General features: G+C 66.3%; 47 protein-coding genes and 1 pseudogene (1 of these 48 running past the window's edge). 23 read left to right on the top strand and 25 right to left on the bottom strand.

Annotated elements, in window-relative coordinates:
- A protein-coding gene (locus ACZ9AQ_RS17615; RefSeq protein ID WP_429205856.1) for an alpha-E domain-containing protein crosses the window boundary here: on the bottom strand, positions 1 to 669 show its 5' portion. Its footprint begins 351 nt before the window's first position; 669 of the gene's 1,020 nt are visible here — the first part of the coding sequence; its start codon is at positions 667 to 669; its stop codon lies beyond the left edge, outside the window.
- Between the two features lies 1 nt (position 670).
- Positions 671 to 2,083, bottom strand: a complete 1,413-nt coding sequence (locus ACZ9AQ_RS17610; protein WP_429205858.1) for a circularly permuted type 2 ATP-grasp protein — start codon at positions 2,081 to 2,083, stop codon at positions 671 to 673.
- Positions 2,084 to 2,246: 163 nt separating this feature from the next.
- On the opposite strand from ACZ9AQ_RS17610, the gene ACZ9AQ_RS17605 reads away from it, so the two are divergent.
- From ACZ9AQ_RS17605 to ACZ9AQ_RS17595, 3 genes are read left to right on the top strand one after another with little or no spacing between them, the layout of a single operon-like run.
- Positions 2,247 to 5,585 (top strand): transglutaminase family protein, encoded by a 3,339-nt coding sequence (locus ACZ9AQ_RS17605; RefSeq protein ID WP_429205860.1) that lies wholly within the window; start codon positions 2,247 to 2,249, stop codon positions 5,583 to 5,585.
- 37 nt (positions 5,586 to 5,622) lie between these two features.
- Positions 5,623 to 8,175: a circularly permuted type 2 ATP-grasp protein gene (locus tag ACZ9AQ_RS17600; RefSeq protein ID WP_429205861.1), complete on the top strand. Its 2,553-nt coding sequence runs from the start codon at positions 5,623 to 5,625 to the stop codon at positions 8,173 to 8,175.
- Between the two features lie 26 nt (positions 8,176 to 8,201).
- Positions 8,202 to 9,149, top strand: coding sequence for a transglutaminase family protein (locus ACZ9AQ_RS17595; protein WP_429205999.1), 948 nt, complete (start codon positions 8,202 to 8,204; stop codon positions 9,147 to 9,149).
- Positions 9,150 to 9,165: 16 nt separating this feature from the next.
- On the opposite strand, the gene ACZ9AQ_RS17590 is transcribed toward ACZ9AQ_RS17595, so the two are convergent.
- Positions 9,166 to 9,834: a hypothetical protein gene (locus tag ACZ9AQ_RS17590; protein ID WP_429205863.1), complete on the bottom strand. Its 669-nt coding sequence runs from the start codon at positions 9,832 to 9,834 to the stop codon at positions 9,166 to 9,168.
- 399 nt (positions 9,835 to 10,233) lie between these two features.
- Here ACZ9AQ_RS17590 and ACZ9AQ_RS17585 point away from each other — a divergent pair, with 399 nt between their 5' ends.
- Genes ACZ9AQ_RS17585 through ACZ9AQ_RS17575 form a run of 3 tightly spaced genes read left to right on the top strand, consistent with a single transcriptional unit; the run spans position 10,234 to position 13,612 of the window.
- A complete protein-coding gene (locus tag ACZ9AQ_RS17585; protein ID WP_429205864.1) occupies positions 10,234 to 10,866 on the top strand; it encodes a cohesin domain-containing protein in 633 nt (210 codons plus the stop codon).
- A gap of 3 nt (positions 10,867 to 10,869) precedes the next feature.
- Positions 10,870 to 11,151 carry a hypothetical protein gene (locus ACZ9AQ_RS17580; RefSeq protein WP_429205866.1) on the top strand — a complete coding sequence of 94 codons (282 nt, stop codon included), beginning with the start codon at positions 10,870 to 10,872 and terminating at the stop codon, positions 11,149 to 11,151.
- 19 nt (positions 11,152 to 11,170) lie between these two features.
- Positions 11,171 to 13,612, top strand: coding sequence for a vWA domain-containing protein (locus tag ACZ9AQ_RS17575; protein ID WP_429205867.1), 2,442 nt, complete (start codon positions 11,171 to 11,173; stop codon positions 13,610 to 13,612).
- A gap of 166 nt (positions 13,613 to 13,778) precedes the next feature.
- Here the strand turns inward: ACZ9AQ_RS17575 and ACZ9AQ_RS17570 are convergent, their stop codons facing one another.
- The 7 genes from ACZ9AQ_RS17570 to ACZ9AQ_RS17540 form a co-directional block, all read right to left on the bottom strand.
- The gene (locus tag ACZ9AQ_RS17570) at positions 13,779 to 14,096 is read right to left on the bottom strand and encodes a hypothetical protein (protein WP_429205868.1); all 318 of its coding nucleotides are present in this window, start codon (positions 14,094 to 14,096) and stop codon (positions 13,779 to 13,781) included.
- 26 nt (positions 14,097 to 14,122) lie between these two features.
- A complete protein-coding gene (gene wecC, locus ACZ9AQ_RS17565) occupies positions 14,123 to 15,403 on the bottom strand; it encodes a UDP-N-acetyl-D-mannosamine dehydrogenase (RefSeq protein WP_429205870.1) in 1,281 nt (426 codons plus the stop codon).
- Complete coding sequence (gene wecB / locus ACZ9AQ_RS17560; RefSeq protein WP_429206000.1) at positions 15,387 to 16,523, bottom strand: non-hydrolyzing UDP-N-acetylglucosamine 2-epimerase; 1,137 nt, start codon at positions 16,521 to 16,523, stop codon at positions 15,387 to 15,389. Before wecB ends, wecC begins: the two co-directional genes overlap by 17 nt.
- A gap of 204 nt (positions 16,524 to 16,727) precedes the next feature.
- The gene (locus ACZ9AQ_RS17555) at positions 16,728 to 18,554 is read right to left on the bottom strand and encodes a glycoside hydrolase family 15 protein (protein ID WP_429205872.1); all 1,827 of its coding nucleotides are present in this window, start codon (positions 18,552 to 18,554) and stop codon (positions 16,728 to 16,730) included.
- Positions 18,551 to 19,327 (bottom strand): trehalose-phosphatase, encoded by a 777-nt coding sequence (otsB, locus tag ACZ9AQ_RS17550; RefSeq protein ID WP_429205873.1) that lies wholly within the window; start codon positions 19,325 to 19,327, stop codon positions 18,551 to 18,553. Before otsB ends, ACZ9AQ_RS17555 begins: the two co-directional genes overlap by 4 nt.
- Positions 19,324 to 21,576 carry an alpha,alpha-trehalose-phosphate synthase (UDP-forming) gene (locus tag ACZ9AQ_RS17545; protein ID WP_429205874.1) on the bottom strand — a complete coding sequence of 751 codons (2,253 nt, stop codon included), beginning with the start codon at positions 21,574 to 21,576 and terminating at the stop codon, positions 19,324 to 19,326. Before ACZ9AQ_RS17545 ends, otsB begins: the two co-directional genes overlap by 4 nt.
- Positions 21,577 to 21,699: 123 nt before the next feature.
- Positions 21,700 to 22,239 carry a hypothetical protein gene (locus ACZ9AQ_RS17540; RefSeq protein ID WP_429205876.1) on the bottom strand — a complete coding sequence of 180 codons (540 nt, stop codon included), beginning with the start codon at positions 22,237 to 22,239 and terminating at the stop codon, positions 21,700 to 21,702.
- 131 nt (positions 22,240 to 22,370) lie between these two features.
- Here ACZ9AQ_RS17540 and ACZ9AQ_RS17535 point away from each other — a divergent pair, with 131 nt between their 5' ends.
- From ACZ9AQ_RS17535 to ACZ9AQ_RS17525, 3 genes are all read left to right on the top strand, one after another.
- Positions 22,371 to 23,273 carry a PEP-CTERM sorting domain-containing protein gene (locus ACZ9AQ_RS17535; RefSeq protein ID WP_429205877.1) on the top strand — a complete coding sequence of 301 codons (903 nt, stop codon included), beginning with the start codon at positions 22,371 to 22,373 and terminating at the stop codon, positions 23,271 to 23,273.
- 597 nt (positions 23,274 to 23,870) lie between these two features.
- Positions 23,871 to 24,377, top strand: coding sequence for a host attachment protein (locus ACZ9AQ_RS17530; protein WP_429205878.1), 507 nt, complete (start codon positions 23,871 to 23,873; stop codon positions 24,375 to 24,377).
- An 87-nt stretch (positions 24,378 to 24,464) separates the two neighbouring features.
- Positions 24,465 to 25,007, top strand: coding sequence for a hypothetical protein (locus ACZ9AQ_RS17525; RefSeq protein ID WP_429205880.1), 543 nt, complete (start codon positions 24,465 to 24,467; stop codon positions 25,005 to 25,007).
- On the opposite strand, the gene ACZ9AQ_RS17520 is transcribed toward ACZ9AQ_RS17525, so the two are convergent.
- The 4 genes from ACZ9AQ_RS17520 to ACZ9AQ_RS17505 form a co-directional block, all read right to left on the bottom strand.
- Positions 25,008 to 28,313 carry a DEAD/DEAH box helicase gene (locus tag ACZ9AQ_RS17520; protein WP_429205882.1) on the bottom strand — a complete coding sequence of 1,102 codons (3,306 nt, stop codon included), beginning with the start codon at positions 28,311 to 28,313 and terminating at the stop codon, positions 25,008 to 25,010.
- A 58-nt stretch (positions 28,314 to 28,371) separates the two neighbouring features.
- The gene (locus ACZ9AQ_RS17515; RefSeq protein WP_429205884.1) at positions 28,372 to 28,842 is read right to left on the bottom strand and encodes a YgiW/YdeI family stress tolerance OB fold protein; all 471 of its coding nucleotides are present in this window, start codon (positions 28,840 to 28,842) and stop codon (positions 28,372 to 28,374) included.
- 98 nt (positions 28,843 to 28,940) lie between these two features.
- Positions 28,941 to 30,314: an ATP-binding protein gene (locus tag ACZ9AQ_RS17510; RefSeq protein WP_429205885.1), complete on the bottom strand. Its 1,374-nt coding sequence runs from the start codon at positions 30,312 to 30,314 to the stop codon at positions 28,941 to 28,943.
- Complete coding sequence (locus tag ACZ9AQ_RS17505) at positions 30,304 to 30,969, bottom strand: response regulator (RefSeq protein ID WP_429205886.1); 666 nt, start codon at positions 30,967 to 30,969, stop codon at positions 30,304 to 30,306. Before ACZ9AQ_RS17505 ends, ACZ9AQ_RS17510 begins: the two co-directional genes overlap by 11 nt.
- Before the next feature lie 279 nt (positions 30,970 to 31,248).
- Between ACZ9AQ_RS17505 and ACZ9AQ_RS17500 the strand changes: the two genes are divergently transcribed.
- Positions 31,249 to 32,493 (top strand): DUF819 family protein, encoded by a 1,245-nt coding sequence (locus ACZ9AQ_RS17500; protein ID WP_429205887.1) that lies wholly within the window; start codon positions 31,249 to 31,251, stop codon positions 32,491 to 32,493.
- 52 nt (positions 32,494 to 32,545) lie between these two features.
- Here ACZ9AQ_RS17500 and ACZ9AQ_RS17495 read toward each other — a convergent pair whose 3' ends face one another.
- Entirely contained in the window at positions 32,546 to 34,063 is a 1,518-nt protein-coding gene (locus ACZ9AQ_RS17495; RefSeq protein ID WP_429205889.1) for a BCCT family transporter, read from the bottom strand.
- 296 nt (positions 34,064 to 34,359) lie between these two features.
- Positions 34,360 to 35,739, bottom strand: a complete 1,380-nt coding sequence (locus ACZ9AQ_RS17490; RefSeq protein WP_429205890.1) for an HD-GYP domain-containing protein — start codon at positions 35,737 to 35,739, stop codon at positions 34,360 to 34,362.
- A gap of 180 nt (positions 35,740 to 35,919) precedes the next feature.
- Between ACZ9AQ_RS17490 and ACZ9AQ_RS17485 the strand changes: the two genes are divergently transcribed.
- Positions 35,920 to 37,503: an FAD-dependent oxidoreductase gene (locus ACZ9AQ_RS17485; RefSeq protein WP_429205892.1), complete on the top strand. Its 1,584-nt coding sequence runs from the start codon at positions 35,920 to 35,922 to the stop codon at positions 37,501 to 37,503.
- A gap of 103 nt (positions 37,504 to 37,606) precedes the next feature.
- Here ACZ9AQ_RS17485 and ACZ9AQ_RS17480 read toward each other — a convergent pair whose 3' ends face one another.
- Positions 37,607 to 38,155 carry a hypothetical protein gene (locus tag ACZ9AQ_RS17480; RefSeq protein ID WP_429205894.1) on the bottom strand — a complete coding sequence of 183 codons (549 nt, stop codon included), beginning with the start codon at positions 38,153 to 38,155 and terminating at the stop codon, positions 37,607 to 37,609.
- A gap of 185 nt (positions 38,156 to 38,340) precedes the next feature.
- Positions 38,341 to 39,480, bottom strand: coding sequence for a serine hydrolase domain-containing protein (locus ACZ9AQ_RS17475; RefSeq protein ID WP_429205895.1), 1,140 nt, complete (start codon positions 39,478 to 39,480; stop codon positions 38,341 to 38,343).
- A gap of 170 nt (positions 39,481 to 39,650) precedes the next feature.
- Between ACZ9AQ_RS17475 and ACZ9AQ_RS17470 the strand changes: the two genes are divergently transcribed.
- Positions 39,651 to 40,637, top strand: coding sequence for an LLM class flavin-dependent oxidoreductase (locus ACZ9AQ_RS17470; RefSeq protein WP_429205897.1), 987 nt, complete (start codon positions 39,651 to 39,653; stop codon positions 40,635 to 40,637).
- A gap of 86 nt (positions 40,638 to 40,723) precedes the next feature.
- On the opposite strand, the gene ACZ9AQ_RS17465 is transcribed toward ACZ9AQ_RS17470, so the two are convergent.
- Positions 40,724 to 43,513: a M16 family metallopeptidase gene (locus tag ACZ9AQ_RS17465; RefSeq protein ID WP_429205899.1), complete on the bottom strand. Its 2,790-nt coding sequence runs from the start codon at positions 43,511 to 43,513 to the stop codon at positions 40,724 to 40,726.
- A 162-nt stretch (positions 43,514 to 43,675) separates the two neighbouring features.
- Positions 43,676 to 44,680, bottom strand: a pseudogene (locus tag ACZ9AQ_RS17460) (PQQ-dependent sugar dehydrogenase).
- 304 nt (positions 44,681 to 44,984) lie between these two features.
- Between ACZ9AQ_RS17460 and mepK the strand changes: the two are divergent.
- The 9 genes from mepK to ACZ9AQ_RS17415 all read left to right on the top strand — a co-directional run bounded on the left by mepK (position 44,985) and on the right by ACZ9AQ_RS17415 (position 51,831).
- Entirely contained in the window at positions 44,985 to 45,539 is a 555-nt protein-coding gene (gene mepK, locus ACZ9AQ_RS17455) for a peptidoglycan L,D-endopeptidase MepK (protein ID WP_429205901.1), read from the top strand.
- 6 nt (positions 45,540 to 45,545) lie between these two features.
- Positions 45,546 to 46,370: a hypothetical protein gene (locus tag ACZ9AQ_RS17450; protein WP_429205902.1), complete on the top strand. Its 825-nt coding sequence runs from the start codon at positions 45,546 to 45,548 to the stop codon at positions 46,368 to 46,370.
- Complete coding sequence (locus ACZ9AQ_RS17445; protein ID WP_429205903.1) at positions 46,367 to 46,702, top strand: hypothetical protein; 336 nt, start codon at positions 46,367 to 46,369, stop codon at positions 46,700 to 46,702. Before ACZ9AQ_RS17450 ends, ACZ9AQ_RS17445 begins: the two co-directional genes overlap by 4 nt.
- Positions 46,703 to 46,821: 119 nt before the next feature.
- A complete protein-coding gene (locus ACZ9AQ_RS17440) occupies positions 46,822 to 47,334 on the top strand; it encodes a ferritin-like domain-containing protein (protein ID WP_429205905.1) in 513 nt (170 codons plus the stop codon).
- A 140-nt stretch (positions 47,335 to 47,474) separates the two neighbouring features.
- The gene (locus tag ACZ9AQ_RS17435) at positions 47,475 to 48,953 is read left to right on the top strand and encodes a PQQ-dependent sugar dehydrogenase (protein WP_429205906.1); all 1,479 of its coding nucleotides are present in this window, start codon (positions 47,475 to 47,477) and stop codon (positions 48,951 to 48,953) included.
- A 15-nt stretch (positions 48,954 to 48,968) separates the two neighbouring features.
- Positions 48,969 to 49,412, top strand: a complete 444-nt coding sequence (locus ACZ9AQ_RS17430) for a thioesterase family protein (RefSeq protein ID WP_429205907.1) — start codon at positions 48,969 to 48,971, stop codon at positions 49,410 to 49,412.
- A 137-nt stretch (positions 49,413 to 49,549) separates the two neighbouring features.
- A complete protein-coding gene (locus ACZ9AQ_RS17425; RefSeq protein WP_429205909.1) occupies positions 49,550 to 50,164 on the top strand; it encodes an RNA polymerase sigma factor in 615 nt (204 codons plus the stop codon).
- 28 nt (positions 50,165 to 50,192) lie between these two features.
- Positions 50,193 to 50,681 carry a hypothetical protein gene (locus tag ACZ9AQ_RS17420; protein WP_429205911.1) on the top strand — a complete coding sequence of 163 codons (489 nt, stop codon included), beginning with the start codon at positions 50,193 to 50,195 and terminating at the stop codon, positions 50,679 to 50,681.
- A 22-nt stretch (positions 50,682 to 50,703) separates the two neighbouring features.
- Entirely contained in the window at positions 50,704 to 51,831 is a 1,128-nt protein-coding gene (locus ACZ9AQ_RS17415) for a hypothetical protein (RefSeq protein WP_429205912.1), read from the top strand.
- Positions 51,832 to 52,092: 261 nt separating this feature from the next.
- On the opposite strand, the gene ACZ9AQ_RS17410 is transcribed toward ACZ9AQ_RS17415, so the two are convergent.
- Positions 52,093 to 52,587 (bottom strand): DUF3016 domain-containing protein, encoded by a 495-nt coding sequence (locus ACZ9AQ_RS17410; protein WP_429205914.1) that lies wholly within the window; start codon positions 52,585 to 52,587, stop codon positions 52,093 to 52,095.
- Positions 52,588 to 52,750: 163 nt separating this feature from the next.
- Here ACZ9AQ_RS17410 and ACZ9AQ_RS17405 point away from each other — a divergent pair, with 163 nt between their 5' ends.
- Positions 52,751 to 53,488, top strand: coding sequence for a DNA-formamidopyrimidine glycosylase family protein (locus ACZ9AQ_RS17405; protein ID WP_429205915.1), 738 nt, complete (start codon positions 52,751 to 52,753; stop codon positions 53,486 to 53,488).
- Between the two features lie 190 nt (positions 53,489 to 53,678).
- Positions 53,679 to 55,184, top strand: a complete 1,506-nt coding sequence (locus ACZ9AQ_RS17400; protein ID WP_429205916.1) for an HD domain-containing phosphohydrolase — start codon at positions 53,679 to 53,681, stop codon at positions 55,182 to 55,184.
- Between the two features lie 17 nt (positions 55,185 to 55,201).
- On the opposite strand, the gene ACZ9AQ_RS17395 is transcribed toward ACZ9AQ_RS17400, so the two are convergent.
- The 4 genes from ACZ9AQ_RS17395 to ACZ9AQ_RS17380 form a co-directional block, all read right to left on the bottom strand.
- Complete coding sequence (locus tag ACZ9AQ_RS17395; RefSeq protein ID WP_429205918.1) at positions 55,202 to 55,384, bottom strand: hypothetical protein; 183 nt, start codon at positions 55,382 to 55,384, stop codon at positions 55,202 to 55,204.
- Positions 55,381 to 55,836 carry a hypothetical protein gene (locus ACZ9AQ_RS17390; protein WP_429205919.1) on the bottom strand — a complete coding sequence of 152 codons (456 nt, stop codon included), beginning with the start codon at positions 55,834 to 55,836 and terminating at the stop codon, positions 55,381 to 55,383. Before ACZ9AQ_RS17390 ends, ACZ9AQ_RS17395 begins: the two co-directional genes overlap by 4 nt.
- A 289-nt stretch (positions 55,837 to 56,125) precedes the next feature.
- Complete coding sequence (locus tag ACZ9AQ_RS17385; protein WP_429205921.1) at positions 56,126 to 56,473, bottom strand: type II toxin-antitoxin system ChpB family toxin; 348 nt, start codon at positions 56,471 to 56,473, stop codon at positions 56,126 to 56,128.
- Positions 56,467 to 56,718: an AbrB/MazE/SpoVT family DNA-binding domain-containing protein gene (locus ACZ9AQ_RS17380; protein ID WP_429205923.1), complete on the bottom strand. Its 252-nt coding sequence runs from the start codon at positions 56,716 to 56,718 to the stop codon at positions 56,467 to 56,469. Before ACZ9AQ_RS17380 ends, ACZ9AQ_RS17385 begins: the two co-directional genes overlap by 7 nt.
- Between the last annotated feature and the right edge of the window lie 186 nt (positions 56,719 to 56,904).

Genomic DNA, 56,904 nt, shown 5'->3' with positions numbered 1-56,904 from the left:
CGTGATGGCGTCCCGGTAGACCTTGCGGTAGGTCTCGAAGGCGGACACCGAGCGCAGCAGCGCCGCCAGCTGGTAGAACTCTGCCTGCGTCCCGGCCTGGGCGGCATCGGCGCCGCCGAACCTGAACTTGACGTCGAGGATGCGCGCCGTATTGTCGGCCCGTTCCAGGAAGGTGCCGAGGCGGATGAAGTTGAACGCCTCGTCCTGGAGCATGGTGCCCAGCGTGACGCCGCGTGACATGTGCGAGCGGTACTTGACCCATTCCAGGAACTGGCCGGGATCGTGCTCGAAGGTGCGCTTGTCGAGATGCTGCTGCAGCATCAGCCAGGTCGTGTTCTCGGTTTCCCACACCTCGGTGGTCAGGGCGCCGCGCACGGCGCGCGCATTCTCGCGCGCCGCGCGCAGGCAGCTCGTGATCGAGGACAGGTTGTCCGGATCGCGGACCATGAAGTCGATCACGTCCTTCTGCGTGAGCGCGGGGTATTTGGCCTCGAACTGCTCCTCCAGCTCGGACACGACCAGCATGCTGCGCCAGCCCTGCTGCTCGGCCTGCCCCGACTGCGGCATCAGCGAATGCTGGACCCGGACATCGAGCATGCGGGCCGTGTTTTCGGCGCGCTCGGTGTAGCGGGCCATCCAGAACAAGTGGTCTGCGGTGCGGCTCAACATGCTAGTTCTCCAGTATCCAGGTATCCTTGGTGCCGCCGCCCTGCGATGAATTGACCACCAGCGAACCTTCCCGCAGCGCCACCCGGGTCAGGCCGCCCGGCACCATCGACACGGTCTTGCCCGACAAGACGAAGGGACGCAGGTCGATGTGGCGCGGCGCGATGCCCGATTCGACATAGGTCGGGCACGCCGACAAGGCCAGCGTGGGCTGGGCGATATAGCCGTCCGGGTTGGCCACCAGGCGCTCGCGAAAGGCCTCGATCTCGGCGTGGGTCGAGGCCGGCCCGACCAGCATGCCGTAGCCGCCGGCGCCGTGTACTTCCTTCACCACCAGCTCGGGCAGCCGGGACAGGGTATAGGCCAGGTCTTCCTTTTTCCGGCACTGGTAGGTCGGCACATTGTTCAGGATCGGCTTTTCGCCCAGGTAGAATTCGATCATGTCCGGCACGAAGGGATAGATCGACTTGTCGTCGGCCACCCCGGTGCCGATGGCGTTGGCCAGGCCGACCCGCCCGGCGCGCACCGCGTCGAGCAGGCCCGGCACGCCCAGCGTGGACTCGGCGCGGAAGGCGCGTGGATCGAGGTAGTCGTCGTCGATGCGGCGATAGATGACGTCGACCTGCTTCGGCCCGCGCGTGGTGCGCATGTAGACGGTGTCGTCGCTGACATACAGGTCTTGCCCCTGCACCAGCGCCACACCCATCTGCTGGGCCAGGAAGGCGTGTTCGAAATAGGCCGAGTTGTGCATGCCGGGCGTGAGCACGACCACGGTCGGGTCAAGCGGTCCGTCCGGCGCCACGGTGCGCAGATTGTCGAGCAGCAGGTCGGGATAGTGCTCCACTGGCGCCACGCGGTTGCGCGCGAACAGGGCGGGGAACAGCCGCATCATCATCTTGCGGTTTTCCAGCATGTAGGACACGCCGGACGGCACTCGCAGATTGTCCTCCAGAACATAAAACTCGCCCTCACCTGCGCGCACGATGTCGACCCCGGCGATATGGGCGTAGATATTGGAAGGAACCTGGATGCCCTGCATGGCGGGGCGGTACTGCGCATTGTTCAGGATCTGCCCGGACGGAATGATGCCCGCCTTCAGGATATCCTGCCTGTGGTAGACATCGTGCAGGAAACGGTTCAGCGCCGTCACCCGCTGCACCAGGCCGGCCTGCAGCCTGGCCCATTCGGCGGCATTGATCACGCGTGGAATGATGTCGAACGGGATCAAGCGCTCCTTGCCGGCGTTGTCGCCATAGACCGCGAAGGTGATCCCCACCCGCTGGAAAGTCAGTTCGGCTTCGACCCGCTTTTGCGCGATCAGCTCCGGCGGCTGCGAGGCGAGCCAGCGCGCGAACGCGTCATAGTGAGGCCTTGCTGTTGCCGCAGAGGAATACATTTCATTGTAAAAGTTCGGCATTGGGCCCTCCAGTGGCATCAGTGCAATCAAGAAACGTGCCAGCTCGGCAAGGCCGCACGAACCCATTATATTGCGGGTATGAATCATGCTTATGCACAGTTGAAACAGGCATGTATCGATGTGCTGGTATTGTTCGTGATCTCTCCTATAAAGGCACGCCCGCATGGCTATCCGTATCGCGCTGCACCACAAGACCAGTTACCGCTACGACCGGCAAGTCACCCTCTCGCCGCATGAGGTGCGCCTGCGTCCGGCGCCGCACGCGCGCACGCCGATCCTGTCGTATTCGCTGTCGGTGCTGCCGCAGGAGCATTTCATCAACTGGCAGCAAGACCCATACGGAAATTACATCGGCCGCTTCGTGTTCCCGGAAAAAACGGATACGCTCGAGTTTACTGTCGACCTGGTCGCCGACATGACCGTCATCAATCCCTTCGACTTCTTCGTTGAGCAATATGCGGAGCATTTTCCCTTTGCCTATCCCGAGCAGTTGCAGGGGGAACTGAGCGCCTACGCCCAGCCTGAGCCGGCCGGCCCGCTGCTGCGGGCATGGGTGGCGGCGGCGCGGCGCGAGCTGCTGGCGGAGCCGATGAATACCGCCGACTTCCTGGTGGCGATCAACCAGCGCCTGCAGCGCGACATCGCTTATCTGCTGCGCATGGAGCCCGGCGTGCAGACGCCGGAAGACACGCTGGAGAAGCGCACCGGCTCGTGCCGCGACAGCGGCTGGCTGCTGGTGCAGATCCTGCGCACGATGGGGCTGGCGGCGCGTTTCGTTTCCGGCTACCTGATCCAGCTGCGCGCCGACCAGGAGGCGCTCGACGGTCCGAGCGGCGCCATCGAAGACTTCACCGACCTGCACGCGTGGACCGAGGTGTACATCCCCGGCGCCGGCTGGATCGGGCTCGACCCGACCTCGGGCATGCTGGCGGGCGAAGGCCATATCCCGCTCGCCTGCACGGCGCAGCCCTCGTCGGCGGCGCCGGTGACGGGCTTCAGCGACGAGGCCGAGGTCACGTTCGTCCACGAGATGACGATCACCCGCATCCATGAAGACCCACGCGTGACCAAACCGTATTCGGACGCCGACTGGCAGGCCATCGACCGCCTGGGCCGGCAGGTCGACGCCGATCTGCTGGCCCAGGACGTGCGCCTGACCCAGGGCGGCGAGCCCACCTTCGTCTCGATCGACGACATGGACGCGCCGGAGTGGAATACCCAGGCGCACGGCGAGCGGAAACGCGCGCTGGCCGGCACGCTGGCGCAGCGACTGAAGGACAGGTTCGCGCCGGGCGGGCTGCTCCACTACGGCCAGGGAAAATGGTATCCGGGTGAACCGCTGCCGCGCTGGGCGCTGAACATCTTCTGGCGCGTCGACGGCGAGCCGCTGTGGCGCGACCCCGACCTGTTTTCCAGCGAACACGTCGACGACGGCTATGGCGCCGCGGACGCCGCCCGTTTCGCCGCCGCGCTGGTCGATGCGCTCGGCCTGCCCGCCGGCAGCGTCATCCCCGCCTATGAGGACGTGCTGCTGCAGGCCCAGCGCGAGCAGGCGCTGCCGTCCAACCTCGATCCCCTGCAGGCAGACCTGGACGCGCCGGAGGAACGGCGCCGGCTGGCGCGCCTGCTCGAACGCGGCCTGGGCCAGGTGGCCGGCTACGTGCTGCCGCTGCAGGCCGCGGCCGGCGCCGGCTGGCGCACCTCGGCCTGGCCGCTGCGGCGCGAACACCTGTACCTGATCGAGGGCGACTCGCCGATCGGCCTGAGACTGCCGCTGGCCTCGCTGCCATGGGTGCTGGCGCAGGAACGCGATCCCGATGTCGAGGTCGACCCGTTCGCCCCGCGCGCCGCCCTGGCGCCCCTGCAAGAGGCCGTGCAAGCGGCGCCGGGCCGCGCTGGCGGCCAGCAGGCCGGCAGGACCGGCGCGCCGGGCGCGCCCTCAGAGCCTGCCGCGCGCGACGAGCCTGCCGCGCGCGAGGTGATCCACACCGCGCTGTGCGTCGAAGTGCGCGCCGGGCGCCTGCACGTCTTCATGCCGCCGCAGCAACGCCTTGAGGATTACCTGGCGCTGGTCGGCGCGGTCGAGGCCACCGCCGCCAGGCTCGGGATGCAACTGCGGATCGAAGGCTATGCGCCGCCGCGGGACCCGCGCGTCAAGCTGCTCAGCGTCACGCCCGACCCTGGCGTCATCGAAGTCAATATCCATCCGGCCGCCTCGTGGAACGAGCTGGTGCACAACGTGACGACCCTGTACCAGGAAGCGCGCCTCACGCGCCTGGGCACCGAGAAATTCATGCATGACGGCCGCCACACCGGCACCGGTGGCGGCAACCACGCCACCCTGGGCGGCGCCAGCGCCGAAGACAGCCCGATGCTGCGCCGTCCCGACCTGCTCAAGAGCCTGATCACCTACTGGCAGATCCATCCCGCCCTGTCCTACCTGTTTTCGGGGACCTTCATCGGACCGACCAGCCAGGCTCCGCGCGTGGACGAGGCGCGCGACGACAACCTGTATGAACTGGCGATCGCCTTCCAGCAGATGGACAAGGTGCTGCCGACCCTGCAGCCGGGCGACAAGCCGTGGATGGTCGACCGCCTGCTGCGCAACCTGCTGGTCGACCTGACCGGCAATACGCACCGCGCCGAATTTTCGATCGACAAGCTGTATTCGCCGGATGGCCCGACCGGCCGCCTGGGCCTGGTGGAGTTCCGCGCCTTCGAAATGCCGCCGCACGAACGTATGAGCCTGCTGCAAATGCTGTTGCTGCGGGCCCTGGTCGCGCGCTTCTGGCGCGAGCCCTGCGAGGCCGGGCTGGTGCACTGGGGCACCGCCCTGCACGACCGCTGGATGCTGCCGCATTTCGTCGCCCAGGATATCCGCGACGTCGCGCGCGACCTGCGCGCGGCCGGCTATGCCTTCGAAGACCACTGGTTCGAGCCCTTTATCGAATTCCGCTTCCCGCGCTTCGGCACCGTCGTCTACGAGGGCGTCGAGATGGAGCTGCGCCAGGCGATCGAGCCGTGGAACGTGCTGGGCGAAGAAGTCGCGGCCGGCGGCACCGCGCGCTACGTCGATTCGTCGGTCGAACGCATGCAGCTGCTGGTGCGCGGACTGACCGACGGCCGCCACGTGGTGGCCTGCAACGGCCGCATGCTGCCGCTGCACCCGACCGGCGTGCCGGGCGAGTACGTGGCCGGCGTGCGCTTTCGCGCGTGGAGTCCATGGTCGGCCCTGCATCCGAGCATCCGGGTCCAGGCGCCGCTGGTGTTCGACCTGGTCGACACCTGGAGCGGACGTGCGATCGGCGGCTGCACCTACCACGTGGTGCATCCGGGCGGACGCAATGAAACGGGCTCGCCGGTCAATGCCAATGCCGCCGAGGCGCGCCGTTTCGCCCGCTTCTGGCCGCATGGCCATACACCGGGTCCGATGACGGTGCGCAAGGAGCCGCTCAATCCTAGTTTCCCTATGACACTAGATTTACGCTGGCAGGCAGGCTAACCTGTCGCTTTCGTACCACCTGTAATCAGCAGCTTCGATGCCGAATCAACTACTTGCCCACTACCTGGCCGCGCCGGACAGTTTCGACGAAATGCTCGACGCGACCAAGGCGCCGCGCGCGCACTGGCGTGCGCTGCTGGACAACCTGGCGCACGAGGCGCCCGCCGTGATGCGCCAGCGCCAGCAGATGGTGCAGCGCCAGGTGCGCGAAAACGGGGTGAGCTACAACGTGCCCGCCGACGCCCACGGCCGGCAACGGCAGTGGGACCTGAACGTGCTGCCGCTGATCCTGCCGCACGAGGAATGGAGCGGCATCGAGGCCGCCGTGATCCAGCGCGCCACCCTGCTCAACAGGATCCTGGTCGACGTCTACGGCAAGGAGGAGATGCTGAGCGAAGGCCTGCTGCCGCCGGCGCTGATCCACGGCCACGCGGGCTTTTTGCGGTCCTGCCACGGCATGCGCCATCACGATGACGTCGCCCTGCACTTCTACGCGGTCGACCTGGCGCGCGCCCCGGACGGCCGCTGGTGGGTGATGGCCGACCGTACCCAGGCGCCCTTCGGCGCCGGCTATGCGCTGGAAAACCGCGCCATCATCGCCCCCACCTTCCCCGACCTGCTGCGCGAACTCAAGGTGCAGCCCCTGACCCGGTTCTTCCGCACCATGCACGAGAGCCTGGTGCACTGGGGCCGCCGGTGCGCGGCCGGCGGCGACGCGCCGGCGCCGCTGCGCGAGGGCGAAGCGCCGCTGATCGTGCTCCTGACGCCGGGCCCGCGCACCCAGAGCTACTACGAACAGGCCTACCTGGCGCGCTATCTCGGCCTGCCGCTGGTCGAAGGCGGCGACCTGACGGTGCGCGACGGCGTGGTCTACCTGAAAACCCTGGACGGCCTGCACCGGGTGCACGTGATCATGCGCCGGGTCGACGACGAATCGTGCGATCCGCTCGAACTGCAAAGCTCGTTGCTGGGCGTGGCCGGCCTGACCCAGGCCGCCATGCGCGGCAACGTGCTGGTCGCCAACAGCCTCGGCTCGAGCCTGCTCGAATCGGGCGCGCTTCTCGGCTTCCTGCCGGCGCTGTCGAAGCGCTTGCTGGGCGAGCCCCTCAAGATGCCGTCGGTGGCCACCTGGTGGTGCGGCGAAGATGCGGCGCTGGAAACCGTGGTCGCCAGGCTCGACCGGCTGGTGATCAAGCCCAGTTTCTCGCAACTGCCGCAAGCGGCCGTGTTCGGCCAGGACCTGGACGGCGCCGCGCGCGCAGCCTTCATCGCCCGCCTGCGCGCCAATCCCAACAATTACATCGCCCAGGAACTGGTGCGGCTGTCGCAGGCGCCGGTGTGGAACGACGGCGCCACGCCCGGCCTGCAGGCGCGCGCCATCGGCCTGCGGGTGTTCGCCTGCGCCACGCCGCATGGCTACGTAGTGATGCCGGGCGGCCTGACCCGGGTGGCCACCGGGCCCGATGCGCGCGTGCTGACGATGCAGATGGGCGGGGCCAGCAAGGATACCTGGGTCCAGGCGCGCTCCCGGGCCGCAGTGCACCGCCTGCAGAAACGCAGCATCACGGGCGCCGACCTGGTGCGCGAAGACAGCAACCTGTCGAGCCGCATGGCAGAGAATCTGTTGTGGTTCGGGCGCCATGTCGAGCGTTGCGACAATATCGCGCGCCTGCTGCGGGTCGCGCTCCATTTCCTGTTCAACGTGCGCTTCGACCAGCGCGGCGCCGAGTGGCCGACCGTCGAGGCGCTGTGCATCTGGTTCGGGCTGATCGACGCCGAAAAGAAAGCGCCGGCGCCGGGGCCTGGCGAAGGGCCGGGCCAGGCCAGCGCCATCTTCACCGATGCCGAGATGGAGGCGGCCCTGATGCTGGCGGTGGTCTCGCCGAACGTGCCCGGCCTGGCGCGCCAGCAGCAACAGTTGTACCGGATCGCCGGCCAGCTGCACGAACGCTTCTCGGTCGACAACTGGCGCGCGCTGAACCGCATGGTGCAGCCGGCTTCCGCGCCCGGCGAGCGGCCGTCGCAGTCGGGCGTGATGACGATCCTCGACGACGCCACGTCCGCGCTGATGACGCTGGCCGGGTTCGCCTTCGACGGCATGACGCGCGACCTCGGCTGGCGCTTCATGTCGCTCGGCCGCCGCCTGGAGCGCCTGCAGTTCCAGAGCCTGGTGCTGCAGCGCGCGCTCGCAATGGACGAGAACGGCAATCTGGAATGGCTGCTCGAACTGTCCGACAGCATCGTCACCTACCGCGCGCGCTACCGTACCCAGCCCGAGTGGCTGCCGGTGCTCGACCTGCTGCTGCTCGACGAGACCAACCCGCGCTCGATCCTGTTCCAGCTCAATGGCATCCTGAGCACCCTGGCCCGCATCGCGCAGACCCAGGGCGCCTGCGGCGCGGACACGCTGGCGTCCCTGAAGGACGAGTTGATCGGGCTCGACCCGGGCGCCGACCTGAACCACGGCAATGCGATGCTGAGCGGCCTGCTGCACCGCATCAGCCTGGCCAGCGCGGCCCTGTCCGAGCAGATCAGCGTGCAATTTTTCAGCTATACCGACAACGGCCGCCAAAGGAACCGCAGCTCATGATCGCGCAGCGCATGCACACGCAGCTCATGGACACGCAGTTCATGAACAATCCGCCGGCGGGCGCCGGAACCTGCGCGCGCTATCGCGTGGTGCATGAAACGCGCTACGTCTACAGCAGCCCGGTCACCCTGTCGCAGCAATACCTGCACCTGACACCGCGCTCCTTCCCCTGCCAGCAGACCGAGTCTCACCTGATCTGGCTCGATCCGGTCGTCAACGACAGCAAGGACGGCGTCGATTACTTTGGCAACCTGACCCGCCACGTGGCGCTGAGCGTGCCGCATGACAGCCTGCTGGTGCACGCCGAATCGACGGTGTCGCTGCGCGCGCGCCACACCCTGGCGCAGATCGCCGGGACGCTGCCGTGGGAAGGCGTGCGCGACATGATGGGCAAGGAAAAAAGCGCCGCCACCCTGGAAGCCTGCCGCTATCTGTACGCCTCGCCGCATGTCACCAGCTTCCCCGAGCTCGAAGCCTACGCCCGCGCCAGCTATACCCCGGGCCGGCCGCAGCTCGATGCCGCGCTGGACCTGACGTACAGGATCTTCGACGACTTCGAATTCGATGCCAAGGCGACCGATATCTCGACCCCGCTCGAGCAGGTGCTGCGCGGCCGGCGCGGCGTGTGCCAGGACTTCGCCCAGCTGATGATCGGCTGTCTGCGCAGCATCGGCCTGCCGGCGCGCTATGTGAGCGGCTATATCCTGACCCACCCACCCGAGGGCAAGCCGCGCCTGATTGGCGCCGATGCCTCGCACGCGTGGGTGTCGGTGTTCTGCCCGGCGCTGGGCTGGGTCGATTTCGATCCGACCAACCGCTGCCTGGTGCAGCATGAACACATCACGCTGGGCTGGGGACGCGACTTCAGCGACGTGACCCCGCTGCGCGGCATCGTGCTCGGGGGCGGCAAGCAGGAGCTCGACGTCCAGGTGACGGTGACGCCCTTGCCGTTGCTCCAGGAGCCTGTCCGGTAGGCTCCTGGAGGCGTGACTAGACGCCGTCCTTGTGCCCAAGCCCGACAGGGATGGGCATGCCCACGCCGCCGCCGCCCATGCCGCCGCCGCCGCGGCTTCCGGCGCCGCCGGCCTCGCCTTTCGCACGGCCGCCACCACCCTGCGTGCGCGTCGGCCCCTGCAGCGGAATCATCACCTCGCCCGGCATCGGATCGAGATCGAGCGCCGCGCGGACAAACGTGCGCAGGCTGACGACCAGCTCCGCCGTATGAATGGGCCGCCCCGCCGCCAGGTCGGCCGCCGCCTGCGCCGCCAGCCGGCAGTGCTCTTCGGTGCCGAGCAGCAGGATGTCCGCCAGCGCGGCTTCGACGGCGTCGCGGATGCGGCGCGAGCGGTCCGAGCTCGCCGTTGCCTCGCCCAGCCCCATGCCCTCCTCGCCCACTTCGCTCGCTTGGCCGCGCTCGCGCACCTCGCGCAAATGCGTCGGATCGACCGTCAATTGCCCGGTGAACGAGCCGCCCAGGGTGCGGTAGGCGGCGATCAGGGTTTTCAGGCGTTCGTTGATCTGGCGATTCATGCGCTCGCGCCGCTGCTGGATGGTCTGCATCATGAGGATGCGGATGCCCACGCCCAGCAAGGTCAACACGGCGAGCCCGATGATGGTGGTCATCGCGCCTTGCCACGAACTGAAATCCATATAGCGCATGCTGGTCACGGTAGCGTTGTCGATGTCTCTTAGAGCCTATCCCGGTAGGTGGGGGGAAGCTCATGCCGATGCTTGGCGGGTGTGAGCAAGGCGCGAGGAGGCCGCATGGCGAGCCATGCAACGACGAGCAACGCAGCGCACACTTGCCAGGCGCGGCAGGAGCGACTCCCACCTACCGGGATAGGCTCTTATTGTATCTGCCGGAAACATACCGGCGCGCCGCGCTCGCATCATGGTCGAATCGCCAACTTCTTGCGCTAACAAAAAGACAATGTTTTATGCCTGAGGGATGATGGATCCAGCCCCTTCGCACATCCGGCATGTCCACCATGCGTGATCCGGGCGCCCCCTGATACAGCGCTGCGGCGCTCTCTCTTATCTCGACAAGGACATTCGACCATGGCTTCGGTACTCTCAAGAATCATACGCACGGCCACAGCACTGCTGGCATGCGCCGTCGCGCTTGCCGCACCCGCCGGCGCCGCGGTCCTGACGACCTCGCTGTCAAGCCCTGCGGTCACCGTGGGACAGCAATTCTCCCTCGACGTCATGGTCGGCGACCTGGCGCCGGGCCAGGCCCTGGCGGGGTTCGACCTCGACCTGGTATTCGATCCCGCACTGGTTGCGCCGGTGAGGGCCGAGTTCGGCCACTACCTGGGCGAAGTCGATGTCGACCAGCTGACCCACGCGCTCTTCGGAGCAGGCCGGGCGGACTTCGCCGCAGTATCGCTGCTGGACGGCACGACCCTGATCGGCTTGCAGCCCGGGACGTTCCCGCTCGCGCGGCTGGTGTTCACGGCGCTTGCCCCCGGCGCCGTGTCGATCGACTTCGACCTGCTGGCGGCGCCGGGCCTGCTGCTCAGTGACGGATTCGGCGAGGCCATCGCCGTCAGCGCCGTCCACGGCGCCGTCGTCGACATCGGCACGGCCACTAGTGTCCCGGAGCCGTCCACACTGGCCTTGTTCATGCTGGGCGCCGTCCTGGCCCCCGGCGGCATTCCACTGATCCGCGGCCGCCGCGCCGCCCTGTGACGCGTGGCGCGCTGGCTCGCCGCGGCCGCACCCGCGCTGCTGGTGGTGAGCGTGCTGTACGCCCGCTGTTCCGGCAACGACAAGGCGCCCTTCGTGGTCGTGGGGGTACTGGGGCTGACTGCCGTCCTGGCCGTGGCGCTGCTGCTGCGCGCCCTCGTGGTAGGGAGCCTGCACGCCTGGCGCAGCGCCGCGCTGGCGATGCTGCCGCTGCTGTACGCGGCGATCGCCATCGCGCTGGCGCGGCAGGGGTGGGTGGACCTGATGTCGTTTCTTGGTTTTCGATGAACCTTGCTCGGGAGATGGAATGCAATCTGCAAAACTGAGGCTGGCGGGCCTGGTGGGCCTGCTGGTCGGCGTCGTCGCCATACCGGCGGCGATCGCGTTCAAGCCGACCCAGGAGTTTGGCCATGTCGGCATCGTCAGGGACGCGCTGACCCGGATCACCGTCCCGGCGCCCGGTGGCGGTACCTACCGGTTTTCCGAACGCGCCATCCTGGAAGTACGCGACAGCACGGCCGGCGTCGACGAGATCGTCTCTTCGCGCGGAGAGCTGTCGGTACCCACTGCCCACTGCGACGACGAGCTGCTGCCGGAATGTTCGCAGCGCATCATCGCGATCAAGAATGCAGCGATCGGCCTGCTCGCGGCGCCGGCGCCGGATGGCGAAGGCGCGCGCCGCCAGGTCGGCCGGGCGCTGCACACGCTGCAGGACTTTTTCTCGCACAGTAACTGGATCAATATTTCCGGCGGCCAGCCGGGCCTGGGCACCATGGTGCTCCCACGCCTGGCCGCCAGCCAGGACACCTGCGAGCGCGGCCTGTCGTCGATCGGCTCAGGCACCCTGGCCGCCTTTGGCCTGAGTTTCCCGACGACCGGCTATTTCAATCCCTTCCTGGCGCCGCCCGAAGGCAAGTGCAACCATGGACTGCTGCTCGACCCCGGCATCCACAAGGATGCGCCGGGCCGCGCCGGCCACGCGCCCGCGCGCGCCGCCGCGGTGGACGCGACCGAGAGCCTGATCCGCCAGATCCTCGCGGCGCCCGGCGTCGCGGGCAACGACAAGGCGATCCGCGCCTTCCTCGACATGCGCGGCGCGGTCGGCTTCGTGGTCGACGACACCGGCAGCATGGGCGGCGTGATCGCCGGGGTCAAGTCGTCCATCGCCCGGATCGTCGAGACGGTGCGCACCGGGCCCAACCAGCCCGACCGCTACCTGCTGGTCAATTTCGGCGATCCCCAGGTCGGCGCCGCCTTCGTCACGGCCGACGCCGCGGCGCTGCTGGCGCGCGCCAATTCCCTGTTCGCCTCCGGCGGCGGCGACTGTCCGGAACTGTCCATGGCCGGCACGCTGCGCGCGATCAACGCCGCGCCGAACGGCTCCCAGCTGTATGTCTTCACCGATGCCTCCGCCAAGGATGCCGCCCTGTCCGGCAACGTCGTCACCCAGGCCAATGCCAAGGACATCACCGTCACGTTCCTTACCTTCGGCTCGTGTTCACCGATCGATCCAGCCTATTACACCATTGCGGCCGAGACCGGCGGCCAGTTGTACGCGCTGCAGCGCACGGCCGAAGAAACCGAGAAAATTTTCGGTCTGGTGATGCCCTACGTGAGCGCCAGCCCACGGCCCCTGCTGGCCGCCAAGGGCACCGTCGGCGGTGCGCGCAACCTGCAGTTCCCGGTCGACCGCACGCTGCGCAGCCTTCAGGTATCGGTCGCGGTCGACGCCGGTGCGAGTGCGCGCCTGTTCGATCCGGCCGGCCGCGAGGTGGTCGACGGCACGGCGGGCCTGACGGTCACCACCTTGACGGGTGGCAAGCTGATCGCCCTGACGGCGCCTACCGCCGGTAACTGGCGGCTGGCGTTGGCCGGCGTCGGCAACTACGACGTCTCGGTGTCGGGCGACAGCCCTCTGGAACTGAACCGTTTCGAGTTCGTCGAAACGCGCGGACGCGAAGGCCACGAAGGCCTGTACCCGATCAAGAGCCAGCCGCTCGCACGCGCCACCCAGCAGGCGCGCGCGACGATGCTCGGCGCATTCGATACCGCGCAATTTGCGCTGGTGAACGAGGCCGGCGACACCATCGCCCAGCTGCCCGCCACGCGCCGCGCCGGAGAGACCATGCCCGACGAATTCCTGGCGGACTTCGTGCTGCCCACGCAGCCGTTCCGCGTCATGGTGAGCGGACGCCTGGCCACGGGCGACGCGTTCCAGCGCATCCATTCGCCGGTGTTCCTGGGCCGTACCGTCAAGGTCGAGGCGCTGGGCGGCGGCTTCGGCGCCTTCAGTCCGGGACAAAGCTACGTGGTGCGCTTCCGCGTGACGAACCTGGGCGCCCAGGACACCTTCGCCGTGAACGCCACCGACGAACGCGGATTCGTCGAGGATTATCCCCGCAGCCTCGTGCTGGGACCGAACGCGTCCGCCCTGGTCGACGTGCGGATCGCCATCCCCGCCGCCACGCCGGTGGGCACGACCAATGCCGTCTCGCTGGCGGTCAGGGGAGCGTCGTCGGCCAACGGCACGGTGTTCACGCAGGTCGTGCGCGCCGCGACACTGGCGGGCGATGTCGACGGCGACGGCGACGTCGACCGTGACGATGCCCAGTTGGTGTTCATGGCGCGCAACCAGTCCGCTTCCGGCGACGCCGACCCGCGCGACATGGACCGTGACGGCCGTGTGACCGTGCTGGATGCACGCAAGGTCAGCCTGGCCTGCACCCGTCCATCGTGCGCACGGCAATAGCAACTCGGGCGGCCGCGGCGATCAGCGCCGCGGCCGCGCCTTTGCCCCGTGTCCGCGCCTGTGTCCGTGCCTGTGCCCGATAAACGTCAGCCTGCAGTTTTCCCCCGGTTGTCACACGCCTGTCGTTACGCAGGCGGTTGATGGTCGACAGTGCTCAGGTCCGTGTTCACGGCAGACCGGCCACCGCAATCGGATGCGGGGACATCATGTACAAAAGCGGCAAGAAGCGCTTGATCCTCGACGCGGACGGGGCCACCATCGATGCGGCATTTTCCCGCCATGGGGTGGTGATCGGCGACGAGACCCGGTTCAAGCCGCCCAGTCCGGCGCCGCCGCCCATCAGCAGCAAGGTCGCCTGCGCGGGGGCGAGGCCGAGCTCACGGGCGCATTCAGCGCGCCCGAGCGGCCTTGCGAACGCCGGCATGGTCGGCATGCCGGCCACATGGACCGCATGCGCCGGGACGCCCGGCTCGTACAGCCGCAATGCCACCTCGTCGTTGGCGGCCGGCGTCAGTGACCGGCAGCGCTCAGGTAGCCACAGGTGTCGATGACCACTTTGTTGGCAAACAAATCTTTCTTGAGCGACAGGAAGGGCTTGTGATTGACTAACATGAGGACGATCTGCGCACGCGCCAGCGCGTCCTGCGGCATGCGTAATTCACCCTTGTCCAGGCTGGCAGGCAGGGCCGAGATATTCGGTTCGACCACGATCACGCGGCAGGCGGGAAATTTCGCGATCCCAGCCACGATATCGAGTGCCGGACTTTCCCGCAGGTCGTCGATGTCGGGCTTGAAAGCCAGGCCGAAGCAGGCGATCGTCACCTCGGATGGCATGCGCTCGGGGTTCGCTGCCATGAAATTTTCGACTTCATCCTTTACCTTGTCCAGCACCCAGTGCGGCTTGCCGTCATTGACCTCACGCGCCGCCCTGATCAGCCTTGCCTGCTCCGGTGCGCTGTGCACGATGAACCAGGGATCGATCGCGATACAGTGGCCGCCCACGCCCGGGCCAGGGCGCAGGACGTTGACGCGCGGATGGCGGTTCGCCAGCGCGATCAGTTCCCACACATCGATCCCGAGCTCGCCGCAGATCAGGGACAATTCATTGGCGAAAGCGATGTTCACGTCACGATAGGAATTCTCTGTCAGCTTGCACATCTCCGCGGTGCGCGAATCGGTTTCGAAGCACGTTCCCTGCACAAAGGTCTCATAGAGCTCGATAGCGCGCGCCGAGCAGGCCTTGGTGATGCCGCCGATGATGCGATCGTTGGATACCAGCTCATGGATCACCCTGCCCGGCAGCACACGTTCAGGGCAGTAGGCGATATGGATGTCGGTCTCGTCGTCCGGTCCGAGAGGAATTTTCAGGTCGGGGCGCGTTGCGGCCAGCCATTTCGCCAGGTTCTGGGTGGTGCCGACCGGCGACGTCGATTCGAGAATGACGAGGTCGCCTTTCTTGAGAACCGGCGCGATCGAACGCGCCGCTGCTTCCACATGGCTGACGTCGGGCTCATGATTGCCCTGGAACGGCGTCGGCACGGCAATCAGGAAGGCGTCGGCCGGTTGCACGGTCGTGGACGCCTTCAGGTAGCCCTGGTTGACGGCCGCGGCGACGATCATGTCGAGGTCCGGCTCGACGATGTGCGTCCGGCCAGTGTTGATCGTGTCGACCGCATCCTGATTGACATCCACGCCGATCACGTTCTTCTTGCGCGATGCAAACATTGCGGCGGTCGGGAGGCCGATGTAACCCAGACCGATGATCGAGACCACTTCAAAGCTGCTGCCCATGTTTTTCCCTCAGAAAATTAAGGATGCGCATTGCGGCTTTGCCGTCGCCATAGGGATTGATGGCCGAACTCATGCGCTGGTATTCGGCCGGGTCGTTCAGGAGCGTGCGCACGCCTTCGACGATGGACTCGACGCCGGTACCGACCAGGCGCGCGGTGCCTGCCGCCACGGCCTCCGGGCGCTCGGTGGAGTCGCGCATGACGAGAACGGGCTTGCCGAGCGACGGCGCTTCTTCCTGGATGCCGCCGGAGTCGGTCAGGAGGACCGCGGCGCAATTCATCAAATACACGAACGGCAGGTAACCCACGGGATCGATCAGGTGCACATTGGGGGCGTCCGCGAGCATGCTTCGCACGGGCTCCTGCACGTTCGGGTTCAGGTGGACAGGGAACAGCACTTCGACGCCGGGCCAACGGCTGATTTCACGCAAGGCAAGACAGATGTTCTTGATACCATCGCCGAAATTCTCGCGGCGGTGGCCTGTCACCAGGATCAGTCTTTTCTGGCGATCGAGAAAACAGAATCGAGATTCCATCTCGGATCGCAAACACGCGTCGCTGTCCAGGCGCGTGACGACATCCAGCAAGGCGTCGATCACGGTATTGCCCGTGACACAAATATTCGCGGCGTCCACGCCTTCGTTCAACAGATTCCGCCTGGCGTGCTCGGTCGGCGCGAAATGCAGGCTGGCGATGACGCCGGTCAGGCAGCGGTTGACCTCTTCCGGCCATGGCGAATAGATATTGCCGGTCCGTAGCCCCGCTTCCACATGCCCGACCGGAATTCTTTCGTAATAGGCAGCAAGGCTGGCAGCAAAGGTCGTGGTCGTGTCCCCATGCACGAACACATAATCGGGACGCCACGCGCGCAGCACCGTGCGCATACCCGTAAGAACCTTCGACGTGATGTCGGAGAGATCTTGGCCCGGCGCCATGAGATTCAGGTCGAAATCGGGCGTGAGCGAGAACACGTCCAGTACCTGATCCAGCATGTGCCGATGCTGGGCAGTCACGCAGATCCTGGTCTCGACGTCGGGACGTTCCGCCAGCGCTCGCACGACGGAAGCCATCTTGATTGCTTCCGGGCGCGTTCCGAATACGGTGACAACTTTAAGAGGCATCTCGTCGTTTGCGACCATGTGCGCAAACGGCCGAAGTGGACAATGGCATCGCGCGAGCATTCGGGAAAAAGCATCGGCGGTTGCAAATGCGCTACCGCCGAGTTCATGGCCCAATTATCCCGCCGATGCTGCTCTGCTCCGTTGAGCGTCCACAAACCGATGGACGCTGCGATCGTCCGGCTGCCCGCCTCTTGTCGCGCCTGCTTACACGACGCTATTCCACGATTTCGACAAGCGCATGGCGCAGTTGATCAGGCCGACCATCGAATACGTCTGCGGGAAGTTGCCCCACATTTCGCCGGTGACCGGGTGCGTGTCTTCGGACAGCAGCCCCAGGTGGTTGCGCGCGGCCAGCATCGCCTCGAACACCTCGCGCGCTTCCTCCGTCCGCCCGATCCGCGCCAGCGCGTCGATGCGCCAGAAGGTGCAGATGTTGAAGGCGGTCTCGGGCACGCCAAAATCGTCCGGCGCCTCGTAGCGGCGCATATAGGGGCCGTCGCACAGCGATTTTTCCAGCGCATCGACGGTGGCGACGAAGCGCGGATCTTTTGGGTCGATGAAATTGATCTCGGCCATCAGCAGCACGCTGGCGTCCAGGTCGCGTCCGCCCAGGCTTTCGGCAAAGGCCTGGCGCTCTTCGCTCCAGGCTTCTTCCAGCAGCCGGTTGCGGATCAGTTCGGCGCGCTCGCCCCAGAAGGCGGCGCGGTCCGGCAGTTCCAGCACGTCCGCGATCTTGGCCAGCCGGTCGCAGGCGGCCCAGTTCATCAGCACCGACGAGGTGTGCACACGGGCGCGGGTGCGCAGTTCCCACATGCCGGCGTCGGGCTCGGCCCACACCCGGAAGGCTTGCTCGCCGACCGCTTCCAGCAGGCGGAATTCGGGATGGCCGGCACGCCGGAACAGGCGGTGGTCGAAGAAGGCCTGGGCCGCGCCGAGTACGATATTGCCGTACACATCGTGCTGGAAGTGTTCTTGCGCCTGGTTGCCGATGCGCACCGGACGGTGGTTACGGTAACCGGGCAGGTGCTCGACGATCGATTCGGGCAGCTGCTCCTCGAGGCCGATGCCGTACAGGGGCTGGATGTGCCCGCCCTTGGCGCGCGCGACCACATTACCGAGCCAGCGCAGGTAGTCTTCCATGGTGCCGACCTCGGACAGGCTGTTCAGGGCCCGGATCACGAAGAAGGCGTCGCGCAGCCAGCAGAAGCGGTAATCCCAGTTGCGTTCGCTGCCCGGGGCTTCCGGGATGCTGGTGGTCATGGCGGCGATGATGGCGCCGGTGTCTTCGAACAGCGACAGCTTCAAGGTGATCGCGGCGCGGATCACGACGTCCTGCCATTCGAGCGGCAGCGCGAGGCGGCGCGACCAGGTGCGCCAGTAGCCGACCGTCTCCTTCTCGAACCGCTGGGCGGTGTCCTGGATGCCGTCGGCCAGGGTCTCGTCCGGTCCCAGCATGAAATTCATCGGCCGGTCGACCAGGAAGAACGATTCGGACAGCACGTAGCTGAGCGAGGCGTCGGTGTTCAGGCGCAGCGTCTGGTCCGGCCCAACGTAGCGGATATGGTGGCTGCCCTGGGTGATCTCGGGCCGTTTCGCGCCATATTCGAAGCGCGGCCGCAGCTTCACGCGCACGCGCACGCCGGCGCCGAGCGGCTTGACGCGCCGGACCAGCATCAGGGGCCGGAACATGCGGTCGCGGCTCAGGAAGCGCGGCGCGAAGTCGGTGATCTCGATGCCGTTGCCGGCCTGGTCATACAGGCGCGTATGCAGCACCGCCGTGTTCGGCTCATAGGACTGCTCGCTGCGCACGACATCCTCGAGCTCGATGCTCCACAGGCTGCCGTTCTCGCTCGGGTCGAGCAAGGCGTTGAACACCGGATCGCCGTCGAAGCGCGGCAGGCAGCACCACACCACCCGGCCCATGCGGTCGATCATGGCGCTGAAGGCGCAATTGCCGACCACGCCGCAATCGAGGGAGCCCGGCGCGTCGTGCACTGCGGTCGATGAGCACTGCTGGTTAACATCGTTCATGCTGAATCCTTTCCTATGGTTGACGTCGCGGCGGCGAGCGCCAGCGCATCGCGCACGGCCTGGCTCGACGCGATGCGGCAGCTGGCCACCGTCGGCCCGGGCCCGACCTTGAGGCCGATGCCGCCGATGCGCTGCACGTGGTCGAAGCCGGCTTCGTCGGTGGTGTCGTCACCGATGAACAGCGGCACAGCGCCAAGGAACGGCGCTTCGGCCAGGAAGTCGCGGACCGCCGTGCCCTTGCTGACGCCGGCGGCCTTGATCTCGACGATCATCTTGCCTTCCATGAGCAGCAGGCCCAGGCTGCCGCGCACCGCGTCGGCCATGGTCTCGACGCACAGCGCCTGCAGTTCGGGCGCCTGGCGATAGTGCAGCGCCAGCGCGCCATGCTTTTCCTCGACCCACAGGGCGGGATGACGCGCCGCCAGGGCGTGGGCGCGGGTGCGCACCACCGTGAAATCGGGCGTCGGCAACTGGCGCAGCACGCCGTCGGCGCCGCGCCGCTCCATGCCGTGCACGCCGGCGGCCGGCAGCGCCAGCGGCGCCAGCAACCGGTCGAGTTCGGCGACGGGACGGCCCGAGACGATGGCCAGCCGGCCGCTAAGCCGCTGTTGCAGCGCCGCCAGCGATGTCAACAGTTCGGGCGTCACCACCACCTGGTCGGGGCGCGGCGCGATGTCCACCAGCGTGCCGTCGAAATCGAGGAACAGCGCGCAACCGGGCGTGGCGAGCAGGTCCAGCGCTGCCTGTTCGTTGGTTGGAATGATCGAGCTCATGCGTCCCCCTTGCGTACCCGGTTCTGGCTGAGCGAATGGATCCTGGAGCGCACGCGCTCGCGCTGGCGCAGCCGGGCCGCGTCCTGCAGCATGCGGCCCGCCCAGCGATAGACGTTGAAATCGCGCACCCGCACGCGCATGCTGCGCATGCGTTCGCGCTGCTCGTCCTGCGGCATGCGCAGTGCGCGGTACAGCGCTTCGGCGCCTTCTTCGATGTGGTACGGGTTGACGATCAGCGCCTCGTGCAGCTCGCGTGCGGCGCCGGTGAACTGGCTCAGGATCAGCACGCCCTGTTCGTCGTCGCGGGCGGCGATGAATTCCTTGGCCACCAGGTTCATGCCATCGTGCAGGCTGGTCACGCTGCACACCTCGGAAGCGCGGAAATACGTGCGCAACTGGGCCTGTTCATGGTGTTCGGTCTTGAGGATGATGGGCAGGTAGCTGCCGCTGGAAAAGCGCTGGTTGATGCGCTGGGCCAGCGCGCGCACCCGCGCTTCGAAGTTCTGGTATTCGTCGAGCGAGGACCGGGTCGGCGCCGCAATTTGCACGAAGGTGAACTTGCCGACCATGTCCGGATGGAGTTCGAGCATGCGCTCGACCGCCTGGAAGCGCTCGATGATGCCCTTGGTGTAGTCGAGGCGGTCGACGCCGATGCCCAGCAGCTGGTCAGGCGGCAGCGCCAGCGCCTGGCGGATCTCGGCGCGGCAGGCCGCCACGTCGCACTCGCCCGGCATGGGCTCGGGCCAGGCGATCGAGATCGGGTACGGCTTCACCTGGGTCAGCTCGTTGCCGTAGCTGACGGTCGAGGCCTCGTTCTCGATGCGGGTTTCGAGGTAGCGGTCCACGGTGTCGAGGAAGTTCTTGCGGTGGAACGGCGTGTGGAAGCCGAGGATGGTGCTGCCCAGCATGCCGTCAAGAATTTCCTCGCGCCACGGGCAGATGCCGAACGATTCCGGATTCGGCCACGGGATGTGCCAGAAGGTGATGATGGTGGCCTTCGGCAGCACCGCGCGCACCATGCGCGGCAGCAGCGCGAAGTGATAGTCCTGCACCAGCACCACCGGGTTGTCGGAACGCGCCTCCGCGATCACCGCGTCGGCGAAGCGCTGGTTGACCCTGACGTATTCGGCCCAGTCGGACGAGCGGAACACCGGCCGCACGTGGGCGATATGGCACAGCGGCCACAGGCCCTCGTTGGCGAAGCCGTAGTAATAGCCCTGCTCTTCTTCTTTCGAGAGCCAGACGCGGCGCAAGGTATAGCTCGGGTTTTCAGGCGGCACGCGCACGTGGTCGTTGGCGTCGACCGTGTCGCGGTCGGCCGAGCCGGCCCCGTGCGCGATCCAGGTGCCGGAGCAGGCGCGCATCACGGCTTCGACCGCCGTCACCAGGCCGCTGGCCGGGCGTTGTACCTTGACGCCACTGGACGTGTTGACGTGGATGTAGGGCTCGCGATTCGATACCACCAGGATTTCGTCGCCCGCCAGGTCCTGGTTCAGCAAGGTCTTGAGCGTATCGGCGCCCCAGGTCTGGGACTCCACGCCGCTGCCCTGCAGGTCGCGATTGTATTCGTTGAGCAGTGCGCGCAGTTCACTGGCCAGCGGCGCGATCTCCGGCGGCATCGGCCCCGGCGCGCGCGGCGACAGCTCGCCGCGCAGCATCTCGCGCACGCCGTTGAGCCAGCCATGCCAGCTCAGGTGCGCGATCAGGACCGTGATCAGCGAGATCGCGCCCGCCAGCAGGACGAACAGGCCCAGGACGTACTTCTTGGTGTCTTCGCTGCGGCGCTCGATGAAGCTCATGTCCTGCACCAGGATCAGGCGGCCGGCGGCGATGCCGTCCTGGCTCAGCACACGACTGGACACGTGGACCGGCCCCTGGGGCAGGCGCACCACGGGCTTGGCGCCTTCACCATCCCCGCCCTGGCGGCAACCGAGCGAATCCGGATACGTCGTGGTCTTGTACTGCAAATTGCCGGCTGGATCGCAATAGGCGAGCGCATACAGGCGCTCGTCCTGGATCGCGCGGCTGAACGCGTCGTTGATGCGCGGGGCATCATTGTCCTCAAGGTAGTTGAGCAGCGGCTGTTGCAGCGTGCTCGACACCAGTTGGGAACGCGTATCGAGGTCCCGCACGAACCAGCGTACGGTGAGATTTTCCATCCACGGAACCGCGAAGTAACCGAACAGCGCCAGCACGAGGGCCAGCGGGACAATGAACCGCATGGATAGTTGTACCGATCTGAACCGCATGAAGCTCCTTCAACATGGACGTCGCCGACCATTTGAGTATAGCTATTTGCAAATTATCATGTCGCAACGTTGCGCACCGCAACATGCCAGGCCGGTGGGCGCGCCCACGGGCGCGCCGGGGAGTTATCCGGGCGCCCGCTGCAGCACGAATTCGGCGCGCGGCCTGGCGTGACGTTCCAGGCGATAGGTCAGGGTCTTGCCATCCTCGCTGAGGGTAACGGTCCAGACGTTCGTTTCCGCGCCGGGCACCAAGTCCGCGGTGTACTTGTCCGCCAAGAAAGCCTGGGAGCGGGCGGTGCCGCCTTCCTTCGCCATGCCCCCATACATGGTGACCTTGTCGGGCGTGCCGTCCGCGTGGCGGTGATCGTGGCGCAGTTCCAGACCCGCTTGCGGGCGGGTGAAGATCCAGGTGCGCGAACGGTCTTCGCCGACCTGCACCGGCATGCGGATCCCGGCCGCGCCGCATTGGACCTGGGTCGAGATCTTCTTGCCGGCGAATTCATTGTTCGGGTCGGCCGCATACGATTGCGCACCTTCGAAGCGCTGGCCGCACATGCCCTGCAGCGTGGCCATGAATTGATCGCGCGAGTCGGCTGGCGACGGCGTGGCGGCGCAGCCGGCAACCAGGGTGGTCACGGCGAGGATCGGCAGAATGGCTTTCATGGGATTCCAGATGTTATGAGAGGAGTGGAAAGAGTAGCACGCCGGCATCCGTGCAAATCGCGCTTGCTTTCGCGCTGATATTCTTTGCACACTTGCATTTCCGCATTTCCGCATTCACGATAGGCCCGCCCATGCCCTTTTCCGATCGACTGCGCTGCGCCAGCGCCCTCCTCCTCACCGTCTGCGCAATGACCCTGTCCCCGTCCTCCAGCGCCACCACCATCCTTTTCGTCGGCAACAGCTTCACCTATGGCGCCGGCGCACCGCCGGTGCACGACTTCCGCCCGCACACGGTCAAGGACCTGAACGGCACCAGGATCGGCGGCGTCCCGGCGCTGTTCAAGGCGATGACGCAGCAGGCAGGCCTGCATTACGCGGTTAGCCTGGAGACGAAAGGCGGCGCCGGCCTCGATTTTCACTACAAGCACCGCCACGACACCATCGTGAAGCCGTGGGATATCGTGCTGCTGCAAGGGTATAGCACGCTGGACCAGGACGCGCCCGGCGACCCCGCCAAGCTGATCCGTTACAGCGGCCTGCTGGCCCAGGCCTTCCACCAGCAGAATCCACGGGTCGACGTACGCTTGAGCGCGACCTGGTCGCGCGCCGACCAGACTTGGCTGGCCGGCGGCGCCTGGTACGGCAAGCCGATCCACCAGATGGCGCTGGACGTGCGTCGCGGCCATGACGCGGCCCATGCCGCCTCCCGCCACATCAGCGGCGTGATTCCGGTTGGCCAAGCATGGAACCGTGCGATCGCCAGCGGCGTGGCGGCCGCCAATCCCTATCGCGGCATACCGGCCGGCCAGGTCAATCTATGGGGAGAGGACGCCTATCATGGCAGCGTCCATGGCTACTACCTGGAAGCACTGACCATCTTCGGCAGCGTGACCGGCCGCGATCCGCGCTCGCTCGGCGCCGGCGACGCGGTCGCACGCGAGATCGGCATCGATGCGCGGACCGCCGCCGCACTGCAGGACATCGCCGCGCAGCAGTTGGCTGCCGAAAAAGTCCTGGAACCGGCCCTGCCCTGACGCTCGCCATTCGCCAACAAAAACGCCACCTGGACGGTTCATGACGTTAAGTGAAGGCGAAAGTCTTCTTGAGTTAACGTAAAAACGTCGTCCCCACGAAGGTGGGGACCCAATCTTGCAAGCGTTTCGACGACGTTTGCAGAACTTGGGTCCCCGCCTGCGCGGGGACGACGTATTTGACGGCTAGCTCAGCAGCTTAACTTAACGGTATTAGCCTGGACAGTGGCGTTTTCGTTTGCGACCAACATGCGTCAGCCGAAGATGAAATACAGGATGACGAGAACGACAGCAGGAATACCCAGCAGCCAGCCAATGAAATACTTACCCATGATGAACTCCTCTCACATGCTTGTTGTCGATGGGTTCATGATGCCGGGCACCAGCAGCGTGGTCCGTTAGGTGCTGCACACCCACAAGAAAATGCGCCGCGGCACGATTCACAGCGCCGGAAGGCGCACACCCGAGAAGGCGGTGCGCCGGGAATTTGCACGCAGGGCTATACTGAGTCATCACTTGTCGCCATGCAGAAGTCCTGGCTCAACATTATCGGACGATGTTGCAGGCGATTGTCATCACACCATTTTTACAGGGGGTAATATGCCAACAACCTGGACGATCGCAGCCAATGCCGGCCGTGCCCGCATCTTTTCCAGCGCCGGTCACGCGGCATCCTTGCAAGAGGTCGAAGACCTGGTCAATCCTGCCGCGCAACAGCGCGTGCTGGACATCGTCACTGACAAGATGAGTCCGCATTCCGCGCAGAATAGCGGCCATAATATCGGCGGTGGACAAGGTGGCGGATTCCAGCACGCCGCGCCTGCCGGCGCGCAGGGCAACGATTACCAGCCAGCCGTCACGCCGGTCGAGCACGAGACCCAGAAATTTGCCAAGGATATTTCGAACTACCTGCAACAGGCGCACCAGGCAGGCCGTTTCCAGCAGCTGGTCCTGGCGGCCTCGCCGGAATTCCTGGGCGTGCTGCGCACGCAAATCGACCCGCAGATCAAATCGCTGATCAAGCGTGAAGTCAACAAGGACTATACGCATTCGAACGGCCAGCAATTGCGCGCCCAGCTCGACGCGCACCAGGACAAGTCGGCGTAAGCCAAGGGCCCTCCTTCATCGCCAGGCCTGTCCGACGACGGGCCTGGCCTGGTTGCCTGCCATCATGCCCTGCGGTACGCTTGCCGCATGCACATCAGTGAATCACCCACCCACACCCTCGAGCTGCGCGTGCGCGAACTGCAGCAGCTGTTCAATTCGCTCGACCCGGCGCCTTTCCTGAACAAGGACCTCGACCACGCCTGCGAGGCGTATATCGAGAACTGGGCGCTGTCGCTGCCGCCGGCCAGCCGCCTGCACCTGAACATCCACGTCGAGCAGTTGCCGCCGGTGGGGCAGGCCGGCGACATGGTCGCCGACGCGATCCACAACTACTATGGCTACAAGGTGGAACTGGTGCGCGGCGAACTGAAACAGCTGCTGCGCCAGGGCCGGATCAGCCTCGTGATCGGCATCGCCTTCGTGGCCACCTGCCTGCTGCTGGCCGAGGCGATCGAGACCTTCACCGGCGGCCACGGCGCCAGGATCGCGCGCGAAAGCCTGACCATCATCGGCTGGGTGGCGATGTGGCGGCCGGCACAGATCTTCCTGTACGAATGGTGGCCGGTGACGGGCCGCATCAAGGTGTTCGAGAACCTGCGCTTCGCGCGCGTCAGTGTGGTGCAGGACTGATCACGTGTCCATGCCCGGCGCCGCCAGCGAAAAGATGGCGCGCAGGTCGTCCGCCTGCAGCCCCGGCGCCAGCTCGGTCTCCTCTTCGTTGACCAGCACCGCGTCGGCCAGCGCGCCCTTGCGGCGCTGCAGCTCCTGGATTTTTTCTTCCAGCGTGCCGCGCGCGATCAGCTTGTAGACGAAGACCGGCTGCCGCTGGCCGATGCGCCAGGCGCGGTCGGTCGCCTGGTTTTCGCTGGCCGGGTTCCACCAGGGGTCGTAATGGATGACGGTGTCGGCCGCCGTCAGGTTGAGCCCTACCCCACCGGCCTTCAGGCTGATCAGGAACACCCCGACTTGCCCCTGCTGGAAGGCGGCGACCGGGGCGGCGCGGTCGAGCGTGCTGCCGGTGAGCTCGACGTAATCGGCGCCGCGCTCGCGCAGGGCCGCGCCGATCAGGTCCAGCATGCTGGTGAACTGCGAGAACACCAGCACCTTGCGGCCTTCGCTGCGCAAGGTGTCGAGCAGCTCCAGCAGCGTATCCAGCTTGGCCGAGCCGGTCGCGCTCATTGGTTCGACCAGGCGCGGGTCGCAGCACACCTGGCGCAGCTTGAGCAGCGCCTCGAGGATCACGATATGGCTGCGCGCCAGGCCCTTGCGGTCGATCTCGGCCCGCACCTTGCGGTCCATCGCCACCCGCACCGTCTCGTACAGGTCGCGCTGCGCGCTGCCCAATTCGACCGGCAGCACGATCTCGGTCTTGGGCGGCAGCTCGGTGGCCACCTTGTCCTTGGTCCGGCGCAGCATGAAGGGTTTGATGCGGCGCGCCAGGAAATCCTTGCGCTGCAGGTCGCCGCCCTGCTCGATCGGCTTGCGGTAATCGGCCTTGAACGATCGTTCGTCGCCCAGCAGGCTCGGCATCAGGAAGTTGAACTGCGCCCACAGCTCGCCCAGGTGGTTCTGCACCGGCGTGCCGGTCAGGCACAGGCGATGGCGGGCGTCGAGCAGGCGCGCGGTCTGCGCCGCCTTGGTGCGGCTGTTCTTGACGTATTGCGCCTCGTCGAGGATCAAGAGGTGGTAGCGGTGCCGGCGCAGCGCGGTTTCGTCGCGGCCCAGCAAGGCATAGGTGGTCAGCACCAGGTCGTGCGCGCCGATGGCGTCGAACTGCGCGGCGCGCTCCTTGCCGTGCAGGAGCAGCACCCGCAGGCCGGGCGCGAAGCGCGCCGCCTCGGCCTGCCAGTTCGGCATCAGGCTGGTCGGCGCCACGACCAGGGCCGGCGCATCGAGGCGGCCGGCTTCTTTCTCGAGCAGGATGTGGGCCAGGGTCTGGACGGTTTTACCCAGCCCCATGTCGTCGGCCAGGATGCCGCCGAAACCGTATTCGCGCAGGAACTGCAGCCAGGCCAGGCCGCCCAGCTGGTAGGGACGCAAGGCGGCCTGCAGGCCCGCCGGCGGCGCGACGGCCTGGATGCCGCCGAAACTGTCGAGCTTGCGGCCCAGTTCGCGCAGGCGCTCGCCGCCGATCCAGCGCAGCCGCGCCGCGCGCTCCAGTTCGGCCAGGCGCGCCGCGTCCATGGCCGGCAGGCGCACCCCATTACCCAGGCGCTCGCCGAAGTACAGCTCGCCCAGCGTGGCCAGGATCGGCTTGACCCGGCCCCAGGGCAGGGCGACGCGCTCGAAGGACGCCAGCTCGACGACCAGTTCGTCCTCTTCAGCCCGCGCGGCCAGCGCCGGCGCGGCGAAATCGCCCGGCGCGGCGCGCACCATCTGCACCAGCAGGGGCAATAGCGCATGGCGCTCGCCGCCGACGACGATGCCGAGCTCCAGCGAGAACCAGGCGTTGCCGCCCTCGCCTTCCTCGTCGAGCTCGGCATACCAGTCGTCGACTTCCGCCAGGTCGTAGCGGTAGTCGTCGCCCATCTCGATCTGCCAGCCGGCGGCGCGCAGGCGCGGGATGTCGCGGCGCGCGAACGCGACCCAGGCGGCTTGATCAGGCAGTCGCAGCGCTTCGGACACCTCTTGCAGCGGGAAGTCGGCCGACCGGGGAAGGAAACCGAGTTCGGCCATGAGGTTGGCGGCCGCGGCTTCGGCGGCGGCATCGCGCTCGATGAGCACGACGGCGCCGTCCTGCATCGTGCGCAGCACCGGTTCATCCAGATCCTCGGTGCTGTAGCCGTCGTACTCGAAGAAGAGCAGCGCATGATCGTGCCATACCTCGTCGCGGCCCCAGCCCGTTTCGATGCTGTCGAGCAGCAGACAGGGGATTGGCGCAATATCGCTGCGGCGCCGGGTGTCGACTGCCTGCGGCAGCGGCACGACGCTGTCCAGTCCAAGCTCGGCCAGACGCAGCGCCATGCCAGCGCGCTGTTCGGGATGCAGCGCCGGCGCCCCGGCCAACACGTTCATCAGCGGCGCCAGAGGGAACTTCTCCAGCAATGGCGGCAATACCAGCTCGCCCAGCACGCCGTCCTCGAGATAGCATGGCGGATCGGTCGGCAGCACCGCATCGGGCGCACCGGCATCGTCAAACCGCCAACCCAGCGCGACGGCATCGCCCAACTCTTGTTCGGAGCGCCAGCACAGGCTGGCCGGGCGCCGCGGCCCGGGCCTGACGGTGTACACCCTGCCGCGGCGCATGTCGTCATCGGTCCAGGCGATGTACAGCCTTCCTGCGGCGCACACGCCATGCAGCAGCCGTGCGCCGATGCGACCGGCCGGCACGGCGCCCATGACGACCAGCGGGTTCGCCCTCAGCGCGATGAACAGCCGCAGCCATTCTTCGTCACTCGGCGTCACCGCCGATGAAGCGCCGATCAAGCCATGGATGTCGTTGACCGGGAGTCTTCCGGACAGGTCGCCGTTCTTGCGCCGCCGCGCATGGCGCACATGCAGGCGCGGCGCACCGGTGGCGGGATCGGGCGTCAACACCCATGCCAGCTCCGGCCCGGCGGCGTCGGCGGACGATGCGTCCACAGCGGCAGCGAACGACGACAATTGCTGCAGCCAGCGCTCGGACTGCGCGGCAATGGCTTGCGGCGAGCTGGGCGCCGGCGTCGCGGCCAGGGCCGTCAGCAACACCGCCACCACGTGCTTGCAGTTGTAGCTCACGGGGCAGCTGCAACTGCCCCGGATACCCAGCTCGCCCCGATCGGACATGAAGCGGATGGTCTGGCGGTAGCGTTCGCCGCCGCTTCCCTCGACCTCGCCAATGAGCTTGCCGTCCTCCCAGTACGTCGCCTGCACCTTGCCTTTGCGCGCATAGTCCTGCCCGCGCTGCAAGGCGCCGAGGTCGAAGTTGGACGTCAGGTCGGCGTGGTCGAAGTGCATGGGCGATACGGCGTCACGGTCAAACCGCCATTATCGCCCACGCCGCCCGTTCCGCTGCCTAGTTGCTCACGACCTTGACCTGCTCGACGTCCAGCGTCGATTCGCCGAACATCTCCTTGTCGAACTCGCCGGTCAGCTCGACGAGGGTGTTGTGGTCGACCGTCACGCCCTGCGGGAAGCGGTCGGCGTCGATCTCGACGATGATCTTGCCGCTGGCGTCGGTGAACTCGTAGTCCTCGTCGCCCTTGTGGCTGGTCAGCTTGCCTTTCAGGCGCACGTACTGGTCGTCCTTGCCCTTGGCCAGCAAGTCTTTCGCCGTCATCAAGGGAGCGCCCGACGGGCCGGCATAGCCCGATGGCGCCGGCTTGGCGGCCGGTGCGGCAACTGCTGCAGGGACGGCGGCAGGTGCGGCGGCTACTGCAGGGACGGCGGCCGTTGCGGTGGCAGGTGCGGCGCCATTCTGGGCGACGGCGACGGCCGAGCCGGCGAGCAGTGCGGCGATGCAAGAGAATTGGAAGAAGCGTTTCATGGTCGGTCCTTTGTCTGGTCTGTCGGATTCGCCTGCACGTCCTTGGCAGGCACAGGCGCATTACAACGGCCGGACATTAAACCGATCTTAAGAAATCTTCAGGACGGCAGGTCCAGCGTCACGCCCAGGCCACGGCCATCGATCCCGGGCCCGAACGCCAGCGCGATGCCGTGCAGGTCGGCGATGCGCTGGACGATCGACAGACCGAGCCCGCTGCCCTGCTGTCCCTGTCCCAGCACGCGGAAGAATCGCTCGGTCAGGCGTTGACGGCTCTGTGCATCGACGCCGGGGCCGTCGTCGCGCACCACGATGCGCGCGTGGCCGGCGTGCTCCATGGCGGCGATCTCGATCCGGCTGCCGTCCGGGCAATAGCGCAGCGCATTGTCGATCAGGTTGCGCAGCACGATCTCGAGCATCTGCGGATCGGCCTGCAGCTCCTGCACCTCGCAGCGCGGCGACAGCACGATGCCGTGCGCGGCCGCTTCCTGCGCATGCATGGCGGCCGCGCGCTCGATCAGCGGCGCCAGCGCCACCGGCTGGCGCACCAGCTGTTCGCGCGCCAGCGGATCCAGGCGCGCCAGGGTGAGCAGACTGTCGACCAGCGCCGTCACGCGCGCGATGTCCTGGCGCAGCTTCTGGAATGGCGCCGCCAGCGCCGGATGCTGGCGCTGCAGCAGCTGCACGTGCATGTGCAGGCCGGCCAGTGGCGTGCGCAGCTCGTGGGCGGCGTCGGCGGTAAAGCGGCGCTCGGCCTGCAGCGCCGCGTCCAGTCGGCCCAGCACGCCGTTGAGCGCCTGCACGATCGGCAGCACCTCGCGCGCCTGGCCGGCGGTCGGCACCTGGGCCAGGTCGTCGGGCGTCTTGGCCGCGATGCTGGCAGCGGTGCGGCGCAAGGGCTTGAGCACGCGCCCGGTCAGGACCCAGCACACCAGCGCCAGCAGCAGCAGAAAGCCCAGCACCGGCAGCCACAGCGAATCGGCCAGTTCTTCCAGGATGTCGTAGCGCTTGTCCACCTGCTGGCCGACCTGCACCTCGAACTGGCGGGCCCCGTCGCGCACCACGAACACGCGCCAGCGCTCGCCGTTCGCCAGCGCCTCGCCGAAGCCGTGGTCGCCGTCGAAGTCGACCACGAAGGGCCGCGGCGGCGCGTCGCCGGTGCGCTGGATCACGCGTCCGTCGACCACGATCTGGTACTGCATGTCGACCTTGCGGCCATGTCCGCCGCCCGCTCCCGCCTGCGGCAGCAGGCCGCGTTCGTTCCAGTCGGTGGTGGCGGCCATGATCATGTAGCCCGACTCTTCCAGCGCGTCGTCGAATACCTCGTTGGTTTCCTGCCAGGCAATCACGGTGACGATGCCCAGGCTCGCCAGCCACAGCACGGTGCTGGCGGCGACGATGACGGCCAGCAGGCGCCGCCGCAGCGACCACGGCGCGTCCTTGTCGGCTGCGCTGTCCCCTGTTTTACTCGCCATCGTTCTTCAGCCGGTAGCCCAGGCCGCGCACGGTCACGATGCTGTCGCCGCCGAGCTTCTTGCGCAGGTTGTGGATATACACCTCGATCGCATTGCTTTCCACCTCGTCGCCCCAGCCGTACAGGGTTTCCTCGATCTGGGCGCGGGTGACGATGGCGTTCTTCCTCAATAGCAGCGCGTACAGCACATTGTATTCACGCGCGGTCAGCGCGACCGGCTGGCCGCCCAGGGTGGCCTGCTTGGTGTCGAGGTTCAGGGCGATGCCTGCGTGGCGCAGCTCGTTGCCGGCCTGGTTGGCGCCGCGCCGCACGGCGGCCCGGATGCGGGCCGACATCTCTTCGAGCTCGAACGGCTTGACCAGGTAGTCGTCGGCGCCCAGGTCCAGCCCCTCGACCCGGTCGGCCAGCGCATTGAAGGCGGTGATCAGGATCACCGGCACGCCGTTGCCGGCCGCGCGCAGCCGCGCCAGCAGGTCGTCGCCGGATAGTCCGGGCAGGCCGCGGTCGAGCAGCACGCAGTCGTAATGGTGGGTCTGGAGGGCGGTGTCGGCCGAGTCGCCGCGCTGGACCCAGTCCACCGCGTGCTGGTCCAGGCGCAGCCAGGCCTGGATGGTTTCGCCAAGGGAGGTATCGTCTTCGACCAGCAGGATGCGCATGCGGAGTGTTCGGCAAGAAGAAAAACGCCAGTATGGCGCAGTTCGGAAAAAAGTCCGGGTTCGCCGCCGAGCATGCCGCGCCAACGTGAAGCCAATCTTAAGCGCAGCCGATCAAGCCTTCTCGAGCGACGCCGGCGGGACAAAGCGGCGACAGGCCTGCCGCAGCGCACACCTATTTTGATTCCGTAAAGACATGACTTTCAAGACAGAAAATGTAGAATGCGCCGTCCGGCCCCCGTCGAGACGGGACGGCCATCCTTCCCTTTACCTGGACCCACGATGCAGAATGCTTCCCCGCTGGTCACCAATGATGCCGTCGTCCTCGGCATGCTGGCCGTCATCCTCGGCGCCGTCTTCTGGAGCGCTTCCCGCAAATCCGGTTTCTGGCACAAGTTCTATACCTATGTGCCGGCCCTGCTCCTGTGCTACCTGATCCCGGCGCTGCTCAACACGGCGGGGATCGTCGACGGCAATGCCTCCGGCCTGTACCCGATGGCGCGCGACTACCTGCTGCCCACCGCGCTGGTGCTGCTGTGCGTGGCGATCGACTTCGGCGCGGTGCTGCGGCTCGGCCCCAAGGCCATCATCATGTTCCTCACCGGGACCGTCGGCGTGATGCTGGGCGCCATCGTGTCCTTCGTCGCGATGGGCTTCATCCACCCCGAGACGGTGGCCGGCGACACCTGGCGCGGCATGACCACCATCACCGGCGCCTGGATCGGCGGCGGCGCCAACCAGGCCGCGATGAAGGAAGTGTTCGAAGTCGAGGCCACCCTGTTCGGCCAGTTCGTGGCGGTCGACGTGCTGGTCGCCAGCCTGTGGATGGCGGTGCTGCTGTTCCTGGCCGGGCGCGCGCAGGCCTTCGACCGCTGGACCGGCGCCGACGTCTCCGCCATCAACGCGCTCAAGGAAAAGATCGAGCATTACCAGGCCGAGCACGCGCGCATTCCGACGCTGACCGACGTGATGGTGGTGCTGGCCGTGGGCCTGGGCGCGACCGGCCTGTCGCATGCGCTGACCGGCCCCACCGTCGCCTGGATCGCCAGCCTGCCGGCCGAATGGCGCCTGCAGGACTACAGCCTGACCTCGAGCTTCTTCTGGATCGTGGTGTACGCGACCACCTTCGGCCTGCTGCTGAGCTTTACGCGGGCGCGCAAGCTGGAAGGCGCCGGCGCCTCGACGATCGGCTCGGCCATGCTGTACATCCTGGTCGCGACCATCGGCATGCACATGGACCTGAACGCCCTGCTCGACCGCCCCTGGCTGTTCCTGCTGGGCCTGATCTGGATCGCGGTGCACGGCGGCCTGATGCTGCTGGTGGCCAAGCTGATCCGGGCGCCGCTGTTCTTCATGGCGGTCGGCTCGCAGGCCAATATCGGCGGCGCCGCCTCGGCGCCGGTGATCGCCAGCGCCTTCCACCCGGCACTGGCCCCGGTCGGGGTGCTGCTGGCGGTGATCGGCTATGCGCTCGGCACCTACTGCGCCTACATCACCGGCCTGCTGCTGCGCATGCTGGCCACCTGACCCGCCGCGCGCCCCGTCCAGGGGCGCGCTTTCCTTCCGCGCTTTACTTCCCTTATTTCTCGACCATCTGGCGCATGCGCCGGCGCAGCTCGCGCTCGCGCTTTTCGTGCGCCGCCCAGTCCTCGCCCACGGCGCGGTAGAGCGAGACCATCATCAGGATGATTACCAGCGAGAACGGCACCGCGAACACGATGGTGGCCGTCTGCAGCGCCTTCAGGCCGCCCGCCAGCAGCAGGCTGATCGCCATGCCGGCGATCAGGCCGCCCCACATCAGCTTGGACCTGGTCGACGGGTTCGGGTTGCCGCCGCTGCTCATCATGCCCAGCACCAGCACCGCCGAGTCGCCCGAGGTGACGAAGAACACCAGCACCAGCACCGTGGCCACGGCCGACATGATCAGGCCCAGCGGCAGCGCGTCGAACAGCGCGAACAGCGCGGTGGAGGTGTCGGCGCGCACCGCGTCCGAGATCGGGATCTGCTGCCAGATCTCCATGTGCAGCGCGGTGCCGCCGAAGATCGAGAACCACAGGAAGGCGGCCAGGGTCGGCGCCAGCATGGTGCCGACGATGAATTCGCGGATCGTGCGACCGCGCGAGACGCGCGCGATGAACAGGCCGACGAACGGCGACCACGAAATCCACCAGGCCCAGTAGAAGATGGTCCAGCTGCCGACCCAGTTGCTGTCGCGGAACGGGGTGGCGCGCAGGCTCATGCGCACGAATTCGGTCACGTAGTTGCCCAGGGTGCTGGTGAAGGTGTCGATGATCGCCACCGTCGGGCCGACCAGGAACACCACCAGCGCCAGTACGGCGGCCATGGTCATGTTGATGTTCGACAAAATCTTGACGCCGCGCGTCACGCCGCTGATCGCCGACCCCAGGAACAGCGCGGTGGCGACCAGGATGATGCCGATCTGCGAAGCCTCGCTGATCGCGAGGCCGAACACCGTGTTCATGCCGCTGTTGATCTGCATGGCGCCCAGGCCGAGCGACGCGGCCACGCCGAAGGCGGTGGCCACCACCGCCAGCCCATTGAACAGGCCGCCCAAGCGCTTGACGATCGGCCAGGGCAAGGCCCCGGTCGCGGTACTGACCAGGGCGTCGCCGCCGCGCCGATACTGGAAGAAGGCGATCGCCAGCGCCACCGCGCTGTAGACGGCCCAGGGATGGATCCCCCAGTGGAAGAAGGTATAGCGCATCGCCACCCCCGCCGCTTCCGGGGTGCCGGACACGGTGCCGGGCGGCGCATCGATGTAGTGCGAGATCGGCTCGGCCACGCCGAAGAACACCAGGCCGATGCCCATGCCGGCGGCGAACAGCATCGAGAACCAGCTGCCGATCGAGAACTCGGGCTCGTCGTCCTCGTCGCCCAGCTTGAGGTTGCCGTAGCGGCTGAAGGCCATGAACAGGGCGAAGGCCACCAGGCCCAGCACCACCCACAGATAGAACCAGCCGAAGTTGCGGGTCACGGATGCGAGGACGGTGTCGAACACCGCCCCCATGTTGTCAGGGGCGATCACGCCCCACAAAACGATGGCAAGGATGAAACCCGCCGAGAGTGCTGTCTGCATAGTTTCTCCGTAGACAGTAACGCGCTTCGGCGTCATAAGTTAAGTAATTGATATTCATCATTGTAAGTGACTTATTACAATGTTGCATCGCAACAGGCGTTTTACGTGCGCGACAGGTATGTTTGACTCATCAACGGTGCGGCGCGAAGTGGCTGTTGCTCCTGCCACACATAGTTCGCCATCCAATCCCCAAGGTTTTGTCCGGATGACATCTGCATGCAGGCTGGCGGCGCGCACCTCCCCCTGCCCGGGCAGGCAGGCGGGCAAGCGGGAAGGTAATCAGGCGTGGATGAGAATCAGGCGGCCGGGAGCGGCGTCTTGGCCATGGCGCGCTTGAGCGCGTCGAAGCAGGCCGGGTCGAGCGCGGTCCCGACCGTCTTTTCCATCATCGCCAGCGCTTCGGGAACCGGGATAGCGCCGCGGTATGGACGCTCGGCGGTGATGGCGTCGAAGATATCCGCAGTGGTGATGATGCGGGTTTCCAGGCGAATCTCGTCGGCCGCCAGGCCGCGCGGATAACCGCCGCCATCGAGCCGCTCGTGATGGGCGCCGGCGATCGCGGCGAGCTCGGAGAACGCCGCGATGCGGCCCAGGATGGTTTCGGTGTATTCGGCATGCTGGCGCACCGCGTCCCACTCGGTGCGGTCGAGCGAGCCCGCCTTGTCCAGTACGCTGTTGCTGACGCCGAGCTTGCCGACGTCATGCAGCAGCGCGCCGCGCTTGAGCCAGCGGCGGCGCTGCGGCGACAGGCCGAGCGCCTCCCCGATCATGTCGGTGTACAGCGCCACCCTGCTGCTGTGGCCGCTGGTATAGGGACTCTTGGCATCGACCACCTGGCCGAAGGCGGCGGCGATATCGTCCAGGTAATCCTCATCGAGCGCCACCTCGTGGCCGGCAGGCTCCAGCGCCAGGATGGCGCGGTCGATGTCAGGGCTGGCCAGGGTATGCCAGAACGCTTCGTCCCTGGCACAGGATTCGAATGCCGCCACCAGGCGCGGATCGAACCAGGCGCCGGCCCGCGCGCCGGCCTCGCGCAGCGCCGCCGCGCGCCCGCCGGCGGTATGGAACACGTCGACCACCTGGGCCAGCAAGGCGATGCGCGCAATGACCGGGATCGATTCGCCAACCAGCTGGGCCGGCTTGCCCTTGCCGTTGAAATGTTCGTCGAGCGAATAAATGCCTTGCGCCACGCCTTCGGGAAAACGCAGCAGGCGCGCGATGTCCGCGCCGCGCTGGCAGCGCGTGGCGATCAGGCCCTGTGCGATCTCGGGGCCGTCGCGCAGGATCGTCATCACGCTGCGAAAGCGTTCCGCGAGCCCGGCCTTCAGCCCGGTGTGCTTGAGCACGAAGCCCAGCACCTGCGGCAGGCTGTCGCCCACGGTCTTGAAACCGCGCTTGAATGCCAGGTCGTCGGTGAGATAGAGCTCGCAGATGCGCGCCGCATTGCTGCTGCAGCCGAGGTCTTTCAGCAGCAGCGCGTAATACAGCTCCCACAGCTGCTGCTCGGACAGGCCCGCGGCGCGGCCGATGTGCATGCCGATCCAGCAACAGCGTACGCAATGTCCCGGCGGCTGGCCCTCGGTGATGTCGAGCGCATAGCTCAACGCCCCGATCAGTTCGGAGAATTTCATGGCGCTTGGCAGCAGGGTTTCCGACGGCACGGCGAGCGGCTTCATTTTCATTCCAAAAAGCAATAAGAATGGATACTAAGCCATAAAAGTGCCATGCGCGCACCGTGTTCCAGAAATCCCATTGCATGCGGCAACGACGCCACATCGTGCTACCCGCTTCGCGCCGGCGCGCTAGACTGGGTTTTCCGGATTGCCGGAATCGGCGGATGCATCAGGAGACCGGTCATGCGCGGCGCGACCAACGGCAACTCGACTTCGCTCTGGATGGACACCGCCACGGTGCCCGTCTTCCCTGCCCTGGTGGGGGCGCGGGAAACCCAGGTGTGCGTGATCGGCGCCGGCATCGCCGGGCTCACCGCCGCCTACCTGCTGGCGCGCGAAGACCAGGACGTGATCGTCGTCGACGCGCTCGGCATCGGCGCCGGCGAGACCGGGCGCAGCGCCGCCCATTTCTTCCCGCCCGACGAGTGGTACCACGGCATCGAGCACCGCTTCGGCCGCGCCCAGGCGCGGTTGGTGGCGGGCAGCTATGCCCACGCGCTGCAGATGGTCGACGCCATCGTGCGAACCGAAGACATCGCCTGCGAGCTCGAACACGTGGATGGCTACCTGATCGCAAGAGACGCGCGCGACGGGCCTGCGCTCGAGCGCGAATGCGACGCCGCGGTGCGCGCCGGGGTGCGGGCCGAACTGGTCGCCGGCGTGCCGGGCCTGGGGTTCGACACCGGCCCCGCCGTGCGCTATCCGGGCCAGGCCCAGTTTCATCCGCTCAAATACCTCGACGGCCTGGCGCGCGCCTTCGTCCGGCGCGGCGGCCGCATCCATGGCGCCAGCCATGTCCGCCGCATCCGCGGCGACCACCGGCGCCAGATCGTGTCCCTCGACCATGGCGAGATCCGGGCGCGGGACGTGGTGGTGGCCACGCACACGCCGTTCAACGACCGCGTCGTGATGCACACCAAGCAAGCCGGCCACCGCACCTATGCAATCGGCTTGCGGGTGCCGCGCGGCACGCTGCCGCACCTGCTGCTATGGGATCTGGGCCACCCTTATCACTATGTGCGGCTGGCCTTCGCCGGCGACGGCGACGAGGTGCTGGTGGTGGGCGGGGCCGACCACAGGACGGGCCAGGACGCGCACCCCGCCCACCGCTACGACGCGCTGGAACGCTGGGCTAGAGAGCGCTTCCCGATGGCGCGCGAACTGGCCTGGCGCTGGTCGGGCGAGGTGATGGAGCCGAGCGACGGCCTGGCCTTCCTGGGCCGCAATCCGATGGACGACGACAGTGTCTACCTGATCACGGGCGACTCTGGCAACGGCATGACCCACTGCACCATCGGCGCCATGCTGGTGACCGACCTGATCATGGAGCGGCCGAATCCCTGGAGCGCGCTGTACGACCCGGCGCGCAAGCCCGTGCACGGACTCGCGGAATTCGCCAGCGCCCAGGCCAATGTGGCGGCCCGCTACGGCGACTGGCTGCGCGGCGGAGAAGTCGACTCGGTGCGGGCGATCCCGCCCGGTGAAGGCGCGGTGCTGCGCGAGGGCTTGCGCCGGGTGGCGGTCTACCGCGATCCCGGAGGAGGCCTGCATGCGCTGTCGGCCAGGTGCACCCACCTCGGTTGCGCGGTGCACTGGAACGGCGCCGAGCAGTCATGGGACTGCCCTTGCCATGCCTCGCGTTTCGATCTTGAAGGCAATGTGCTGCACGGCCCGGCGGCGGCGCCGCTGGCGAAGATCGCGCTGGCGCCCGGGGACGCCCCGCCGCCGCAAGACGGGCACGGCGGCGCGCGGCGCGGCGTGCGCTGAGCGGCGAGAAACGAAAAGCAAAAATGCAAACACCGGCGCGGGCCGGTGTTTGCATCAGGCGGCCTGGGACGCCGCCGTTACTGCTGAAGCGCTGGCGGCCGGATCAGTAGCCGCGGCCGGTGGTGCCGGTGGTGCCAGTCGTACCGGTGGTGCCGGTCGTACCCGTGGCGCCGGTCGTACCCGTGGTGCCGGTCGAGGTGCCGCTACGGCCGGTGTCATCCATGGTGCCGGTGGAGCTGCCGGTGCCGGTGCCCATCGAGCCGCTCGAACCACTGGTCGTGCCGGTGGTGCCGGTCGTACCCGTGGTGCCGGTCGTACCCGTAGTGCCGGTCGTACCCGTCATGCCCGAGGTACCGGTGGCGCCGGTGGTGCCCGAGGTGCCGCTGCTGGTGCCGGTTTTGCTGCGGCGGTCGCGGTCACGCTGGTGTTGCGGATCGGTGCTCTGCATGCTGCCGGTCGCGCCGGTCGTCGAGCTGCCGCTGGTCTGGTCGCTCATGGTGCCGGTCCGGTCACGCATGGGGTCGGACTGGGTGGCGCCGACCTGGCCGGTCGTCGAGGCGCCGGTGGTGCTGGTCTGGGCGTGGACCGCAGTGGCGCCGAACATGGTGGCGGCAACCGAAGCGCTGAGCACTCCTTTGAGTAGCTTATTCATGGTGTTCTCCTCATTATTGACTGATATGGTCGGGGGCGGTGCCCGGCGCACATGCCATCAATGGCGGCGTGTGGCGTCGAGTGAGGAATCCAGTTTACGGACAAGCTACGGATGGGAGCGCACGGTAGCCGTGCGGAAATACATCATCGTCTTTTAATTGCATTGATCTTGCGCTTATCTTGCGCTTATTGCAGAGCTCCCGTAGCGGCCTGCGCAGAGAGCGTCCCGAGCTGCGTGTACAGCGGCAGCACCACGCTGCGGTCGTCCGGATAGACCCGGTTCGACAGGAACACATAGAAACTCCGTGACTGCGGGTCGACCCACAGGATGCAGCCGGTGAATCCGGTATGGCCGTAGCTGCCGAGCGGATAGAGCGCGCCGCGCGGACGCCTGGCATACGGCGAATCGATGTCCATGCCCATCCCCCGCAGCGCCGCGATGCCGGACGGCGACTGCACCGTCGTCAGCAGGCGCACGCTCTCCGGCGTCAGGATGCGCACGCCATCCAGCGCTCCATTACCCAACAGCATGCGGCCGAAACGGGCGACGTCATCCACGGTCGAGAACACGCCGGCCGAGCCGCCCACGCCGCCCATGCGCCGCACGGTCGGATCGTGCACCACGCCCTGCAGCGGCGCGCCCGGCGCCAGGTCGCCATGGGCCGTGGGCAGCTGCGCCGCCTCGATGGCGCCGCGCTGGGTCGGCGCGATCCGTTGCACCGGAAAGCGTTCCAGCGGACGGTAGCCGGTGTCAAGCATGCCCAGCGGAGCGAAGATGCGCTCCTGGGCGAAGCGGTCGAGCGGCACGCCCGCGGTGCGTTCGACGAGCAGGCCCAGCAGGATGTAATTGATGTCCGAATAGCGGAAAAAACTCCCCGGCGGATGGGTCACCGATTGCGCGCAGGCCAGGGACAGCGCCGCCACCCGGCCCTGCCACGCCGGTTTCGCCGGCAGCCCCGACGCCAGGCCCGACACATGCGTCAGCAAGTGCCGGATCGTGATCGCCTCCTTGCCGCCGCCGCCGCATTCCGGGAAATAGCGCGTGAGGGGCGCCTCGAGGTCGACCATGCCTTCCTGGGCCAGCATCAGCACCGCCGGCGCCGTCACCAGCACCTTGCTCAGCGAGGCCGCATCGAAGACCGTCGCGCGCGTGACGGCGGCGGCGCCCTCTTCATAGCTGAGCCGGCCGTAACCGCGCGCGTAACTGGCGCCGCCGCGTTCGAGGTGGTACACCGCGCCCGGCAGCTTGCGCGCGGCGATCGCGGCATCGATGGCGTGGTCGATCGCGGTCACGCGTTCAGGATGAAATCGGGGTTCGACGCTCACGGAAGCCGGTTGATGGACACAGCCGGCCAGCAGCATGGCGGCAGGGATGGCGGCAGAACGCCTGCGAAAAAAGTGTCTGGGCATCATGACCAGATACTAAACCAACTGGCGATCCCGGCGTTTTTGGGTGGTCGCGCACGCACTTTTTCGCATCGGCGTATCATGGATCCATGATTCCCTTTTCGATACTCGACCTCTCGCCGATCGCTGAAGGCAGCGATGCGGCCACCTCGTTCCAGCGCTCGCTCGACCTTGCCCAGCATGGCGAACGCTGGGGTTACAACCGTTTCTGGCTGGCCGAACACCACGGCATGCCGGGCATTGCGAGCGCCGCCACCGCGGTGCTGATCGGCCATGTGGCGGCCGGCACCTCGCGCATCCGCGTCGGCGCCGGCGGCATCATGCTGCCCAACCATTCGCCGCTGGTGATCGCCGAACAGTTCGGCACGCTCGAGGCGCTGTTTCCGGGCCGCATCGACCTCGGCCTGGGCCGCGCGCCGGGTTCCGACCACACCACGGCGCGCGCCCTGCGCCGCAACCTGGCGTCGGATGCCGACGAATTCCCGCAAGACGTCGTCGAGCTGATGGATTATTTCGCCGGCTCGACCCGCCGCCCGGTGCAGGCCATCCCCGGCGCCGGCCTGGACGTGCCGGTGTGGATCCTCGGCTCCAGCCTGTTCGGCGCCCAGCTCGCGGCGCATCTCGGCCTGCCCTATGCGTTTGCCTCGCACTTCGCGCCGCAGATGATGATGCAGGCGATCGATATGTACCGCAGCAACTTCCAGCCATCGGAAAAGCTCGACAAACCGTACATCATGCTGGGCTTTAACGTGTTCGCCGCGGACACCGACGAAGAAGCGCATTTCCTGGCGACCTCGATGCAGCAGGCCTTCGTGAGCCTGCGCACCGGCCGCCCGACCAAGCTCAAGCCGCCGGTGAGCGGCTACCTCGAAGCGCTCGACCTGCCCGAACGCATGATGCTCGACAGCGTGCTGTCGTGCTCGGCGATCGGCTCGCGCGTGACGGTGGCCCATCAGCTGCGCGCCTTCATCGAGAAGACCAAGCCCGACGAGCTGATGATCACCTCGCAGATCTACGACCACGCGGCGCGCCTGCGGGCCTACGAGATCACGGCGGACATCCAGCGCGCGGGATAGCACACCGCTTGCCAGGCCGCGCCCGTCCCGGCCTGTCATACGTCGCTCAGGGTGCCCGGCGCACGGGCACCCTTTCATGACCCTGCCTACGGCAGCGGCTTGCCGTCCACGTCGATGCGGCGCACCTCGCCCAGGTTCAGGGCGCGGATATCCTTCTCGACCTTGGCCATGTCGCCCACCACCACCCACACCAGCCCGTCGGCCACGAAGCTGCGCGCGGCCAGGGCATTGGCCTGTTGCGGCGTGAGCGCCAGCGCCTTCTCGGTATAAGTGTTGAAGTAATCCTCGGGCATGCCGTACTGCAGGATCGTCGAGTAGGCGCCGGCCAGCTGGCCCGCGGTCTCGAAGCTGCCCGGCAGGCGCAGGGTTTTATTGTCCTGCGCGAACTTGAGCTCCTCGTTCGCGATCGGCCTGGCGCCGGCGATGTTGCGGTACTCGCCCACCAGTTCTTTCAGCGCGTCGCCGGTCTTGTCGGTCTGCACCGGCGAGATGCTCATGAACTGGCGCTGGCCGATCGCCGGCGACACCAGGCTGCGCACGCCATACGACCAGTGCTTGTCTTCGCGCAGGTTCATATTGATGCGCGAGCTGAAGGTGCCGCCGAACACGTCGTTGACGATCTCGAGCGGCAGCGCCTCGGGGCTGTTGCGCGGCGGCGCCAGCTGGCCGCCCAGGATCACGCTCTGCAGCGCGCCGGGACGGTCGACCAGGTAGACCACCGGCGCGGCGCGCGGCGCCACTTCGGCAATCACTTTCTTGGGCACGTCGCCCGCCTTCCAGGCGCCGAAGGCTTTCTCGAGCATCGGCGTGATCTCGGCCAGCGTGGTGTCGCCCACCACCAGCAGGGTGGCGTTGTTCGGCTTGAACCAGGTGGCGTGGTAGGCCGCCAGGTCGGCGCGGGTCATGCGCTTGACGGCATCCTCGGTGCCGGTGCCGGTGCCGGTGCCGGTGCCGGGCTTGGCGTACACGTGGTCCGGTCCGTACAGCAGGGCCGGCGCGAGACGCATCGCAATCGATTGCGGATCGGACTTCTCGCGCGCGATCGCGGCCAGGCGGTCCTGCTGCAGGCGCGCGAATTCGTTCTGCGGGAACGAGGGGTTGAGCACCAGGTCCGCATACAGGCTCAGCGCCTGCGGCAAGGTGGCCTTGAGCGCGTTCATGGAGACGTAGGCGCCGTCGAGGTTGGTGCTGGCGCCGAAGCTCGCGCCCAGGCTTTCCAGCTCTTCGCCGATCTGCAGCGACTTGCGGCGGCCCGTGCCTTCCTCCAACATGCGCAGAGCCAGGCTGGCCACGCCCGGCATGTCGGCGTTGTCCGAGGCGTAACCGCTGTCGACCAGCATCTGCAGGTTGACCACCGGCGCCTCATGGCGCTCGGCCAGCACGACCTTCAGGCCGTTCGACAAGGTGGTGCGCTGCATCGGCGGCAGCTTGAGCGACATCGCCTTGCCGGTGTCCGGCGTCTTGCTGCGGTCCAGGCCGGTTTGCGTGGCGGCCAGGCCGGTCGGGAACGGGTCGATCTGCAGCACGAAGTCGCCGTCGCTGAGCCAGTCGTTCATGGCCTTCTTCACCATGGCCGGGGTCGCATCCTTGATGCGCTGCAGGTAGACCTTGTAGCAGTCCGGATTGCCGGTATAGGTCTCGCACGACGCCAGCAGGTCGCTCTTGCCGCCGAAGCCGCCGACGCGCTCGATCATGCGCGTGTACTGGGCCAGGATCGCGGTCTTGGCCAGGCGCAGTTCGGCATCGAGCGGGCCGTTCTTCATCAGCGCGCGCAGCTCCTCGTCGGCGACCTTTTCCATCTTCGCCACGTCGGCGCCCGGACGCGCGGTCAGCGTCATGCTGAACTGGCCGCCGAGCTCGGACGAGCTGTCGCTCGCGACCGCGCTAGTAGCCAATTGATCCTGATACACCAAGCGTTTATAGAGGCGCGAGGTCTTGCCGCCGCCCAGCACGCGCGCGGCCAGGTCGAGCAGCGCTTCTTCTTGCGTGTGCGCGCCCGGCACGTTCCAGGTGCGGTAGATGCGCGACTGCGGCACGCGGTCCTGCGCCACCGTGCGGTGGCTGCCGCTGCGCTTGGCGATCCAGGCGTCATGCTTGGCCAGCGGCGGACCCGGCGGGATCGCGCCATAGTATTGCTCTACTTTTTCACGCGCTTGTTCCGGCGAAATGTCGCCCGACAGCACCAGCACCGTATTGTTCGGGCCGTAGTTCTGCTTGAACCAGTCCTGCACGTCGGTCATCGAGGCCGCGTCGAGGTCTTCCATCTTGCCGATCACGGTCCACGAATACGGGTGGCCGGCCGGGTAGGTATTCGTGGTCAGGAGTTCCCAGGCGATGCCGTAGGGCTGGTTTTCGAACTGGCGCTTTTCGTTCTGCACCACGCCGCGCTGGATGTCGAGCTTCTTCTTGTCGACCGTGCCCAGCAGGTGGCCCATGCGGTCGCTCTCGGCGAACAGCGCATAGTCGAGCATCGAGGTCGGCACGTTCTGGAAGTAATTGGTGCGGTCCTGGTTGGTGGTGCCGTTCAGGTCGGTCGCGCCGATGCGCTCCATCGCGTTCAGGTAGGTATGGTTGAAGTTGTCGCTGCCGCTGAACATCAGGTGTTCGAACAGGTGGGCAAAGCCGGTCTTGCCCACTTTCTCGTTCTTGGAGCCGACGTGGTACCAGGTATTGATCGCCACCACCGGCGTCTTGCGGTCTTCGTGGACCAGCACCGTCAGCCCGTTCTTGAGCGTGAACTTGGTGTACTTGATGTCTGGAATCGGGATGTCCGGCACGGCGGCCGGCTTGCCTGGGGCGGCCTGGAGGGAAGACGTGCCAAACGCAAGCGCGAGAGCTGCGGCGAGGCCGATGGTGCGACGAACGGAAACTGCCATACTGCTCCTCCTGATGGGTCGGGACGGGGAACGGGAATGAAACGCACAAGGCGCGCCCCAGGGACGCGCCTTGCGAACATTCATTCTAGGCAGGTTTCACGCTGTCAACAAACAAAAACATGCATGCATACGCCTGGCAGGCGCCACATCATGCAGCGTGCATCACTTCGGGGCGATGCGCAGCAGGCTGGCCTTGGCTTCATCGGTCAGTACGTACAGCCCGCCGTCCGGCCCCTGGCGCACGTCGCGCACGCGCTTGCCGACCGGCAGCAACTCCTGGGCCGTCACCTTGCCCTAGGCGTCGAGCTGCACGCGGCGCACGTCCTGGCCGGCCAGGCTGCCGCTGAACAGGCTGCCCTGCCATTGCGGGAAGTCCTTGCCGGTATAGAAGGCCAGGCCCGACGGCGCCGGCGACGGCGTCCACACCACGATCGGCTGCACCGTGCCCGGCACCACCTTCATGCCGATCGGCTCGCGCGTGCCGTAGTCGAGCGTATAGCTCTGCAGCGGCCAGCCATAGTTCTTGCCGCCCTCGATCACGTTGATCTCGTCGCCGCCGCGCGAACCGTGCTCGTTGGCGTAGACGCGGCCGCTCTTCGGATCGCGCGCCATGCCCTGCACGTTGCGGTGGCCGTAGCTGTAGATCTCGGGGCGGGCGTTGTCCTTGCCGGCCAGCGCGCCCTTGCCGACCGGCTGGCCTGCATCGGTCAGGTGCAGGATCTTGCCGGTGTGCGAGGCCAGGTTCTGGGCCTGATCGCGCGCCAGCATATTGCCGATGCGCTGGGGCGTATTGCCGCCGTCGCCAATGCTCATCAGGATGGTGTTATCGGGCAGGAACAGGATGCGCGAGCCGAAGTGCTGGCCGCCGCTCTTGCCGAGGTTGACCGCGAATAGCTGCTTGATGCCGGTCACGCGCTTGCCATCAAACACGCCCTGCACCAGCACGGTCCGGTTCTCGTCATCGGTGCCGCTGGCCATCGTCATGTAGATGCGCGGATTCGTTTTATCGGCCGGATGGACCGCGATGTCGAGCAGGCCGCCCTGGCCGCTGGCGTACAGGTTCGGCAAACCGTCGAGAGGAATTTGCTGGAAGCTCTTGCCGTTCAACATGTGCAGCGTGCCCTGCTTGCCGGTGACCAGCATGCGGCCATCCGGCAGCCAGGCCATGCCCCAGGGTTGCGGCGCGCCGGTGGCGACCGTGTCGAGCTTCCAGCCCTTGGCGAGCGGCGGCTTGTCGACCGGCGTCACTTCTTGCGCTGCGGCGGCGGCGCCGACCGTTGCCAATGTGGCGGCCAGAACCAGTTTTTTGCTCAAGAACTTCCTGACAATACTCGGCATAATTTCCTCTCTCAAAAAACATTGAACACTTGACATCGTAGCTGATTCACCGCATTTTCCGTCATTTTATCTGCACGTTCGACGCAATCGGCGTATCATTGACGGTTCAGCGAACCACGTAAGGACCTCCTTCATGATTCAGCGACGCTCCTTCCTCAAGAGCTCTCTCCTCCTCGCATCTTCCTCCCTCGCCCTTCCAACCCTTGCCAAGAATACATCACCCGACAGCAGTTTCCTGTCCGGCGAGTGCTGCCTGCGCTTTTACAACACGCACACGGGCGAAAAACTGAAGAGCACGTTCTGGGCCGAAGGCGCGTTCGTCCCCGATGCCCTGAAAGACATCAATAAAGTGCTGCGCGACCACCGCAGCAACAAGATCGCCGAGATCGATCCGCAACTGCTGCTGCTGCTCGGCCAGCTCAATGACAAGCTCGGCAACAGCAAGGAACTGCACATCATCTCGGGCTACCGCGCGCCGGAATCGAACGCCTTCCTGGCCAGCCACGGCAGCGGCGGCGTCGCCAAGCGCAGCCTGCACATGGACGGCAAGGCGATCGACATCCGCCTGCCGGGCACTGATCTGCGTTCCCTGCAGAAAGCGGCGATGTCGCTCAAGGGCGGCGGCGTCGGCTATTACGCCAGCTCGCAGTTCGTCCACATGGATACCGGCCGCGTCCGGTACTGGTAATCGCCGATGCGGCCGCCCCGCATCGCGTCCAGCCTGGCCATGAGCGTGTTCATGGCCGCGTTCTTCTGCCTGCCGGCGCACGCCGCCGGCCAGAACACCGTCAGCGTCAAATCCACCCGCGACCCGGTCGACAAGTCCTACCGCAAGATGATCCGCGGCATGGAGCGCTTCGAACGCGAACGCGCCCTCGCCCCCAACGCCACCCTGCGCTTCCAGCTGCTGCCACGCCTGCCGGCCACGGACATGCGCGGCATCGTGCTCCGCATCGCCGGCGACACGGTGTCGGTGCCGGTGCCTGTCGACGAGAACAATTTCTTCGTTCTGCCCTACAACGCCCGGGCCCTGCACGAAGACGCCGCCGTGCTCGCCAACCGCAAGACCGCCAGCATGACCTGGCGCGCGCGTGTCGAGACTTCCGGCTTGCCGGCCGGCGTGCCTGCAGGCACGCGCCGCCTGGGCGACCTGCGCCTGGAGTGCCGGGTCGGCAAGGAAGCCGGCCTGGTCTCGAACAGCTCGCCGCTGTTCGGCTGGATTTCGGATGCGCTGAACACGCCCGAGGGAGTGTGCACCAGCCCGGACGGCAACTACCTGTTCTTCGCCGAGCGGCCGATTTTTTCGGTCACGCTGCGCGCCGGCGAGCGGGTCGAAACATTGCCCTTCGCTATGCTGTACGCCGGCGGCGAACAGACGCCCGACATGCTGCCCTTCTGCGATTGCCAGGCGCTGCTCGACCGCACTTATTACGTGCCGCTGTGGGATGCGAGCTGGCCCGACGACACGCTGGTCGAGTTCGACTACATGGTCGATGCGCCGGGCGGCGCGGCGCCATGAAGCTGCGCCTGTTCCTGTTCCTGTTCCTGTACGCGGCGCTGCTGGCGGGCTGCGCGACGCAGGCAGCGCCGCCGGGCGCCATTGTCGCGGCCGAGCGGCTGTCGGCGGCGGTGGTGGCCGGGCGCACGACCAAGGCCGAGTTGCTGGCCACCTTCGGCCCGACCAGGAGCGTGCGCTTCGACAGCGGCTACGAAGCCTGGGTGTATCAGTCGCCGGCCGGCGGCGGGCAATTTTCCGAATTCGTCGTGCTGGTCAATCCTGCGGGCGTGGTCAGCAAGACCCGTACCAACGCAGGTACCAGGACACCCACGCGATCGCCGTCAACACCATGAACTGCCGGTGTGCCGGATGGTTCGACTATGTGTAACACCGAACAAACATACGCGTCCAACTCTGCGATGGTCATGGCAGGGCGAACTTCGCCACCTGTTTAAACATTCACGGAGGAATCATGACGACGACTGCAGACGAGAATTTCAACGATTGGCTGCGCGATGCCCACGCGATGGAAAAGCAGGCCGAGCAGATGCTGACCGCGCAGGCCGAGCGCCTCGAGCACTATCCTGAGCTGCGCGCGCGCATCGTCCAGCATATCGACGAGACCCGCTGGCAGCACGGCGTGCTCAACGAGATCCTGGCTCGCCGCGGCACCGACAACTCGGTCCTGAAGGACATCGGCGCCCGCCTGGCGGCCTTTGGCCAGGCCGTCGGCGGCATGGCGGCCAGCGACGAAGTGGTCAAGGGCGCCATGGCCGGTTATGTGTTCGAGAACGTCGAGATCTCGAGCTATACCGCGCTGATCGCGGCGGCGAAATCCGTGGGCGACACCGCGACCCAGGCCCAGCTGGAACAGATCCTGGAGCAGGAAAAGGCGATGGCGGCCTGGCTGCTGGACCACCTGCCGCAGATCACCCAGGCCTTCCTGGCGCGCTCGGCCACCCCGGGCGTCGAAGCGAAGAAGTAATCGCATCGGCTTGAAGCTGCCCATCGATTGGGCGCGAACAATGGTTGGGAATGGCGCGGTGTGTGCTGCTCCCCGCCATTGGTCGTTTGGCGTGTCAACCTGCCCGCTACGCAAGCGATACGACCGTCATGGGGGCAACCATGCGCATCGAGCATCTGCGGCACCTGCTGTTGCTGTTCGGGTCCATGCTCATCGGCATGGTCCTGCTTGCCTGCGGCGGTGGTGGCGGCAGCCCGGGCATCACCGGCGCGGTCCCTCCACCGGCCAGCACCGGCTCGCTGGCCGTCAGCGCCAGCGGCCTGCCGGCCGGCGTCAACCCCGCCCTGCGGGTCACCGGCCCCAACAATTACCTGTACGACCTCACGCAATCCCAGACCCTCGGCAACCTGACGCCCGGCAGCTATAACGTGTCGGCTTCGCCGGTCACGAGCGGCGGCGTCACCTATCAGCCGTCGCCGGCCTCGCAAGCGGCGACCGTCAGCGCCGGCGCCACCGCGGCCGCCACCGGGACCTATGGCAGCGGGGCGCCGACGCTGGCCACGACGCTGGTCGTCGCCGGGCTCGACAGCCCGACATGGCTGACCGCCGCGCCCGGCGAGCGCCGCCTGTTCGTCACCGAGCGCCCGGGGCGGGTGCGCATCGTCGATAACGGCAGCATGCGCGACCAGCCCTACCTCGACATCGGCGCGCGCGTCTCCACCGAAGGCGAAGGCGGGCTGCTCTCGCTCGCCTTCGACCCTCAGTTCGGCGGCAACGGTTATTTCTATGTCTACTACACCGATTTGCAGCGCAATATCGTCGTCGAGCGCTTCAGCGCCGGCGCCACGGCGACGGCCGCCAACCCGACGTCCGGCCTGGTCATCCTGCGCATCCCGCACCCGACGTACCAGAACCATTTCGGCGGCCAGCTGGCTTTCGGTCCGGACGGCTACCTGTACCTGGGCACCGGCGACGGCGGCGGCGACGGCGACCCGCAAGGCAATGCGCGCAACCTGGCCAGCCTGCTCGGCAAGCTGCTGCGCATCGACGTGGCCGGCGCCACCACGGCCCAGCCGTATACGATCCCGGCCGGCAATCCCTATCGCGACGTGGCCGGGCGCCGCCCCGAGATCTGGGCTTCAGGCCTGCGCAACCCGTGGCGCTTCAGCTTCGACGCCGGGCAGCTCTACCTGACGGACGTCGGCCAGGACCAGCGCGAAGAAATCAATATCGTCGGCACGGGCCAGGCCAGCCTGGACTACGGCTGGAACGTGATGGAGGGCACGCTGTGCTACGGCGCCGCGACCTGCGCGCGCGCCGGCTTGACCCTGCCCGTGTTCGAATACGAGCACGGCGCGAACGACGTCAACGGCTGCGCGATCACCGGCGGCTTCGTCTACCGCGGGCGCGCCCTGCCCGAGCTGGCGGGCCGCTATCTCTATTCCGATTTCTGCGGCGGCTACCTGAAGAGTTTCCTTGCCACCGGCATTGCCACCGGGAACGGCATCGTCGAACAGCGCGACTGGAAGATCGGCGACATCGGCGGCGTCGTGTCTTTCGGCCAGGACGCCGAAGGCGAGCTGTACTTACTGACGACCAGCGGGGCCATCCATAAAATCGGACGCGGCGCCCCTCAATGAGTTTAGAATAAAGAAATGGCACGCCTACAACTCAATCTTCCGGAAGACCAGTATTACTATTCGACGCAGCTGACGGTACGGGTCACGGACATCAACGCCGCCAATCACCTGGGCAATGAATCGATGATCGCGATGATCTCCGAAGCCAGGGCGCGCTTCCTGTTCGAATTCGGTGTCGCCGAGACCGAGCGCGACGGCAACGGCATCATCGTCACCGACCTGGCCGCGACCTACCGCGCCGAAGCGTATGGACGCGACCAGTTGCTGTTCGAAGTCGGTGTCATGGATTTCAATAAGTACGGCGGCGACCTGATCTTCCGCATCACCCGGCCGCGCGACAAGACCCTCATCGCCATGGCCAAATCCGGCTTCGTTTTCTTCAATTACAAGACAAGCCAGGTGTGCCACATGCCGGAGGACTTCCGCAATAAATTCGAACGCGTGAACTGGGTCGACTGAGTCGCCCCCTGATTCGACCGAGTCCCCCCCTTATACGGCACGCCCCGTCCCGATTGTTCGGCACGGGGCGTTTTGCTATCTGAAGATAGTTGGAACTTTTTGAGGTGCCCGGCGGAATACAAGAAAAGAAGACTGCCATGACCTTGACGACAGAACCAAACGACACCGAACTGCTGCGCCAGGTCCACGCCGGACAGGCCGAGGCGTTCACCGCGCTGTACCGGCGGCACCAGGGGCCCCTGTACCGCTACGCGCTGCTGCGCTGCGGCTCGGGCGACGCGGCGGCCGACATCGTGCAGGAAGCGTTCATGGGCCTGCTGACGGGGCGGCTCGGCTACGACCCGCTGCGCGGCCAGCTGCAGCACTTCCTGTTCGGCGTGGCGCGCAAGCTGGCGCTCAGGCTGGACGAAGCGCGCCAGCGCCACCTGCCCTTGCCCGAACCGTTGGACGATGAAGGCGAACCCGAGCTGGACGCGGCCAGCGACGTCGCCGGACCGCTGGCGCGGCTGCTCGACAACGAAGTGGCGGAAGCGGTGCGGCGCGCGCTGTCGCTGCTGCCGCCGCACTACCGCGATCCGGTGATCCTGTACGAGCTGCACGACCTGTCGTACCAGGAGATCGCCACCGTCTGCCAGGTCGACATCGGCACCGTGCGCTCGCGCCTGGCGCGTGGACGACAGGCGCTGGCCAGGCGGCTGCAGGCCCTGCAGAGCGCACCGTCGCACGATGCGCGCCTCGCTCAGGGCAGATGACAAGCGAATGATGCTGGAAGGAAGAACGATGAACGACCAACACGACAATCCCGACCCGCTGCTCGCCACCGGCTTGGCCGCGCTGCGCGGCGAGCTGGCCGCGATGGACGCCCCGCGCTGCGTGGAAAAGGAATTGCTGCAGGCCTTCGCCCGCCAGTTCCCGAAAAAGCAGCCCTGGTACCGCAAGCTGTCGCCGCCCCAATGGGGCACGGCCGGCGCCCTGGCCTCGCTGTGCGGCGTGGCCGTGCTGCTGGCGCTGGCGCCGCACCAGGCGATCACGATCGGCCCGCCGCTGATCGGCGTCGACGACGGCGCCGCCTTCATCGCCCTCGAATCGCTGGAGCGGATCGAGCGCGAACCCTATACGCGGGTGGTCGAGGCCGAGCTGCCGCAGAGCGCGCTGGCGCCGCTGGGCATGCCGCTCGATCCGCAGACCGCGGGCGAGACGGTGCGCGCCGAAATGCTGGTGGCGCAGGACGGCCATCCCCTGGCGGTGCGCCTGAGCGCCGTCAACTGACCCAATCGACTACGAGGACTGTATGAATACCAGGAACTTCTTGATCGCGACCCTGCTGGCCAGCGCCTTTGCGCCGGCCCTGGCCGAGGACACCACGACCGGCCAGGGCGGCGACGGCGAACGCCGCATCGTGATCCGCCAGGGCGCGGTGACGCTGGCGCCCGGCCAGCAGGCCGCGCAGCGCGCCGGCGACAGCGCCAGCCTGGCCGCGTCCATGCTCAGGATCTCGGGCGCCGGCATCGTCAAGAACGCGCCCTACAGCGCCGAAGCGGTCTCGGAGAGCATGCAGCGGCTGGCCGACGGCAACCAGATCGTCAACACCTCGCGTTCGATGCAGTACCGCGACGGCGCCGGCCGCACCCGCACCGAGGTGCACGGCGACGACGGCGCGCTGCGCACCATCACCATCAGCGACCCGGTCGAAGGCGCGCGCTGGATCCTGAACCCGCAGCGCAAGAGCGCCACGCGCCTGGACATGCGGTCCGAGCGCGCCCGGGCCGACGCGGACACCGCGCGCGCCGCGGCGGCGCAGGCCCGGATCGCGGCGGACCAGGCCCGCGTCCAGGCGGACGGCGCGCGCGCCAGCGCCGACCAGCAGCGGCGCGCGGCCGACGGGGCGCGCGAGCGCATCGACCAGCTGCGCAGGGAAGGCAAGCTGCCGGAAGGCGCGCACGTCATCGTCAAGGACGTCCAGCGCGGCCTTGACGCGGCCGAGGTGCGCGTGCGCGTCGCCCAGCCCAGCCCTGCGGCCATGCCGGCGGCGCGGGCGCTGTCGGCGCACATCACGCCGATGATCATCGGCGCCGCCAACGACGGCAAATGGTCGGCCAAGGCCGTCACGCGCGAACTGGGCGGGCGCGATTTCTCGGGCGTGCAGGCCGAAGGCAACCAGCGCAGCTACACGATCCCGGCCGGCGAGATCGGCAACCGCGCGCCGATCGAGGTCAGCAGCGAGACCTGGTACGCGCCCGAGCTGCAGGTGACGGTGTACCACAAGCGCAGCGATCCGCGCAGCGGCGACGTGGTGTACCGGCTCGACAAGCTCAAGCGCGGCGAGCCGCCGGCGGCCCTGTTCAAGGTTCCATCGGACTACACGGTGCGCGATCCGTTCAGGGCAAGCAGCGCCAGGGCGGTGGGGAAGGACGACTAGCGGAAAAAGGCGCCCTGCGGGCGTCATGACGTCAAGACAAGGCGAAGGTTTTCGTGAGTTAGCGTAAAGACGTCGTTACTGCCACTGGCAGTAACGACTCCCCACGAAGGTGGGGACCCCATCTTGCAAGCGCTTCGACGACGCTTGCAGAACTTGGGTCCCCGCCTGCGCGGGGACGACGTATTTGACGGCTAGCTCAGCAGCTTAACTAACGGCATCAGTACTGCGGGCGCTACTGAAACGCAGGGTAAAGACGAACGCTCACCGGCCCCGTTTCTTGTTCAGGATGGTCTCATTGAACCAGTCGTCGATCATGCGCTTCTCGGCGCGCAGGCTGTCGCTGTCCGACATGCGGCTGAGGCGCTGCATGTAGTTCATGTCGGCCAGCCGCGCATCGCCGCCCTTGAGCACCTGCCCGTTCTGGGTCAGCGAATAGCGCAGGTTGATGATCGGCCAGTCCGCCATGCCTTTCAGGACGCGCAGCTCGCGCCCGCCGCGCAGGTTCGGGTATTCATTGCCGGCCAGGTCGACATCAAGGACTTCGATCGCCAGGTCCTGGCCTTCCGGCAGCTGGCCGCCCAGCTTGGTGAAATGGTCGCTCAAGTCCTTCAGCACCTGCTCGCGCTCCCATGGCGCGAAAGGCAGGTCGGCAAACTTGTCGGATTCGATGTACTTCACGGTGACGCCGGCCGAGGCGGCGCCGGCCGTCAGCGCGCACAGGCCCGCGAAGGCCGTTTTCATCAATAATGATTTCATCGCTCTAGCTCCTAGGATTGCTTTTATCGTTCGTCCTGCCCTGGAATATACGCCGCCTCGCGCAGCCGCGCTCGTCTCGAATCGTCGTAGTTTGTATCCAAATGTTAGGCCTCGCACATGACCAACAGGTGGTGACGGATGAGAATGGCACAAGGAGAATGCCATGCCCGAAGGTCCATCGCTCGTCATCCTGAAGGAACAGTCGGCCCGTTTCGTGGGCCAGGACATCGTGCGCGCCGGCGGCAACGTCCGCGCCGTCGATCCGGGCCGGCTGGTGGGCCAGCGCATCGTCGGCCTGCATACCTGGGGCAAGCACTTCCTGATCGAGCTGCCCGACCTCGTCCTGCGCATCCATTTTTTGCTGTTCGGCACCTATCGCATCGACGAGCGGCGCGACAAGCCGCCGCGCCTGTCGATCGCGACGCAAGACGGCGGTGAAATGAATTTCTATGCCTGCGCCATCCGCGAGATCGACCGCGCGACCTTCGAGGCCTACGATGTCAGCGCCGACGTCATGTCGGACAGCTGGGATCCGAAACGGGCGCGCAAGAAGCTGCGCGCGCGGCCCGGACTGCTGGCCTGCGACGCCCTGCTCGACCAGGACATCTTTTCGGGCGTCGGCAACATCATCAAGAACGAGGTGCTGTTTCGCATCCGCGTCCATCCGCTGTCGACCGTGGGGGCGCTGCCGGCGCCCAAGCTGCGCGCCCTGGTCGACGAGGCGCGCCGCTACAGCTTCGATTTCCTGGGCTGGAAAAAAGCGTTCGTGCTCAAGCAGCACTGGCTGGCCCATGCCAAGAAGACCTGCCCCCGCTGCGACATTCCTTTTAAAAAAGCCAATCTCGGCACCACGCGCCGGCGCGCCTTTTACTGCGAGCGTTGTCAAAAGAGCTACACCTGAAGTAGGTTGTCTTTTGTCCGCAACACTCCTCCCTCTTTGAGAGACTAGCTGTTACATCGCAATTGCACGAATTCAATATTGCTTGTTGTTAAGGGTCATGGGTCGTACTACAATCGCTTGACTCCGGGCTATATTTACGATCAAAAATAGCCTACCCCAGACAACTTTCCCAAAAATATCGGATTCATCTATGTCCTTCCTGTCTTCCGCCGTGCCCAAGCTCGCACCCTGGAAAGTATTGCTGGTCGATGACGAACCCGATATCCATGACATCACCAAGCTGACCCTGGCGCGCTTCCGCCTCGACGGCCGCGCGCTTTCCTTCGTGCATGCCTACAGCGGCGCGCAAGCGAAGGAAGTGCTGGCGCGCGAACAGGACATCGCGCTGGTCTTCCTGGACGTGGTGATGGAGCGCGAGGACAGCGGCCTGGAAGTGGCGCGCTGGATGCGCCAGGAGCTCGACAACCAGTTTACCCGCATCGTGCTGCGCACCGGCCAGCCGGGCCAGGCGCCCGAGGAACGCGTGATCGTCGATTACGACATCAACGACTACAAGGAAAAGACCGAGCTCGACCGCACCAAGCTGTTCACCACCACCTTCGCCGCCCTGCGCGCCTACCGCGACATCATGAAGGTCGAGGAAGCGCGCCGCGTGCAGCAGACCTACCGCGAAGGCCTGGAACGGGTGATCGCGGCGTCCGCCCACATCTTCCAGCAACGCAACCTGAAGGACTTCGCCAACGGCCTGCTGCAACAGGTGGTGGCCCTGCTGCGCCTGGAACAGAGCATGCTGCTGCGCCTGAAGGCGGCCAGCGTGATCACCGGCGCCAGCCAGTACGAGGTGCTGGCCCAGATCGGCGACATCGGCAAGGAAGAGATCGGCCCGGAACTGCTCGGCCAACTGGACGACGCGCGCCGCAACCGCATCTCGCGCCTGCACGGCGACACCTATGTCGGCTACTTTCCAAACAATAGCGGCAAGGCCTCGCTCCTGGTGCTCAAGGGCGTGGAAGAGGTCTCCGACATCGACGCCCAGCTGCTGGAAGTGTTCTGCTCGGGCGTGGCGATCGCGTTCGACAACATCCTGTTAAACCAGGAAATCACCGACACCCAGGCCGAACTGATCCTGCGCCTGGGCGACGTGGTCGAATCGCGCTCGCACGAGGCCGGCAACCACGTGCGCCGCATGTCCCAGGTCTGCCAGATGCTGGCGCAGGCCGCGGGCATGCCGGACGACGAGACGGCGGTCCTGATGCACGCCGCGCCGATGCACGACGTGGGCAAGATCGCCACGCCCGACGCGGTGCTGCTCAAGCCGGGCCGCCTGACCGAAGAAGAGTGGGAAATCATGAAGCAGCACCCGACCATCGGGCTGCAGATCCTGGACGGCTCGCAGCGCCCGATCCTGAAGGCGGCGGCAGTGATCGCCCACCAGCACCACGAGAAATACGACGGCAGCGGCTACCCGCAAGGCCTGCGCGGCGAAGACATCCACCCGTATGCGCGCATCGTGGCGGTGGCCGACGTGTTCGACGCGCTGAGCCACAAGCGCTGCTACAAGGATGCGTGGCCGACGGAAAAAGTGACCGAACACCTGCGCGAGGTGGCGGGGCACCATCTGGATCCGACGTATGTCGACCTGCTGATCAAGAATATGGACAAGGCGCTGGCGATCAATGAGAAGTGGCCGGATTGATCGGGAAAGCCGAGTAGCTAACGTTTGCGTTTAAACCTGTTGAACGATAATGCTGTGACGATTGAACCAATGAGGAAGGCATTCACGATAATATTGCCAGCCTTTTCCACGTACATCGTTGGCTCAACAAATAAAATGACGATGTAGGCCAGCACTGCAGCTGAAAACCCGATGCCCAAAGAGACCAGCGTGCGTTTCATGGTGCGAATTTCTCCGCGCTTGGGCAGTTAAACACCATTCCGGCCCTGCTCCCTCCAGCTTGCACGATTTGCTCTAAAAATGTTGTGCAGTTATTAGGCAACATCAGCCACAGCCATTGTCTGGAGACCAGGTCAAGTAGTTTTCTATGTGCGCCAAAAATGTCCGGGATATGCACCATTGTGCGACGGATTTCACGCTTATCACTTTCTCGTAGATAACGCTGATAGCCTTCATGACGCATGAATCGCGGTCTGTCATGCAGGCCAGCGACATGGAAGAACCAGCCAGGGCCGACGTGCAACAATGCGTGACCACAAATATTCCAGCCGTCGCCGGATACGATGATCGCTTGAGTATGCTTGAAATCGTCCGGCCGGATCACGCAATGAAGCATCACTTCACCGATATATGGGCCTGTGTCAGGCTTAGGCGCATTCGCCCGCGTCTGCATGGCACTGTTCGTTGCTCTACCCACTTATTGCTCCTCAAACTGCTCAAAGTAGGATTTTCCTTCCTGTTCTACCGGTCAGATTTGCTAAAGAACAGTATCGGGTTCGATGGCGCTCAGAAAAGGTCGAGGGTACCGATATCAGCTACAACTCGTCCTTCCTGCACGGGCCAGTGCGCTGCGACGACACCAGATTATTTTTATCGCTCACTCTTCCGCTGCGAAATTGCTTCCGATTGCCGGATCGCATATTCCATGACTGGGTGTAGATTTTTCGGTTCCAGGTTTTCTTTCAATCGGTGATCGCGCGCAGACGAGCCAGCGCATCCTCAACCACGTACTCGGGCGCAGTCTCTACACGCTTTGCTTTTCGCGCCTCCAAGTCGAGCATTCTCACCTGATTGACTAACGCCGCGCCTTGCGTTTTCGTACCCGAGCCGCCAAGCGAAGCCGCGAAACCGGCGTGGCGTGCAAAATTACCACCCTGCGTAATGGGCGCCACCAATACAACGCCGAGGGCATTGAAGGCGCTCGTCGACAAGACCAGCGCCGGACGCATTCCTTGCTGTTCGTGCCCTTCGGTTGGATCGGGATTGACCATAACAATGTCGCCACGTCCGAATTTAACGCGGCTCACCATACCTCGCGCCCGACAGGCTTCACTTCAGCCCATGCGGCCAGGTCATCTGGATGCGGAGCCGTCGGGTCACACTGCGCGACCAGATCAGCCAGCGAATACGATGGTCGCGCTGCTTTAAGCAATACTCCGTCCGGCTGAACGTTCACGCTCAACTTATCGCCTAGCGACACCTTGAGGATACCGAGCAATTCGGTAGGCAAGCGAACAGCTGCGCTATTCCCCCACTTCTGCACTGACAGTTCCATAAGTTCTCCTGATGTTGATACATTGTAGATTCATGAGCGAACTTTCGTCAACCACTATATGATCTACAATGTATCTACAAAACCGCTCAGAGAACACTGCTGAATGCCTCTCGTAAGCGTTCCTGGCTAACTTCAAGGTATGGTCGAACGTGATCCAGTTCGGCGTGCCCGAGCAGGAGCTGGACG

This window comes from Massilia sp. UYP34 (assembly GCF_056279385.1).
This window is presented reverse-complemented; position numbering and strand designations above follow the sequence as displayed.

Excerpts from the sequence above, each read along its gene's own strand:
- ACZ9AQ_RS17555 (WP_429205872.1), bottom strand. The coding sequence starts at position 18,554 with ATGAACGATGTTAACCAGCAGTGCTCATCGACCGCAGTGCACGACGCG.
- ACZ9AQ_RS17535 (WP_429205877.1), top strand. The coding sequence starts at position 22,371 with ATGCCCTTTTCCGATCGACTGCGCTGCGCCAGCGCCCTCCTCCTCACC.
- ACZ9AQ_RS17585 (WP_429205864.1), top strand. The coding sequence starts at position 10,234 with ATGGCTTCGGTACTCTCAAGAATCATACGCACGGCCACAGCACTGCTG.
- ACZ9AQ_RS17435 (WP_429205906.1), top strand. The coding sequence starts at position 47,475 with ATGCGCATCGAGCATCTGCGGCACCTGCTGTTGCTGTTCGGGTCCATG.
- ACZ9AQ_RS17485 (WP_429205892.1), top strand. The coding sequence starts at position 35,920 with ATGCGCGGCGCGACCAACGGCAACTCGACTTCGCTCTGGATGGACACC.
- mepK (WP_429205901.1), top strand. The coding sequence starts at position 44,985 with ATGATTCAGCGACGCTCCTTCCTCAAGAGCTCTCTCCTCCTCGCATCT.
- ACZ9AQ_RS17440 (WP_429205905.1), top strand. The coding sequence starts at position 46,822 with ATGACGACGACTGCAGACGAGAATTTCAACGATTGGCTGCGCGATGCC.
- ACZ9AQ_RS17390 (WP_429205919.1), bottom strand. The coding sequence starts at position 55,836 with ATGCAGACGCGGGCGAATGCGCCTAAGCCTGACACAGGCCCATATATC.
- ACZ9AQ_RS17510 (WP_429205885.1), bottom strand. The coding sequence starts at position 30,314 with ATGGCGAGTAAAACAGGGGACAGCGCAGCCGACAAGGACGCGCCGTGG.
- ACZ9AQ_RS17595 (WP_429205999.1), top strand. The coding sequence starts at position 8,202 with ATGGACACGCAGTTCATGAACAATCCGCCGGCGGGCGCCGGAACCTGC.
- ACZ9AQ_RS17520 (WP_429205882.1), bottom strand. The coding sequence starts at position 28,313 with ATGCACTTCGACCACGCCGACCTGACGTCCAACTTCGACCTCGGCGCC.
- ACZ9AQ_RS17470 (WP_429205897.1), top strand. The coding sequence starts at position 39,651 with ATGATTCCCTTTTCGATACTCGACCTCTCGCCGATCGCTGAAGGCAGC.
- ACZ9AQ_RS17480 (WP_429205894.1), bottom strand. The coding sequence starts at position 38,155 with ATGAATAAGCTACTCAAAGGAGTGCTCAGCGCTTCGGTTGCCGCCACC.
- ACZ9AQ_RS17610 (WP_429205858.1), bottom strand. The coding sequence starts at position 2,083 with ATGCCGAACTTTTACAATGAAATGTATTCCTCTGCGGCAACAGCAAGG.
- ACZ9AQ_RS17465 (WP_429205899.1), bottom strand. The coding sequence starts at position 43,513 with ATGGCAGTTTCCGTTCGTCGCACCATCGGCCTCGCCGCAGCTCTCGCG.
- ACZ9AQ_RS17395 (WP_429205918.1), bottom strand. The coding sequence starts at position 55,384 with ATGAAACGCACGCTGGTCTCTTTGGGCATCGGGTTTTCAGCTGCAGTG.
- ACZ9AQ_RS17525 (WP_429205880.1), top strand. The coding sequence starts at position 24,465 with ATGCACATCAGTGAATCACCCACCCACACCCTCGAGCTGCGCGTGCGC.
- ACZ9AQ_RS17530 (WP_429205878.1), top strand. The coding sequence starts at position 23,871 with ATGCCAACAACCTGGACGATCGCAGCCAATGCCGGCCGTGCCCGCATC.
- ACZ9AQ_RS17495 (WP_429205889.1), bottom strand. The coding sequence starts at position 34,063 with ATGCAGACAGCACTCTCGGCGGGTTTCATCCTTGCCATCGTTTTGTGG.
- ACZ9AQ_RS17515 (WP_429205884.1), bottom strand. The coding sequence starts at position 28,842 with ATGAAACGCTTCTTCCAATTCTCTTGCATCGCCGCACTGCTCGCCGGC.
- ACZ9AQ_RS17410 (WP_429205914.1), bottom strand. The coding sequence starts at position 52,587 with ATGAAATCATTATTGATGAAAACGGCCTTCGCGGGCCTGTGCGCGCTG.
- ACZ9AQ_RS17540 (WP_429205876.1), bottom strand. The coding sequence starts at position 22,239 with ATGAAAGCCATTCTGCCGATCCTCGCCGTGACCACCCTGGTTGCCGGC.
- ACZ9AQ_RS17505 (WP_429205886.1), bottom strand. The coding sequence starts at position 30,969 with ATGCGCATCCTGCTGGTCGAAGACGATACCTCCCTTGGCGAAACCATC.
- ACZ9AQ_RS17425 (WP_429205909.1), top strand. The coding sequence starts at position 49,550 with ATGACCTTGACGACAGAACCAAACGACACCGAACTGCTGCGCCAGGTC.
- wecB (WP_429206000.1), bottom strand. The coding sequence starts at position 16,523 with ATGCCTCTTAAAGTTGTCACCGTATTCGGAACGCGCCCGGAAGCAATC.
- ACZ9AQ_RS17490 (WP_429205890.1), bottom strand. The coding sequence starts at position 35,739 with ATGAAGCCGCTCGCCGTGCCGTCGGAAACCCTGCTGCCAAGCGCCATG.
- ACZ9AQ_RS17500 (WP_429205887.1), top strand. The coding sequence starts at position 31,249 with ATGCAGAATGCTTCCCCGCTGGTCACCAATGATGCCGTCGTCCTCGGC.
- ACZ9AQ_RS17430 (WP_429205907.1), top strand. The coding sequence starts at position 48,969 with ATGGCACGCCTACAACTCAATCTTCCGGAAGACCAGTATTACTATTCG.
- ACZ9AQ_RS17445 (WP_429205903.1), top strand. The coding sequence starts at position 46,367 with ATGAAGCTGCGCCTGTTCCTGTTCCTGTTCCTGTACGCGGCGCTGCTG.
- ACZ9AQ_RS17420 (WP_429205911.1), top strand. The coding sequence starts at position 50,193 with ATGAACGACCAACACGACAATCCCGACCCGCTGCTCGCCACCGGCTTG.
- ACZ9AQ_RS17400 (WP_429205916.1), top strand. The coding sequence starts at position 53,679 with ATGTCCTTCCTGTCTTCCGCCGTGCCCAAGCTCGCACCCTGGAAAGTA.
- wecC (WP_429205870.1), bottom strand. The coding sequence starts at position 15,403 with ATGGGCAGCAGCTTTGAAGTGGTCTCGATCATCGGTCTGGGTTACATC.
- ACZ9AQ_RS17600 (WP_429205861.1), top strand. The coding sequence starts at position 5,623 with ATGCCGAATCAACTACTTGCCCACTACCTGGCCGCGCCGGACAGTTTC.
- ACZ9AQ_RS17545 (WP_429205874.1), bottom strand. The coding sequence starts at position 21,576 with ATGCGGTTCAGATCGGTACAACTATCCATGCGGTTCATTGTCCCGCTG.
- ACZ9AQ_RS17415 (WP_429205912.1), top strand. The coding sequence starts at position 50,704 with ATGAATACCAGGAACTTCTTGATCGCGACCCTGCTGGCCAGCGCCTTT.
- ACZ9AQ_RS17450 (WP_429205902.1), top strand. The coding sequence starts at position 45,546 with ATGCGGCCGCCCCGCATCGCGTCCAGCCTGGCCATGAGCGTGTTCATG.
- ACZ9AQ_RS17380 (WP_429205923.1), bottom strand. The coding sequence starts at position 56,718 with ATGGAACTGTCAGTGCAGAAGTGGGGGAATAGCGCAGCTGTTCGCTTG.
- ACZ9AQ_RS17605 (WP_429205860.1), top strand. The coding sequence starts at position 2,247 with ATGGCTATCCGTATCGCGCTGCACCACAAGACCAGTTACCGCTACGAC.
- ACZ9AQ_RS17385 (WP_429205921.1), bottom strand. The coding sequence starts at position 56,473 with ATGGTGAGCCGCGTTAAATTCGGACGTGGCGACATTGTTATGGTCAAT.
- ACZ9AQ_RS17590 (WP_429205863.1), bottom strand. The coding sequence starts at position 9,834 with ATGCGCTATATGGATTTCAGTTCGTGGCAAGGCGCGATGACCACCATC.
- otsB (WP_429205873.1), bottom strand. The coding sequence starts at position 19,327 with ATGAGCTCGATCATTCCAACCAACGAACAGGCAGCGCTGGACCTGCTC.
- ACZ9AQ_RS17405 (WP_429205915.1), top strand. The coding sequence starts at position 52,751 with ATGCCCGAAGGTCCATCGCTCGTCATCCTGAAGGAACAGTCGGCCCGT.
- ACZ9AQ_RS17575 (WP_429205867.1), top strand. The coding sequence starts at position 11,171 with ATGCAATCTGCAAAACTGAGGCTGGCGGGCCTGGTGGGCCTGCTGGTC.